General features: G+C 59.1%; 47 protein-coding genes and 1 pseudogene (1 of these 48 running past the window's edge). 32 read left to right on the top strand and 16 right to left on the bottom strand.

What is annotated here, in order from left to right:
• Together CFY91_RS06225 and CFY91_RS06220 are read left to right on the top strand one after the other, a co-directional pair.
• Positions 1-939: the 3' portion of a hypothetical protein gene (locus CFY91_RS06225; protein WP_093985484.1), read on the top strand. It extends 363 nt beyond the left edge of the window; only the last 939 of its 1,302 coding nucleotides appear in the window; its start codon lies off the left edge, out of view; it ends in the stop codon at positions 937-939.
• A 151-nt stretch (positions 940-1,090) separates the two neighbouring features.
• Positions 1,091-1,321: a hypothetical protein gene (locus CFY91_RS06220; protein WP_093985483.1), complete on the top strand. Its 231-nt coding sequence runs from the start codon at positions 1,091-1,093 to the stop codon at positions 1,319-1,321.
• Here CFY91_RS06220 and CFY91_RS06215 read toward each other — a convergent pair.
• The 3 genes from CFY91_RS06215 to CFY91_RS06205 all read right to left on the bottom strand — a co-directional run bounded on the left by CFY91_RS06215 (position 1,318) and on the right by CFY91_RS06205 (position 4,190).
• On the bottom strand, positions 1,318-2,367 hold the full coding sequence (locus CFY91_RS06215; protein WP_093985482.1) for a reverse transcriptase family protein: 1,050 nt from the start codon (positions 2,365-2,367) through the stop codon (positions 1,318-1,320). The two genes, CFY91_RS06220 and CFY91_RS06215, sit on opposite strands and share 4 nt — an antisense overlap.
• Positions 2,368-2,442: 75 nt before the next feature.
• A complete protein-coding gene (locus tag CFY91_RS06210; RefSeq protein ID WP_093985481.1) occupies positions 2,443-2,697 on the bottom strand; it encodes a hypothetical protein in 255 nt (84 codons plus the stop codon).
• A 620-nt stretch (positions 2,698-3,317) separates the two neighbouring features.
• Positions 3,318-4,190, bottom strand: coding sequence for a helix-turn-helix transcriptional regulator (locus CFY91_RS06205; RefSeq protein ID WP_084342355.1), 873 nt, complete (start codon positions 4,188-4,190; stop codon positions 3,318-3,320).
• 122 nt (positions 4,191-4,312) lie between these two features.
• On the opposite strand from CFY91_RS06205, the gene CFY91_RS06200 reads away from it, so the two are divergent.
• The 5 genes from CFY91_RS06200 (at position 4,313) to CFY91_RS06180 (ending at position 16,006) form a co-directional block, all read left to right on the top strand.
• Positions 4,313-4,597, top strand: coding sequence for a hypothetical protein (locus CFY91_RS06200; protein ID WP_188390292.1), 285 nt, complete (start codon positions 4,313-4,315; stop codon positions 4,595-4,597).
• Positions 4,598-4,738: 141 nt separating this feature from the next.
• Entirely contained in the window at positions 4,739-6,958 is a 2,220-nt protein-coding gene (locus CFY91_RS16195) for a hypothetical protein (RefSeq protein WP_093985480.1), read from the top strand.
• A 437-nt stretch (positions 6,959-7,395) separates the two neighbouring features.
• Positions 7,396-9,813 carry a DEAD/DEAH box helicase gene (locus CFY91_RS06190; protein WP_093985493.1) on the top strand — a complete coding sequence of 806 codons (2,418 nt, stop codon included), beginning with the start codon at positions 7,396-7,398 and terminating at the stop codon, positions 9,811-9,813.
• Between the two features lie 53 nt (positions 9,814-9,866).
• The gene (locus CFY91_RS16190) at positions 9,867-12,869 is read left to right on the top strand and encodes a site-specific DNA-methyltransferase (RefSeq protein ID WP_093985479.1); all 3,003 of its coding nucleotides are present in this window, start codon (positions 9,867-9,869) and stop codon (positions 12,867-12,869) included.
• Positions 12,869-16,006, top strand: a complete 3,138-nt coding sequence (locus CFY91_RS06180) for a BPTD_3080 family restriction endonuclease (protein WP_093985478.1) — start codon at positions 12,869-12,871, stop codon at positions 16,004-16,006. Before CFY91_RS16190 ends, CFY91_RS06180 begins: the two co-directional genes overlap by 1 nt.
• 4 nt (positions 16,007-16,010) lie before the next feature.
• On the opposite strand, the gene CFY91_RS06175 is transcribed toward CFY91_RS06180, so the two are convergent.
• Positions 16,011-16,313, bottom strand: coding sequence for a hypothetical protein (locus CFY91_RS06175; RefSeq protein WP_093985477.1), 303 nt, complete (start codon positions 16,311-16,313; stop codon positions 16,011-16,013).
• Between the two features lie 70 nt (positions 16,314-16,383).
• On the opposite strand from CFY91_RS06175, the gene CFY91_RS06170 reads away from it, so the two are divergent.
• Positions 16,384-18,621 (top strand): NERD domain-containing protein kinase family protein, encoded by a 2,238-nt coding sequence (locus tag CFY91_RS06170; RefSeq protein ID WP_093985476.1) that lies wholly within the window; start codon positions 16,384-16,386, stop codon positions 18,619-18,621.
• A gap of 138 nt (positions 18,622-18,759) precedes the next feature.
• On the opposite strand, the gene gyrB is transcribed toward CFY91_RS06170, so the two are convergent.
• The 4 genes and pseudogenes from gyrB to dnaA form a co-directional block, all read right to left on the bottom strand.
• A complete protein-coding gene (gene gyrB / locus CFY91_RS06165) occupies positions 18,760-21,180 on the bottom strand; it encodes a DNA topoisomerase (ATP-hydrolyzing) subunit B (protein WP_093985475.1) in 2,421 nt (806 codons plus the stop codon).
• Between the two features lie 3 nt (positions 21,181-21,183).
• Positions 21,184-22,286 (bottom strand): annotated as a pseudogene (gene recF / locus CFY91_RS06160) (DNA replication/repair protein RecF).
• A gap of 6 nt (positions 22,287-22,292) precedes the next feature.
• Positions 22,293-23,396, bottom strand: a complete 1,104-nt coding sequence (dnaN, locus tag CFY91_RS06155) for a DNA polymerase III subunit beta (RefSeq protein WP_093985474.1) — start codon at positions 23,394-23,396, stop codon at positions 22,293-22,295.
• A 41-nt stretch (positions 23,397-23,437) separates the two neighbouring features.
• Entirely contained in the window at positions 23,438-24,874 is a 1,437-nt protein-coding gene (gene dnaA, locus CFY91_RS06150; RefSeq protein ID WP_093985473.1) for a chromosomal replication initiator protein DnaA, read from the bottom strand.
• A gap of 553 nt (positions 24,875-25,427) precedes the next feature.
• Between dnaA and rpmH the strand changes: the two genes are divergently transcribed.
• The 20 genes from rpmH to CFY91_RS06050 all read left to right on the top strand — a co-directional run bounded on the left by rpmH (position 25,428) and on the right by CFY91_RS06050 (position 44,568).
• Complete coding sequence (rpmH, locus tag CFY91_RS06145) at positions 25,428-25,562, top strand: 50S ribosomal protein L34 (RefSeq protein ID WP_003246698.1); 135 nt, start codon at positions 25,428-25,430, stop codon at positions 25,560-25,562.
• Between the two features lie 14 nt (positions 25,563-25,576).
• Positions 25,577-25,969, top strand: a complete 393-nt coding sequence (rnpA, locus tag CFY91_RS06140; protein ID WP_093985472.1) for a ribonuclease P protein component — start codon at positions 25,577-25,579, stop codon at positions 25,967-25,969.
• Positions 25,962-26,207, top strand: coding sequence for a membrane protein insertion efficiency factor YidD (yidD, locus tag CFY91_RS06135; RefSeq protein ID WP_093985471.1), 246 nt, complete (start codon positions 25,962-25,964; stop codon positions 26,205-26,207). Before rnpA ends, yidD begins: the two co-directional genes overlap by 8 nt.
• 2 nt (positions 26,208-26,209) lie before the next feature.
• On the top strand, positions 26,210-27,877 hold the full coding sequence (yidC, locus tag CFY91_RS06130; protein WP_093985470.1) for a membrane protein insertase YidC: 1,668 nt from the start codon (positions 26,210-26,212) through the stop codon (positions 27,875-27,877).
• 72 nt (positions 27,878-27,949) lie between these two features.
• Positions 27,950-29,317, top strand: coding sequence for a tRNA uridine-5-carboxymethylaminomethyl(34) synthesis GTPase MnmE (mnmE, locus tag CFY91_RS06125; RefSeq protein WP_093985469.1), 1,368 nt, complete (start codon positions 27,950-27,952; stop codon positions 29,315-29,317).
• 555 nt (positions 29,318-29,872) lie between these two features.
• A complete protein-coding gene (mnmG, locus tag CFY91_RS06120; RefSeq protein ID WP_093985492.1) occupies positions 29,873-31,765 on the top strand; it encodes a tRNA uridine-5-carboxymethylaminomethyl(34) synthesis enzyme MnmG in 1,893 nt (630 codons plus the stop codon).
• Positions 31,765-32,433, top strand: coding sequence for a 16S rRNA (guanine(527)-N(7))-methyltransferase RsmG (rsmG, locus tag CFY91_RS06115; protein WP_093985468.1), 669 nt, complete (start codon positions 31,765-31,767; stop codon positions 32,431-32,433). The genes mnmG and rsmG overlap by 1 nt, the downstream gene beginning before the upstream one ends.
• The gene (locus CFY91_RS06110) at positions 32,426-33,214 is read left to right on the top strand and encodes a ParA family protein (RefSeq protein WP_093985467.1); all 789 of its coding nucleotides are present in this window, start codon (positions 32,426-32,428) and stop codon (positions 33,212-33,214) included. Before rsmG ends, CFY91_RS06110 begins: the two co-directional genes overlap by 8 nt.
• A gap of 9 nt (positions 33,215-33,223) precedes the next feature.
• Positions 33,224-34,093 (top strand): ParB/RepB/Spo0J family partition protein, encoded by an 870-nt coding sequence (locus CFY91_RS06105; protein ID WP_093985466.1) that lies wholly within the window; start codon positions 33,224-33,226, stop codon positions 34,091-34,093.
• Positions 34,094-34,230: 137 nt separating this feature from the next.
• Entirely contained in the window at positions 34,231-34,629 is a 399-nt protein-coding gene (locus CFY91_RS06100) for a F0F1 ATP synthase subunit I (protein ID WP_093985465.1), read from the top strand.
• Positions 34,630-34,644: 15 nt separating this feature from the next.
• Entirely contained in the window at positions 34,645-35,463 is an 819-nt protein-coding gene (gene atpB / locus CFY91_RS06095; RefSeq protein WP_093985464.1) for a F0F1 ATP synthase subunit A, read from the top strand.
• A 54-nt stretch (positions 35,464-35,517) separates the two neighbouring features.
• On the top strand, positions 35,518-35,745 hold the full coding sequence (gene atpE / locus CFY91_RS06090) for a F0F1 ATP synthase subunit C (protein ID WP_093985463.1): 228 nt from the start codon (positions 35,518-35,520) through the stop codon (positions 35,743-35,745).
• A 96-nt stretch (positions 35,746-35,841) separates the two neighbouring features.
• The gene (locus CFY91_RS06085; protein ID WP_093985462.1) at positions 35,842-36,312 is read left to right on the top strand and encodes a F0F1 ATP synthase subunit B; all 471 of its coding nucleotides are present in this window, start codon (positions 35,842-35,844) and stop codon (positions 36,310-36,312) included.
• 12 nt (positions 36,313-36,324) lie between these two features.
• Positions 36,325-36,861: a F0F1 ATP synthase subunit delta gene (locus tag CFY91_RS06080; RefSeq protein WP_093985461.1), complete on the top strand. Its 537-nt coding sequence runs from the start codon at positions 36,325-36,327 to the stop codon at positions 36,859-36,861.
• A gap of 15 nt (positions 36,862-36,876) precedes the next feature.
• Positions 36,877-38,421 carry a F0F1 ATP synthase subunit alpha gene (atpA, locus tag CFY91_RS06075; RefSeq protein WP_093985460.1) on the top strand — a complete coding sequence of 515 codons (1,545 nt, stop codon included), beginning with the start codon at positions 36,877-36,879 and terminating at the stop codon, positions 38,419-38,421.
• A 50-nt stretch (positions 38,422-38,471) separates the two neighbouring features.
• Positions 38,472-39,338 carry a F0F1 ATP synthase subunit gamma gene (gene atpG, locus CFY91_RS06070; RefSeq protein ID WP_093985459.1) on the top strand — a complete coding sequence of 289 codons (867 nt, stop codon included), beginning with the start codon at positions 38,472-38,474 and terminating at the stop codon, positions 39,336-39,338.
• Positions 39,339-39,368: 30 nt separating this feature from the next.
• The gene (atpD, locus tag CFY91_RS06065) at positions 39,369-40,745 is read left to right on the top strand and encodes a F0F1 ATP synthase subunit beta (RefSeq protein ID WP_093985458.1); all 1,377 of its coding nucleotides are present in this window, start codon (positions 39,369-39,371) and stop codon (positions 40,743-40,745) included.
• Positions 40,746-40,823: 78 nt separating this feature from the next.
• Complete coding sequence (locus CFY91_RS06060) at positions 40,824-41,252, top strand: F0F1 ATP synthase subunit epsilon (RefSeq protein WP_093985457.1); 429 nt, start codon at positions 40,824-40,826, stop codon at positions 41,250-41,252.
• A 105-nt stretch (positions 41,253-41,357) separates the two neighbouring features.
• Positions 41,358-42,719 carry a bifunctional UDP-N-acetylglucosamine diphosphorylase/glucosamine-1-phosphate N-acetyltransferase GlmU gene (glmU, locus tag CFY91_RS06055; protein ID WP_093985456.1) on the top strand — a complete coding sequence of 454 codons (1,362 nt, stop codon included), beginning with the start codon at positions 41,358-41,360 and terminating at the stop codon, positions 42,717-42,719.
• Positions 42,720-42,897: 178 nt separating this feature from the next.
• Entirely contained in the window at positions 42,898-44,568 is a 1,671-nt protein-coding gene (locus CFY91_RS06050) for a BCCT family transporter (RefSeq protein ID WP_093985455.1), read from the top strand.
• Here CFY91_RS06050 and CFY91_RS06045 read toward each other — a convergent pair.
• Together CFY91_RS06045 and CFY91_RS06040 are read right to left on the bottom strand one after the other, a co-directional pair.
• Entirely contained in the window at positions 44,565-45,278 is a 714-nt protein-coding gene (locus CFY91_RS06045) for a 3'-5' exonuclease (RefSeq protein ID WP_093985454.1), read from the bottom strand. The two genes, CFY91_RS06050 and CFY91_RS06045, sit on opposite strands and share 4 nt — an antisense overlap.
• Positions 45,275-47,152: a putative nucleotidyltransferase substrate binding domain-containing protein gene (locus tag CFY91_RS06040; protein WP_093985453.1), complete on the bottom strand. Its 1,878-nt coding sequence runs from the start codon at positions 47,150-47,152 to the stop codon at positions 45,275-45,277. Before CFY91_RS06040 ends, CFY91_RS06045 begins: the two co-directional genes overlap by 4 nt.
• Positions 47,153-47,273: 121 nt before the next feature.
• On the opposite strand from CFY91_RS06040, the gene CFY91_RS06035 reads away from it, so the two are divergent.
• Positions 47,274-48,161 carry a lysophospholipid acyltransferase gene (locus CFY91_RS06035; protein ID WP_093985452.1) on the top strand — a complete coding sequence of 296 codons (888 nt, stop codon included), beginning with the start codon at positions 47,274-47,276 and terminating at the stop codon, positions 48,159-48,161.
• A 63-nt stretch (positions 48,162-48,224) separates the two neighbouring features.
• The gene (locus tag CFY91_RS06030) at positions 48,225-48,488 is read left to right on the top strand and encodes a PilZ domain-containing protein (protein WP_093985451.1); all 264 of its coding nucleotides are present in this window, start codon (positions 48,225-48,227) and stop codon (positions 48,486-48,488) included.
• A 63-nt stretch (positions 48,489-48,551) separates the two neighbouring features.
• Here CFY91_RS06030 and trkA read toward each other — a convergent pair whose 3' ends face one another.
• The 4 genes from trkA to def form a co-directional block, all read right to left on the bottom strand.
• Positions 48,552-49,925, bottom strand: a complete 1,374-nt coding sequence (gene trkA, locus CFY91_RS06025; protein WP_093985450.1) for a Trk system potassium transporter TrkA — start codon at positions 49,923-49,925, stop codon at positions 48,552-48,554.
• Positions 49,926-49,934: 9 nt separating this feature from the next.
• Positions 49,935-51,248, bottom strand: a complete 1,314-nt coding sequence (gene rsmB / locus CFY91_RS06020; protein ID WP_093985449.1) for a 16S rRNA (cytosine(967)-C(5))-methyltransferase RsmB — start codon at positions 51,246-51,248, stop codon at positions 49,935-49,937.
• Positions 51,245-52,177, bottom strand: coding sequence for a methionyl-tRNA formyltransferase (gene fmt / locus CFY91_RS06015; protein ID WP_093985448.1), 933 nt, complete (start codon positions 52,175-52,177; stop codon positions 51,245-51,247). Before fmt ends, rsmB begins: the two co-directional genes overlap by 4 nt.
• Positions 52,178-52,239: 62 nt before the next feature.
• A complete protein-coding gene (gene def, locus CFY91_RS06010) occupies positions 52,240-52,746 on the bottom strand; it encodes a peptide deformylase (RefSeq protein ID WP_093985447.1) in 507 nt (168 codons plus the stop codon).
• 132 nt (positions 52,747-52,878) lie between these two features.
• On the opposite strand from def, the gene CFY91_RS06005 reads away from it, so the two are divergent.
• Both CFY91_RS06005 and dprA read left to right on the top strand, forming a co-directional pair.
• The gene (locus CFY91_RS06005; RefSeq protein WP_093985446.1) at positions 52,879-53,904 is read left to right on the top strand and encodes a LysM peptidoglycan-binding domain-containing protein; all 1,026 of its coding nucleotides are present in this window, start codon (positions 52,879-52,881) and stop codon (positions 53,902-53,904) included.
• Between the two features lie 60 nt (positions 53,905-53,964).
• Positions 53,965-55,062: a DNA-processing protein DprA gene (gene dprA, locus CFY91_RS06000; protein ID WP_093985445.1), complete on the top strand. Its 1,098-nt coding sequence runs from the start codon at positions 53,965-53,967 to the stop codon at positions 55,060-55,062.
• On the opposite strand, the gene CFY91_RS05995 is transcribed toward dprA, so the two are convergent.
• The gene (locus CFY91_RS05995) at positions 54,995-56,284 is read right to left on the bottom strand and encodes an MFS transporter (RefSeq protein WP_093985444.1); all 1,290 of its coding nucleotides are present in this window, start codon (positions 56,282-56,284) and stop codon (positions 54,995-54,997) included. The genes dprA and CFY91_RS05995 overlap by 68 nt on opposite strands.
• A 44-nt stretch (positions 56,285-56,328) precedes the next feature.
• Positions 56,329-57,671 (bottom strand): methyl-accepting chemotaxis protein (locus CFY91_RS05990; protein ID WP_106408247.1); only part of this gene is annotated, 1,343 nt, incomplete at its 5' end.

Genomic DNA, 57,671 nt, shown 5'->3' with positions numbered 1-57,671 from the left:
CACAAGGCAATCCCCAGTCCATCCTTGCCGCAGCTATTAGATGAGCAGCACCACCCTGTAGAAGTTACCCTGGCCTGGCTGGAACGCGAGCTGGAAATAGCGCCCAACCATCTGGGCCAGTACCTATATCCTGATGCTTCCGGCGAGAACAAGAACGGACGCGAAGCGATCCGCCGTTGGCGACAAGGCGAACAGCTGCCGGATCTTCAGAGCATCGCATTGCTTCATCAGAAATTGCAGGCGCAGTTCATGGCTCGCCCCCTGCTGCTGCGCGCCTTCACCGAATGGCTAATCGTCGCACGTGCCCTAGTCGTCTTCGAAAGCGCAGCCTTGAGTTATGTCCGCTTACGCCACTGCATACTCCAGCAGGTGTTGAGCGACCTCCCCATCATCGATATCGGCGTGATGCTTTCCACGCTGAATATTCAGGCCGCAGAACATAAGCGTGAACTGGTCGAAAGCGGCCTGTTGCTGTTTGAGCAGTTGAAGCGCACCACGGAAAAGTCCCTCGGCGACCAGGCCCGCACACGCTTCGCCCTGGATCAATTCCGCCTGCTCCTGGGCCACCACGACCCGGACGGCATCAGTACCTACTATCTGGAATGGCTGGAGGGCCGCTGGCATGTGCTGGCGGGGCAATTAGAAACGGCGCTCCTGCATTTCGAAAAGGCTGCCGACCTGGCCCTCTACCGCTCAGGCCAAACCCAGAAAGACATTCTGCGTGAAGCCCTGCTATTGGCCGCCTACTTGGGCAAGCGCCCGCTGTACAAGCGCCTCAAGCACCGCGCCCTAGTCATGGGCCTCAGCTATCTGCCGGGCTGGGAAGAGTCCGTGGCGTCTGATCATGAGCTGAAGCTGATTCGCGACAATTTCACGGTCAAATTCCCGGAGCGAGGCCGCTTTGTGGATCCTGTGCCGGAGTTCAGTGCGCTGCATTAGCAGCGCCACTGCGCGTAATAGGACGTTCTGTTTAATACGCCCCCTCACCTGACCCCATGCCGGTGACCGCTCGACCGATGGCGGTATCCGGCCCGAGGCCCTGCGCTATACCGGAACCCTGGGGACTGGTTTGACGCGAGGGTAGGGGGCCATGAAAAGAGCCATCGAGCAGGAGACATTGCAGGCGCTGGTCGAGACCGGGGCTGCGCGGGAATTTCGCGCGCTGCGCGAAGGCGAGGCTTGGCGCCTGGAGCTGCGCCTCGGGGTGAAATGGCTGCCGGTGCGCTCGCGACGCGAGCCGGTGAGACTCTGGCGCTCGCTGACGGCGGTGGGGCGATTTTGTGAAGGCGTGGGGATCAAGGCGCTAACAGTGGAACTCTAAACCACTGGAACATCCGCTCCAGTCGCAGCTGCCGCATAGCGATCCAAAAGCGGCACCTGACAACGCGTCTTCAAAGCTTTGAGGCGCAGCTTGTAGCGCTCCCCATCGGGATGACCGCAAGCAATCAGACGTCCGACACGCCCCATCACACTGCGAAACGTCGGTTCTAACTGTGCCCAACTGGCGCCTTGGCTTGCTTGATCTTCCGCCTGCTTAACCGCGGCACGAATAGCTTTACGTTCTGCCTTCGGCAGACCCGGTGCCTCATTGAAGACCGAAAGCCCAGTGACCGTCAGCGGCTCATAGCCCGCCTCCACTTTCGGCTTCGCCAAAAGCGATTGACCGCGCTTGCGGATGTGCAGCTTGGTGCGCTTCTGCTGACAACCTTTCTTCGCCAGCATGTCGGTCACTGCCGCGACCAACCCCGTCAGTGCTGAACGCTCCAGAGTCGTCATGGCAGAAATCGTAATGTCATCGGCAAAACGGGAATACTTAAGGCCTCGCGCGTGCAGGCGAGCCACTAGAGCAGGCTCAGTATCCCAAAACACCAAGTTGGCCAGATAACCACTGGTGCTCGCGCCCTGGGGAACGACGCCGTGGCGGGTGGTGAGCAACGCCAGTACCTGAGCCACCTCGTCAGAAAAGCCGAAGAGTCCGGAAAAAATCTGCTGCACATGCTGCACGCCGATGGACGGAAAGAAGTCCTTGATGTCCTGAAGCAGGATTGTTTTAGCCTTTCCATGTATCCGGGCATTGGAATAGATACTCCGGCGTGAATTGGGGTCTTTGATCCCACCGTGGAGGTAGTCAGGGTAGCGAACCCGAGCCAGAAATTTATCGACGATTTTGCGCTGAACCTTCTTCAGTGGTTCGTGAGCATCGTACGTGTGTCGCACGCTTCCATCTTTCTTGGTTTGTGGGACATGGCGGTACAGATTTGAGCTGCGTTTGGCGAGGCTCAGGAGCAGCTCGACAGGCTCTCCAAGCGCCAAAGAGAGGGCCTTCAGGCTGTGAATGGATTTGCAGGGGTAACGCGGAGCATCCATGTCCTATCCCAAAATGACGTGAGGCCGATCATCTGGATCGGCCTCACTGGAATTCGAATGATGTGGTTTGTTGCGTCATGAGGCGATTCCCCCAAGGATTTCCCCCACCTTGAGGAGGAGGTAATCCCAAGCGGATTCCGGGTCTTCCAGGATCCATACCGCAAGGCGCTGAAGGCCAACTTTGGCAGCAAATTTTGCCACCTTCTTCAGCCATTTGACTCCTTTACGTTCCGGCTCTTGGCGAGGCTCGGTTCCACCTTTGAGGCGGGCATCTTCAATGTTGTGCATGTGCTGATCGGTACGACCGACAGCGTTCTTCAAACGTTTCATGGTTATTGCTCCAGACGGGCGAAATTGCCCCGCCGCCAAGCACTTCGGGCCGAATGGAACTTTGAAGATGCCGCTACAAACCACAGTTCTGCTTATCAAGAATTGATAAGCCGTCCGCCGCCTTACTGTCGTTTAGCCGATGAAGCCTCGCTGATAACCACGTGACGTTTGCCACGTGACCCTCAGCGCTGAGCACATCGGGGTGACGACAGGTTGTGGGGCGAAGGTAGCCCTGGAGAACACCAGAGCTGGTCAGTTTCCTAACCACCAACTGCAAGCCCGATTCATAACCATGTTTAAAGAGCACCTGGGCGGTAACACCCAGCCAGGCTAGTTTCACAGAGCCAAGGGGCAGATTTCAACCTCATCTGACCCGATGATTCAGGCAGCATTGGACATCACTGCGTCGCAACCGATACCTGTCCCAAACGTTTACGTACGAAAAGTCGACAGGTCGATGACTCCAACACAAGCCGGTAGTGTCATCATCAACACGACCTGGAGGTGTCCGATGTGGATGATCAGCTCAATTGATGCAGGAATGCTCGCTGCTACCCTGGGCGGGGTGCTTTGGTTGCTCGCTCGAATTGCCTACGGCCCGGCGGAATAAACTCGCATCCCTAGGAGTACAGCCAAACGCCCAGCTCATCGAGGTTGCTCACCACAATCTGTTGGGCGCTAGCCTTGGTCTGAACTTTGTGCGGATCGATCTGATAGCGCTGTAACACGTATTGCACCAGCGCCCCGCGAGTCGCAACTTTCAGCTGCCCAGCCTGCATCCCAAAGTCCACCTCGATGATGCTGCGTTGATCGGGTTTCAGCCGAGGATCAGGCTCTATCACCACTTCGACCTCACTATTCCAACCGTCATCCGCGTCGCGACCTTGGTCGGACTCACCAAGCACGTCTAGCTCACCCCTGAAGCGACTCAAGACAAAGTCGCGGTAGTCGCGGTTCTTTTCGCAGTAGGCCCGCACGTGCCAGCGCATGCCGGTATAGACCAGGGTGTGTGGTGCGATCAGGCGTGTTTCGGCTACAGGATTGGCCAAAGAAACGTAGTCGCACTCAAGGCGTAACCCCTCACGACAGGCACGCAACAGCGGGCGTAGGACTTCAGGCCTAACCGAACGATCCGGCACATTCAGAACTTCGGTGTGCGCGTAAGCCAGCGCTAAGCCTTCGATGTGTGGTGCCCGCTCACTGTTCTGGTTCAGCAAGTGCAAATAGGCACTGGCGCTGTCATCGATGAACAGTGGGCTGAATCGACGACTGGGGACATAGCCCTTGATGTGCTTGTCGTAGTCCAGGTTGCCGGGAGCGTAGTCAGCCAGATAGCTGTTGATGTCTTTCGAGGCCTGCTGCCGACTGATACCGAAGCTCTGCATCAAATGCCCCGTGGTCAGGCGCCCTTCCCACAGCGCGATGGTCTCAATCAATCGGTAGCGTAGCGCCAGATCCCAACGAACACTGGCTATGGATTGCTTGCGCTTCATACGAGGGCATCCTGCTTAGAAAGTTTACCTGTTCATGTAACCAATATTTCTATGTCGCTTAACCTTACATAAGGTGTACCCGGCAGTTCAATTCGATCTGCGGAAATTTCACGGGAGACCACATGGAGCCGTGGGTTTATGGAGAGCTAGTTGTTCTCGCCGTAGCAATCTCGGGATTGATTTGCCTGGTCATGCGCCAAAAAAATTTGGCCATTCAAAACCTGCTCAACGGCCAGACCCAAATAAGCGAGTTACGCCTTCGCACGATCATTGGGCTGGAGCACGAAAACGCAGAGCTGAAAGCCATGCTTCGAGCCCATGAGGCAGAGCTGATACAGCTTTCGAGACGCATTGATGTGAGCGAATCCGGCAACGAACAAGCATTGGCCGGGCGGACAAGAAATTAACGTTCTGGTGGCTGTTTGCCTTTACCCACAAGGTCGGTCTGGATAATGTGACGGACGACACAGGCCACACCCCTATGAGGCAGTGCTAACCCTACGCGCCACGATTTGCGAAGGGCTGTGCTGTGTCGTCACGGAGTCGGTATGGAAATGGATTGGGAAGCGCTGTTAGACGAACTGTGGAGCTATGCCGCATCGGATCCAAAAGAACTGGAGACGAAGATCCGTGCGTGCCTGAAAGGCCACTCCTCGGAAAGCCTGCTCCAAGCCATTTCGCTTCTGATTACTCAAGGGCAGCACGCCACAGCCAGGGCACTCCTTACCGAATTCCTGAGAAGTCATCAGTCAGCGGATGATATAGGGCGCAGGCTTGAACTGATTCTCCACTTCAAAAAACATCGCGCACCGCAAATGCTCTCGATCAAGAGCAAGCAACGCAGCAAAGAACTGCTCATCAAAGACGTCAACGACCTGGTCGCGTCTGGCAAGTTGCAGGCTGCCGAGTCGCTCCTCCTGGAAGCCATTGAAACGTTTGAAGAGCCTGATTCCCTGAATCTGCTCAGCCGTGTGTACATGCTGCAACGCCGCCCCATAGATGGGGCAAAGGCCATGCAGCGTGCTCTCCTCCTGAAACGCCAACAGCAGGCCTTTGTCGAGACTGAGCCTGAAGAGTCGACAGACGACCTGCCAACAGAAAGTGACCTGGCATTCCTCAATGACTCAGCTGAGCATCTGACGCCTCTAGAAAACCCAACAGCGCCGACCAACAAGGCGTTGACCGAGACAGTCGATGATTCGTTTACCTTCATTCAGAACACGGCGTCCCAATATCCTGCTTTGAAAACTGACGGCTGGTGGGAGGGCCAATCAGAATCAACGCCGCCTGAAGCTTCAACATTCTTCGATGAGCCCGAAGCCAGTGACGCACCAAGTACGGCTCCAGCTGCCACAGACGACTCCTCCGATGCGCATGTGACTGGGGATGAGAACGCCCTGTCCTCCGCCACAAAAACCATTCTCAAGCTCGCCCATCCACGGAAGGAGACGGAAGCAGGAGAAGGATCAGCCAAAGTCAAGGTATTCAACAGATCGGGGCGCTCACTAATCCCTGCTCAACCAACAGACTTGGGCGCTCCAGAACCATCGGACTCCGATGAGTCTTCATTGCTGCCTACAACATCGTCAGCTCTGGAGGTTCCTGCTTCCCCGTCTCAAACTCGCGATGAAATATCTGACGAGAACGATGAGGATGAGGATTACCCCGCGCACACCGAGCTAGCGCTAAACACCCCGACTTCACCTGAGCCGAACTCAGGGCTTGAAGATCAGGAAGATCCCATCGACCTAGATCATGACTTACAGGATCTGTCGATCTACGAGCTTGGGGCAGAGCAGGAAGAAGACATCCCAGATGTTGTGGACGACTTCCGCGATCTGGATGACGACTATGCGGCATACGCCTTTGACCCGGATGAAGTTTTCGATAGCGAAGATCCTGAAGCTGATGACAAGGCTGATGGGTTAGCCGACAAACTCTCACGCGAAGATCGTGCGCTACAGAAAGCCGCCGAGTTGATCGGTAGAGCCAACTGGTCAATCAGCACTCTCCCTCTAGTTCAGCAGATTTTTGTCATGAGCGGCTGGGGAGCAACTCGTCTTGCCCTGGAGAGAGAAATCGATAAAGGGCTCACCCCTGACGAGTTAATCCTCGCAGCGCATATCAAGGTGATCTGGGCCGAGAACGATATTTATTGGATTGCTTTTGATAAGACCGGCAGTAGTCGCCTTTCTCACCAAGTGCTGTCCTGGCCTACAGCCTTGCTGATCGTGCGCTCATTTGAGTCACTACCGCAGGTGGAAGAAATTGAGGTCTTCCTCGAAAGCCTCTTTGCTACTTGGTATGAGAACAACTCCCTACGCCGTGCTTTTAGGGCCTTTGCTCGATACCTATGGTTCAGATTCGCCAATCTCCAAGGTTGCTTACCCGCTAGCCAGCACTTTGACTTCTGCGACCCTCGCGAGCTACCTGCCGAGGAATACAGCGATCTAGGTCTGTACGACACCTTGGAGTGTGAGAAAACCGAAATTCTTAGGGGCTATGGCGTGTTTCAAACCAAACACCCGCAGGAGCCCGGCTGCTACTTCAGTGACAAGCCACCAGTAGAAGAAACGCCGTCGCTCAATGCCGAAAAACGCTCGAAGAAACAGGCTGATGATGCAGATATGCCTAGCGACATTGAGACCGAGGAAGAAAGCATTGACGATGATGCTGATGAAGCACCGCCTCAATGGTCAGCAGCGCCGCTAGCATCTGACTTACACGCACAGAATACCGACCAACCCTCGCCAAGCATTGAGCCGTAAGGATAAAGGACTAGCCCATGAAGCCCCTCAGACTTACCCACGTTCCAGGTTGCTGGGTCAGCCAAACATTACCCAGCGGCCAGAGTGAACGCCGGGGCATCGTCAAAATGGCCATTGCTAAAGAGGCCGAAGATCAGCTTCAGGTTCACTGGTTCAGTCCGGAGAAGAAGCTGGCCTATGTCGATGCATATGCCGTGCGCTCGGGCTTTCAAAATGGCATGGACGTGGTCGACGAAACCCCTGGTAGCGGTGTTCGCTCACTAGGGCAGGGCGTCATCATGCAGCAGCGTACCTTGGCAGGCAGCGAGCAAGTATTGGTCGACTTTCCTGAGCGAGGTGAGCGCCATTGGCTGCCCTATCAATATCTGCGTCAGGTTAAGGGCGTTAAACATCGCTTTGTCACCGCCAGCAAAGGTGAAGCAGTTGATGCTGAACGCATGCGCCTGCGGATGCTGGCCCATGCCATCAAAGTATGGAATGAAAACACTGGCGCCCTTTCTCACCTTGAGATTGAGCCGCTTCCTCATCAGATTCACTTGGTGCACCACATCCTCGCCTCAGGCAACTTCAACTGGTTGATCGCGGACGATGTGGGCCTTGGTAAGACCATCGAGACCGGCATGCTACTGCATGCACTGCGGCAACGAGAACTGGTCAAACGCATCCTGCTGATCACGCCCGCTGGCCTAACCAAGCAGTGGCAGGAAGAGCTATATCACAAGTTCAAGCTCGAAGACTTCGAGATCTATGGCGAGGATTTTTTCATCAATGAGCCTCGCCAATGGAAGATGCACGACTGTGTCATCGGCTCCATAGATCGACTCAAGCAGGAGGGCCACTTGGAAAGCCTGCTCCAGGCAGAGCCTTGGGATCTGGTGATTTTTGACGAAGGGCATCGACTCAGCCGCCGCCAGTACGGGCAAAAGCTGGACAGTTCGGAACGCTATGACCTGGCGAAAAACCTACGCAGCCAAACCAAGCACATGCTGTTGCTGAGTGCGACCCCCCACCAGGGCATGCAGGACAAGTTCGTTGCACTGCTAGAGCTGCTGCGCCCTGAGCGTCGTACCGAACTGATGGCGCTCAACCTGAAACCTGAAATCTTGCACGACATGGTATTCCGCAACCACAAAGCCGACGTAACGGACGCAGAAGGGAACTTCATCTTCCAAGGTAAGATCACCAAGGCTTTGCAGGTGCCCAGCAGCCTGGAGTCCGTCGAGTTCGATAAAACGCTTCAGGACTATCTGCGCAAAGGCTACAGCGCAGGTGAATCGCTAGGCCGTAAAGGCAACGCCATTGGGTTCGTGATGACCGTCTACCGCAAGTTGGCAGCCTCCAGTGCAGCGGCTATTCATCGGGCGTTGTGCAACCGCCTTCAGCGCCTGCTCGACGATCAAGCAAACGGTACGTCTGCTGAAGAGCCCAGCGATGAGCGCTACCTGGGGGAATGGGAAGAACAGTTCACCAGCGACGCACGCGAGTTCTTTGCGGGCGAGGTGCAGCTGCTGAAAGATCTGATTGCTGAGGCCGCCGCACTAAAGGCGAATGACCTTAAGCTGAAGCTGTTTATCGAAGAAATCATCGGCAAAATTCACGCAACCAATGCCGATGAGAAAGTGCTGATTTTTACCGAATACCGCACTACTCAAAACTATCTGCGGGATGCCTTAGCAGAGCACTATGGCAGTGATCAGGTCGGGTTAATCAATGGCTCCATGCAGCATGCCGAACGGCGTGAAACCATCAAGCGCTTTGAAGAACAAGGGCGTTTTCTGATTTCGACTGAGGCAGGCGGGGAAGGCATCAACCTTCAGAGTAAGTGCCACATCATGGTCAACTATGACTTGCCCTGGAACCCTATGCGCCTCGTACAGCGCATTGGCCGACTGTATCGCTATGGGCAGAAGAAGAAAGTGGTCGTGTTCAACATCCAGCAAACCGACAGCCTGGATCAGAATATCGTCGACCTGATGTATGAGCGGATCGACAGCGTGGTGACTGACCTAGCCGAGGTTCAGCAGCATGAATTCAATGATGGTCTGAAAGACGAAATCCTCGGTCAGCTGGCCGAGTTGATTGATGTGGAAGAGATCCTACAACAAGCCACAAAACTCGGCATCGACCGAACCCGTGAGCGTATCGATGAGGCGTTAAAGCAGGCACGCACAGCTGCCGCCAAACAACGAGAACTGTTTGTGCACGCCGCCACCAGCGACCCCAATGAGCTACGCGACGAACTGGAAATCACCGTCGAGCACCTTTACAGCTTCGTCCTGGGAATGTTCGAACAACTCGGCATCGAGGTCGCAGAGCGCAGCCATAAAGAGCGGCTTTTACGTATTCGATTGTCCGAGCAGGTGATGCGCGACATGGGGCTGTCGCCGAAAGCCTCGCAACGCATGGACGTGACCTTGGATCGCATGCTCGCGGCCAATCGCCCTGACACCCATATGCTCGACCTCAACTCCAAGCTGATGCAGTACCTGCTGGGTAAAGCCTGTGAGCACGACTTCGGTGGTTTAACTGCAATGCTAAAAACACCAGAGCTAGAAGAGGGTGCTCTGCTTGGCGCAATGCTGCGCTGGCAAGGCCCCCAGGGCAAACGTATGCGCCAGGAATTTGTTGCCATTCAGGTTAGCGGTGGCAAAGCCAAACTGAACCCTGCAAAAGCCAGCCAATGGCTCCTGAGCCCTGCCGAACACAGCAGCCTTATCCCCGACCCTGAAGCCTCCAAAGGGCTGTTCAAGGTTGCAGAAGAAACAGCTAACCAGCGACTGGCTGATGCCAGTAGCCGCTACCTGATACCCGAAAATTTGGACTGGGCTGCCGCAGGCTGGACGCAGCAGCACTGAGTTCACACACTTTAGGCCTAAGCGCCGCACCGTTTTAGTTAAGGAAGAACACCATGAGTCAACACGACGCCAAACTGCACGAGCTGATCCTTCAATTACTCCCGAAGGACGGCAGTAGCATTGGCAATATCAAGCTTCAGCAGCAGCTGAGCGAAGCAGCAACATTCGGCTTCAGCGAAGAGGACTACTGGCGCGTTCGCGATGCCCTGATTGCCAATGGCATGCTGGGTAAAGGCCAAGGCCGTGGTGGCTCGGTATTTCTGGCGCAGCCCTCAGCTAGCAAACCCTCATCTCTGGCAGACCAGGTACTGGCCAAACATCGCCCACAGCCTGAAGACAACCAGACGACCTCGAATTCCGGTCTGGGCGCAGACCCTTACGCCACCTATCAGTACGACACCAAGGCCACCAGTCGCCCAGATGTAGGCGTGCAAGAGCAATTCAACGCCAGAAAGCCCCCCAAGCAGTATCGCTACGACTCCAGCCTGGCACCTGAACTGTGCTGGGATGAAAACGCCGAGCGCGACTTTGCCGAATGGCTGCTCAACCTGGTCGCCGAAGCCGCCGAAAAAGGCGAGGCCAGCGTCTTTACCGAAGAACAAGTATGGAAGGGCAATGGTGAACGCTTTAACAGCCTGAGCCAGTGCGTGGCACGCCTCAAGAGCCTGACCCAACCTTTCCTCAATTGGGCAGGCAAAGCTGAACGCCAGCAAATCAGCGTGCCCACCGTACCGCTGTTTGTCCATGAGCGGCATTCGACGCAAAACATCCTGAAGACACTCGAATCCCACCGGGCCGCCGGCACCATGCTGGATTTGTTTGGCGACAACGCCGACAAGGACATTGCCGACCAGCTCGATGCCTATACCCATAAGGAGCAGTGGGCGAACCGCCTAATCCTCGGGGACTCCCTGCAAGTGATGAACTCCTTGCTTGAGTATGAAGGGATGGGTGGGCAAGTGCAGATGGTGTTTTTTGATCCCCCTTACGGAATTAAATTTGGGTCTAATTTTCAACCGTTCGTAAGGAAGCGTGAAGTTAAGCATGGAAAAGATGAAGAAATGATTCGTGAGCCCGAGATGGTGAAAGCCTATAGAGACACCTGGGAGTTGGGAATTCACTCTTATCTTGGGTATTTACGCGATAGATTTATGCTCGCAAAAGAGCTTATGTGTTCTAGCGGAAGCTTTTTCGTCCAAATTTCAGATGACAACCTAAACCATGTTCTAGAAATTGCCGACGAAATATTTGGGCGCAGCAATCGAGTTTCTATAATTTCATTTGTAAAGACCTCGGGACTGGCCATGGCTAACGGCCTGGCTTCCGCATTTGACTATTTAGTATGGTATGCAAAAGACAAAAAAAATCTCAAATTTAATTCTATCTATAATGAAAGAGCTCTGGACGCTTCTAGTTCCGTACAATATTCGTGGCTGAAATTACAAGACGGAAAAGTCAGAAGAGTGACTTCAGAAGAACAAAAAAATCCAAGCCTTATCCCCGAGGGCGCTCAAAGATATAGGTTCGACAACTTAACTAAACCAGGCCCCGGATCAAAATACACCTTTGAATATAATGGCCAAAAATTTACGCCAGGAAAGAGATGGTGGGGTACAACCCCTGAAGGAATGCAAGCTCTAGCGGATGCTGGTCGGCTCCAGTCGACTGAAAACTCCCTATACTTCGTCAGATTTTGGAGTGACTTCCCACTTCGTCCTATATCCAATCTTTGGACAGACACAGCAGCAGGTGGCTTTGCTGAAGAAAGATTATATGTCGTCCAGACTGGAACTAAGGTACTTGAGCGCTGCTTGCAAATGTCAACAGATCCTGGCGACCTAATCATAGATATAACTTGTGGTTCTGGCACATCTGCATATGTTGCAGAAAAGCTTGGCCGCCGATGGATCACATGTGATACGTCACGCATACCTCTAGCACTAGCTCGCCAACGCTTGTTAACAGCGAGTTTTCCTTGGTATGAATTAAATGATCCGATGCGCGGCCCAGCCGGCGGCTTCGTTTATAAGCGCAGACAAAACCGTAAGGGCGAGGAAGTCGGCGGCCTAGTTCCTCGAATTACCCTGAAGTCGATTGCCAATAACCAGGAACCTGAAACCGTTACTCTGGTTGACCGCCCAGAAGAAAACAAAGGCATCACTCGCGTCTGCGGCCCCTTCACTGTCGAAGCTACCATCCAAGCCGCTCACTCCTTAGAAGTAGAAGGTACCCCTCAGGCAGCAGAGCAAGCCGCTGGCTACAACGCGCGCAGCTATCTGGATCGCATGATCGATATTCTGCGTCGCAGCCATAATCTGCGCCTGCCGGGCAATCGCAGCCTGAAGCTTGAGCAGGTTCGCGTGCTGGATAATGACTTCCTGCATGCCGAAGCAGTGGACGAGCAGGAACAACGTATCGCTATCGTCTTTGGCCCTGAAGACGGCGCGATCAGCTCCGACCAGGTATTTGAAGCAGCCAGTGAGGCGTACTTCCTTAAATACAGTCAGCTGTTCTTCTTTGGTTTTGCCATCCAGGCCAAAGCGCGTGAGCTGGTGGATGATCGCAAGCGCCTGCGTTTGCCCTGCACCTACATTAGTGTGACGCCGGACGTGGCCATGGACGATCTACTCAAGACCAGCCACACCGACCAGCTTTTCTCCATTACCGGCCTGCCGGATGCGCGTATTGTGTCTGCTGGGCTGCGTGATGATGGCCGTGCGATGTACCAGGTAGAACTCCTCGGGCTCGACACCTTCCGCCCTGACACGATGGACACAGAGTCGGTTGAGCCGGAAAACCTGCCGTGCTGGATGCTCGATACCAGCTACAACGGCATGGCCTTCTGTGCCAGCCAAGTGTTTTTCCCGCGTACCGGTGCCTGGGACAATCTGCAAAAGTCGCTCAAGGGGCAGTTTAACGACAGCGTATGGGAGCACCTGGCCGGTACCACCAGTGAGCCCTTTGTTGCTGACAGCAAAGGCCAGATCGCCATCAAAGTGATCGATGAGCGTGGTAACGAGCTGATGCGCGTGCTGAACGTGGCGGAGGCAGAGTAATGACCGGACGTACCGCCGTACCGGTCAGCGAAGTACCGGAACCCATTATCAACTCACCTTATGCGGAACCGACTCACCATTGGCAAGTGGCTGTCGGTAAGTCGCCTGTCAAAGCAGAAGGCCGCCGCCCGGCCTACTACTTTTACCGGGTGCCAGAAGGTGCCGGTACTGGTCGCAAGAACAAGCGGCAGGCCGAACTGCTCGGTGAAACCGACATTGGCTCCCAGGAAGAGCTAGGGCAGGTCAACCTGATCCGCCAGCGCCTTAATGAGTGGCGAGCGGGTAAGTTGACGGGCACCCCTTATGACGGTGCCTCTCGGGTCACTAAAGAACTAATCGAGCTGTGGCGCGCCGAAGATCGCGGGCAACGTCTGTTCTTTGCCCAGATTGAAGCAGCAGAAACCATCATTTTTCTGGTGGAGGCCGCTGAGGTCTACAAGAAGGGCCTCCTCGGGATTCCGAAGGACGAACCGGGCCCAGAAGGTAAAGCCAAAGGGCTGCGCGCCTTCACGCGTTACGCGAGCAAGATGGCAACCGGCTCCGGTAAAACCACCGTAATGGGGATGATGGCTGCCTGGTCGATTCTCAATCGTGTGGCAGCGCCGACTGATGATCGCTTCTCCGATACGGTGCTGATCGTTTGCCCCAACGTCACCATCCGCGAACGCCTCAAGGAACTCGATCCGCTGTTAGGCGACTTGTCGCTCTACCGTACCCGCCAGTTGGTGCCCGTACAGCGCATGGAAGAGCTGCGCCGGGGCGAGGTGATGATCGCCAACTGGCACAAACTCGCCAAGCTGGAGAGCAACACCGTCAATGGTGATTCGGCTAAGGTGGTTAAGACTGGCGAAGCCGTTGAGATCACCAAACAGTCGGGTAAGGACAAAGGCAAAGTCGAAGTTAAATACTTTGAATCCGATGCAGCCTGGTTCAAGCGTATGCGCCAGGAGCTGGGCACAGGCCGTGGCCGCAGTCCGCATTGGCTAGTGTTCAACGATGAGGCGCACCATGCCTATCGTCGCGGTGATAACCTCGATGAAGAGGGCGAAACCTCTCTCGAAGACGACAAAGAAACCACCAAGAAGAATGCCAAAGAAGCCACCATTTGGATCGAAGGTCTCGACCGAATCAACAAGCTGGCTAACGGTCGCAAGAACGGCATCAATCTCTGCCTAGACCTTTCCGCCACGCCGTTTTACATCCAGGGCTCGGGTAACGAAGTCGGTAAGCCCTTCCCCTGGATCGTTTCCGACTTCGGTTTGCTCGACGCTATCGAGTCCGGCTTGGTGAAGATTCCAGAGCTGCCAACAGCTGATGTTGGGGGCACCGAGGAAGCGGCTTACTTCAACGTATGGCGCTGGGTAGAAGCCAAAGCTGAAGAAGATGGTCACGGCAAAAAGCTCACGCCGCAGTTGGTGATGAACTATGCCAGTACGCCAATTACCCTGCTCGCAACCGACTGGTTCAAGAAGTTCCAGGAGTGGGAGCTGTTGCATAAAGAGAAGCAGCGCTACCCCATTCCTCCCGTGTTCATCGTGGTTTGCCGCGATACCAAGGTGGCCAAGGAAGTCCATGGTTGGCTCGCTAACAACGAAGGCGGCTACGGTGAGGCACCCGAGTGGTTCCGCAATGTGCCGGGCAAGGAGCTTACCGTTCGGGTTGACTCCAAGATCGCCGAGGAAATGGAGGCAGGCAGCGGTAGCGATGAGGTAAGGCGTATGCGCTTTATCCTCGACACTATCGGTAAGGCCAAATGGCCGGGCGATAAAGTGCCTGAGGAGTGGTCAGAACTGGTGCGCAAGCACAATGACAAGCTCAGCAGCGACGACGATGAGGAAGAGGGCGATACCCAAGGCCTGCAATGGATCGACGAGCGTATTCCGCCTGGTCGAGACATTCGCTGCATTGTCTCTGTAGCCATGCTGGCGGAAGGCTGGGATGCCAACACGGTTACCCATATCGTCGGGTTGCGTCCATTTGGCTCTCAGCTGCTCTGTGAGCAGGTAGTAGGGCGTGCACTCCGTCGTGCGAGCTATGTCGTCAATGAAGATACAGGGCTCTTCACAGAAGAAACGGCCAAGGTCTTTGGTGTGCCGTTTGAGCTGGTTCCATTCAAAACCCGCTCGGTTAACCCGACGGTTTCAGAGCGCGAACAGCACCATATTTTCTCGATGCCTGAGCGTGAGCAGTACCGCATCGACTTCCCTATCGTCATGGGCTACCAGGAGGTAAACCAGTTCGATGTCGTGGTTGATTGGTCTCAAGTCGCCCAGGTCACTATCGACCCGCTGACTCTGCCCATGACTGTTCAGGTTGGCCAGATGGTCGCGCCTGATGGCAACCTGACCGCTTTTGGCGCCGGGAAGAAGTCCTCAGTATCGCTAGCTGAATGGCGCGCAATGTTCCGCGATCAACAGGTCGCCTTTATCCTGGCTAAAGATATCTGTAAGCAGTGGCGAACCGAGCGGGGCGATAGTGTGCCAATAGGAACGCTGTTTCCAAAGGTACTGAATGCCTGTGCACGGTTCTTACGAGAGAAGCTGGTTCTGAAGGGCGACTCTTGTGCCTGCGATGTACTGGCCAGCGGTAACTACACCCAGTCAGTAATTGGCAGCCTCTACAACGCCTTGCAAAGCGGTACGGAGGAAAAGCACGGGTTCTTACCGGTCATTCCACAGGGTTCTGCCGGGCTCGGAAGCACGCTGTACGTGGACTTTCATACGACCAAGCCTGTGCGCGCAGTCACCAAGTGCCATCTGAATTTGATGGTGGCCGATACGGCTAAGTGGGAACAGAGCGCAGGCTTTCTGCTCGACATTCACCCAGGCGTCGTGAAGTGGGTAAAGAACGACCGTTTAGGCTTTGCCATCAGCTACCGCAAACAGAATATCAAGCACAGTTATGTGCCTGATTTCATTGCAGAGTTGGATATCGGGCTGAAGGTCATTATCGAGATCAAGGGGCAATATAACGACGACGCGGATCTCAAGGCCAAAGCAGCTCAGCGCTGGGTTGATGCGGTAAACCGCAGCGGCGAGCACGGGCTATGGCATTACCTGGTGGTTCAGGATCCTTCAAAACTAGGTATGGAACTCAATCAGTTGAGTCTGGAAAAGCTTCAAGGAAACGCGGCTTAACCTCTTACAACCAATGAGAAGGAATCTCCAGGGAATAGTTCTTGGCCACTGCACTCAGAGTGGCCAGGATCTCTTGGTGGCGCACGGCATCTTCAGGCTGCCAAGAGGTTTTCCGATCCAGCAGCCCCTTCAACTCGACCAGGTTATACATCCCCAGCCGGTGGAAATTTCCCCAGCTTGGAATTCCGAACAGGTTGTAGACCACCACGGTGGAATCTCGCTCACTGGCCAGGCGTTTCTCGCCAACCAGCTTTTCAGCAGCTTCCTTGGCATCGTCATGATCGTCATAGGTACTCAGCAGTTTCACGGTGTCTCTCTCTTAAAACTCACCCTCCATTTTACCGGATGGTTTTGGTAGTAAGGACAAGGAGTAAGTCATGGCAAAGCACGTCCCCTTCGCCAAACCAGTCAACGCCGCAGAAGAGTGGGCATTTTCTCTGCTGAAGAACGCGCTTCCTGATCACTATTGGCTGCTGACCAACATCGAGCTGCTGACAGAAACCGGCCAAGCAATGGAGATCGATGCAGTAGTCGTCGGTGACTGGGGCGTGTATTTAATCGACGTGAAGGGCTACAGCGGGACGCTAGAGGCGGGGAAGGACGTTTGGCTACTGGATGGTCGCCCTGTTGATAACGCGTTGCGCAAGGCCAACCAGAACTCCCGCGTGCTTGCAGGCCGTATCCGTAACCGAGCTGGTATTGGTTTGTATGCGCCGTGGTGTCAGGGAGTAGTGCTTGTGACCGGCGATAAAGGTCATAGCATCTCGCTCATTAAAGATGAGCCCTCCCTACAAGTGTGGACGCCAGACGGGATCACCAAGGCGTTGACCAGCGCTGAGGGGCTAACAGCTACCAAGGCGTACGAGCTGATCGATGCGCAACGTGAGCTTGTCCTTGCCACTCTTGGGCAATTGCGTCAGCAGATAGCTGAAAACAATAGATTCCAGCAGTACCAAAAAACACAGTGCCTGCTCGATCAGAATGGCCTTGAGCTATGGATGGCGGAGTATCACTTGGAGAACTGGAACTCCAAGTGGATGCTGAAAATCGTGAACCGGCCCAATTGCGAGAGCCAGGAGCGCCGTGATCAGCTTCAAGCGCAATTGCGAGACGAGTTTCGGTTACTACAAGAGTTGGCTGGCTTAACCGGCGTGACCTACAGCGCGCCGCTGATTGATGATGGTGAGCTGATGGTTCTGCCGATCAACATGCCCAAAGGCAAACCGCTCTCGCTGGTTGATCTCTCGAAGCATTCCGATGAGTCAGCCAGGTCGACGCTGATTTCTGCCTTGACAGCTATCCAGGGCATCCATCGCCGTGGCGCCACACTGGGTAGGGTTTCCGCAAACTCGATCTATCTCACCGACGCGGGTGAGGTTTGCTTTATCGATGTCCTGAACAACCATAGCGCTGGCGACGATATCGACCTAATCACCTCGCTGTTTAAACCCTTGCTCGACACTCTTCACTGGAAAGTCTCCGAAAGCAACGATGCGGAAGGGCAGGTGGCCTCAGAACGCCTATCACACTTGATAGCTAGCCTTATGAGCGAGGGAGCTTCAACTGCACTTGCCTCATCAGACGCTCCTTTTGAGGCTGAGCCAGGAGCAGTTCTCGACAATCGTTATGAATTGGTCGAGCAGGTCGATGAGGATACTTTCTCAAGCATCTGGCGGTCTCGCCACGTCGCTGGACGCTTCGATTGCGCGGTTCAGATTTATGACGATGCTGATGAAGTTTGGGAGCTGGTGGCTGATCAGTATCATCGGCTCGCTCAGATCTACCATCCTTCACTGGAGCGGGTATTCGATCTTGCTCGAATCCCGAACAGCGATGCTTACTTCATCAGTCGAGCATGGGCGAGTGGTGAGACGCTGTTTGACCAAGCCTCTATCAGTGCTGAGGCGTTCCGAAACTGGCTTGAGCAACTACTCGCGGGGCTTGGCTATCTACACAGACTGGGGTTCACCCATAGGAACATAACTCCGCTCAACATCCTCGTGGATGGCGTCAGAGCTACCTTGGTCGGCATGAGTTCCCTGCCAGCCGAAGATCGTCGAGTGGGTGATCTTCGATACAAATTTCCAGGTGTTATCGAACAGGGCTGGTCTGCTTTTGCAGATTTGTACGCGCTTTGGGGTTCATTACTGGATGGCCTACAGCCAGGCGTATTGAAGCAAGCAGGGGGCGACCTTGAGCGTGCGATACAGCAAGTCACTCACCCCGCGCTTAATGATGGCCTGAAAGCCAAAGTAGCGAAGCTGCTGCACGAAGGCACTGCGTTCCATGCTGATGACTACGTTGCATGGTTTGGTCTGGACATCACTGCCCAGCAGACCAAAGATCTACCCGACGCGTTTGCCAAAAAATGGGGCATCAGCAAGGGCTACATGACGTTCTTGGTTGTGGACATGTTGAACGATCAACGACCCCGCATTCGTAGCCAATGGGTTATCGATGCCTTGAGAACCAGGCGTATACCAGGCAATAAAGCTAACAAAGCCTCGATGAATTCAACCTTCAGCAAGATGAAATCTGCCGGGATCGTTGAGGAGCACAAGACCAAGCACCGCCTGACTGAAGCCTTCTTGGCCGACTGGAACACCGGCCAGTAGCGACTTCAGTCTAAGCAAAAAGCCCCTGCGGACTCACGTCAGCAGGGGCTTTTACTTTCAAGCTACAGGCAAATTACTTTGGCCGAACCGCTTAACTTTGGCCGAAAGGGCAAATAACTTTGCCCGCCTACAACCACTTCACACATCCAGATTGGATACTGCCAGCGCGTTGCTTTCGATAAAGTCACGACGAGGTTCCACTGCATCGCCCATCAGGGTATTGAAGATCTGATCGGCAGCAATGGCATCCTCGATGGTCACCTTGAGCATACGGCGTACGGCAGGATCCATGGTGGTTTCCCACAGCTGATCCGGGTTCATCTCGCCGAGACCTTTATAGCGCTGGATACTATGGCGCTTGGTACTTTCCGTCATCAGCCACTCAAGTGCCTGCTTGAACGTACTGACCGGCTTCTTGCGTTCCCCACGCTGAACGTAGGCGCCTTCTTCCAGCAGGTTGTTCAGTTGCTCGCCCAGCTGAGTGACTGTCTTGTAGTCATTGCTGGCAAAGAAGTCACGATTGAAGGTGATGTAGTTGGCCAGACCGTGTGCCGTGATGGCTACTTCCGGCAGCCACAGATGGCGCTCACGATCCTCGCGCAGACTGACTTCATAGGTCTGCCCGGACTTTTCCACAGCCTTCAGGCGAGCCGAAAAAGCATCCAGCCAAGTCTGCATGGCAACCTGGTCAGCCAACTGTTCGACACTCACACGCGGCAGATAGACCATGTGCTCGGTCAGCTCCTGCGGATAGAGGCGCGACAGGCGCTTGAGCGTACGCATAACGGCACGATAATCACCCACCAGTTGCTCCAGCGCTGCACCGGAAAGGCCAGGGGCGTTCTCGTTGACATGCAGGCTGGCATCTTCCAAAGCCGACTGAGTCATGTATTCCTCCATGGCCTCGTCGTCCTTGATGTATTGCTCCTGCTTGCCTTTCTTCACTTTGTACAGCGGTGGCTGAGCGATATAGATATAGCCGCGCTCGATCAGCTCTGGCAACTGGCGGAAGAAGAAGGTCAACAGCAGGGTGCGGATGTGCGAGCCGTCGACGTCAGCATCGGTCATGATGATGATGTTGTGATAGCGCAGCTTGTCGATGTTGTATTCCTCGCGCCCGATGCCGCAGCCCAGCGCGGTGATCAGCGTGCCGACTTCCTGCGAGGACAGCATCTTGTCGAAGCGCGCCTTCTCGACGTTGAGGATCTTGCCCTTGAGCGGCAGGATGGCCTGGGTCTTGCGATTACGCCCCTGCTTGGCAGAGCCACCTGCGGAGTCACCCTCCACGATGTACAGTTCGGAGAGGGCAGGGTCTTTCTCCTGACAGTCGGCCAGCTTGCCGGGTAGACCGGCAATATCCAATGCACCCTTGCGGCGGGTCATTTCTCGCGCCTTGCGCGCAGCCTCGCGGGCACGCGCGGCATCAATCATCTTGCCGACCACAGCTTTGGCTTCGTTGGGGTTTTCCAACAGGAAGTCGGCGAAGTACTTGCCCATCTCCTGCTCGACTGCGCTCTTCACCTCGGAGGAGACCAACTTGTCCTTGGTCTGCGAACTGAACTTGGGGTCCGGGACCTTCACCGAAATGATGGCGGTCAGCCCCTCACGAGCATCATCGCCGGTGGTGGCGATCTTGAACTTCTTCGCCAGGCCTTCCTGCTCGATATAGTTGTTCAGGTGGCGGGTGAGGGCAGAGCGGAAACCTGCCAGGTGGGTGCCACCGTCACGCTGCGGAATGTTGTTGGTGAAGCAGAGGATATTCTCGTTGAAGCTATCGTTCCACTGCAGTGCCACCTCCACACCCACACCGTCTTCCTCACGCTGTACGCAGAAATGGAAGACTTGGTTGACGATGGTCTTGTGGGTATTCAGGTACTCGACGAAAGCCTTGAGGCCACCCTCGTACTTGAACAGCTCTTCCTTGCCCGTGCGTTCATCCTTGAGCAGGATGCCGACACCGGAGTTGAGGAAAGACAGCTCGCGCAAACGCTTGGCCAGGATGTCCCAGCTGAAGTGAATGTTCTTGAAAGTGTCTTCGGACGGCTTGAAGTGAATCTGCGTGCCGGTTCCTTCGCTGTCGCCGACGGCGGCGAGTGGAGCCTGCGGTACGCCATGCACGTAAGTCTGTTCCCAGATCTTGCCGCTACGGCGAATGGTCAGCACCAGTTCCTTGGACAGCGCGTTGACCACTGAGACCCCCACGCCGTGCAGGCCGCCGGAGACCTTGTAGCTGTTGTCGTCGAACTTACCGCCGGCGTGCAGCACGGTCATGATGACCTCGGCAGCGGAGACGCCTTCTTCCTTGTGCATGTCGACTGGGATACCGCGACCGTTATCACGCACGGTGATCGACTCATCGGTATGGATGGTGATGCTGATATCCGAGCAATAGCCAGCCAGAGCTTCATCGATGGAATTGTCCACCACCTCGAACACCATATGGTGCAAGCCGGTGCCATCATCGGTGTCCCCGATGTACATACCCGGACGCTTGCGTACGGCATCCAGGCCCTTCAGCACCTTGATGCTGGAAGAGTCGTACGTTTGGTTCTCGCTCATGCTTCACTCCCGATGGTCGTGGTCTGGGTAATACGGCCATGTTCCACGTGGAACATGGCAACTGGCGTATCCGTGCGCCAGCCATCCCTCAACAATTCATGGTCTACGCAGGTGATAAACACCTGGCAATTCAAATCCTGCAACAAGCCACACAAGGCGTGGCGATGCTGCTCATCCAACTCCGATGGCAAGTCATCCACCAGATAAATACATTGCTTACGCCGGGCCCGATTAACCAGATGCCCCTGAGCAATACGCAATGCACACACCACCAGCTTCTGCTGGCCGCGTGACAACACATCCACGGCATTATGCCCCGCCAGACGCAGACGCAAATCCGCACGCTGCGGGCCGGCCTGTGTATGTCCGAGCTGGCGATCACGCAACAGGCTGGCGTCCAGTACGGCTTGCAGTTCACGCTCCTTATCCCAGCCACGGAAGTAGCTGAGCGTAAGGTCTTGCAGAGGCAACAAGGCGGCCAGCGTTTGCTCGAATACGGGCTTCAAGGCCTGTAGATAGTCACGCCGATAGCCATCAATCTCTTCGCTGGCCAGGCACAACTCACGATCCCAGACTGCTTGCGAAACGCTGTCAAGTGTACCATGCCGCAGCCATGAGTTTCGCTGGCGCAGGGCCTTCTGCAGGCGCTGCCAGGCCGACAGGAAACGAGGTTCCACGTGGAACACTCCCCAATCGAGAAACTGCCGGCGTATCTTTGGCGATCCTTCCAGTAAGCGAAAACTATCCGGGTTGATCAACTGCAGCGGCAACAACTGCGCTAACTGGGCCGCACTGCGGACGTTTTCGCCATCGATACGAATCTGCAGATCACTGTGCCGATCACGGGCAATGCCCAGGCTGCTGAGCTGCCCATCTTCACGCTGCAACTGGGCAAATACGCTACAGCTTTCCTGCTCGTACTGGATAACCGGTTGCAAACGCGTACTGCGAAAGGAACGCGCCAGGGCAAGCAGGTGAATAGCTTCCAAGACACTGGTTTTACCACTGCCGTTGGCGCCATAGAGAAGATTGATGCGAGGGGAGGGAAGCAGGGTCACTGGGTGCAGGTTACGCACCGCAGTGACCGTAAGACGGCTAAGGGCCATGGAAGGTTACAGGCGCATCGGCATCACGACGTACGCGGAATCATCGTTGTCGGCTTCCTGCAGTAGGGCACTGCTGTTCGCATCAGACAGAATCAAACGTACCTGCTCGGTGCCGATCACACCCAACACATCGAGCAAATAGCTGACGTTGAAACCGATTTCCAGATTGCCGCCGTTGTAATCGACCAGCACTTCTTCTTCAGCTTCTTCCTGTTCCGGGTTATTGGCCTGGATCTTCAACAGAGCATTACTCAGCAGCAGGCGGATACCACGGTACTTCTCATTGGAAAGAATCGCCGTCCGACTGAAGGCTTCTCGCAATGCCTGGCGATCCCCCAGCACCAGCTTGTCGCCACCACGCGGCAGCACACGCTCGTAATCCGGGAACTTGCCATCGACCAGCTTCGAAGTGAAGGTGAAGTCTCCCGTGGTGGCTCGTACATGGTGCTGGCCAAGGACAATGCTCACTTCGGCGTCCTGCTCGGTGAGCAGACGGGCCAGTTCGAGAATCCCCTTGCGCGGCACGATGACCTGATGCTTGCCATCCTGCTGAATATCCGCAGCTACCGAGCACATCGCCAGGCGATGGCCGTCGGTAGCTACCGCACGCAGCAGACCACGGCTGACTTCCAGCAACATACCATTGAGGTAGTAGCGCACATCCTGCTGTGCCATGGCGAAGCTGGTCCGCTCGATGATGCGCCGCAGCTTGCCCTGGGCCAGGCTGAAGGTCAGCGCACCGGCACCTTCCTCGGCTTGCGGGAAGTCACTGGCGGGCAGGGTGGTCAGGGTGAAACGACTGCGTCCGGCCTTGATCAGCAGTTTCTGCTCATCGACACGTATATCGATCAGCGTGTCGTTCGGCAGGCTCTTGCAAATATCCATGAGCTTACGCGCCGGTACGGTGATCTCACCCGACTCAGCTGGCTCTTCCAGCGTAACCCGCCCCACCAGCTCGACTTCCAAGTCGGTACCGGTCAGTGACAACTGCTGGCCTTGCACCACCAGCAGAACATTGGACAGAACCGGCAGTGTCTGGCGGCGTTCGACGACACCGGCGACCAGTTGCAGGGGTTTCAACAGGGCTTCGCGCTGGATGGTGAAATGCATGGTCTAGTCCCTTGCCTATCAATAGGGTTGCGTTCGAAATATCAGGTGGTCAGGGTACGCAATAGGTTCTTGTAGTCTTCACGGATGTCCGCATCCGCTTCTCGCAGTTCGGCAATCTTACGACAGGCGTGGAGTACCGTGGTGTGGTCACGACCACCGAATGCATCGCCAATTTCCGGCAAGCTGTGGTTAGTCAGCTCCTTGGCCAAAGCCATGGCAACCTGGCGCGGCCTGGCGATGGAGCGAGAGCGCCGCTTGGACAACAGGTCGGCAATCTTGATCTTGTAGTACTCCGCCGTGGTGCGCTGGATATTGTCGATGCTTACCAGCTTGTCCTGCAGAGCCAGCAGGTCCTTGAGTGACTCACGAATCAGCTCGATGGTGATATCACGCCCCATGAAGTGGGCATGGGCGATCACCCGTTTCAGTGCGCCTTCCAGCTCGCGGACATTCGAGCGAATACGCTGGGCAATAAAGAAAGCCGCGTCATGGGGCAGTTCAACCTTGGCCTGCTCGGCTTTCTTCATCAGGATGGCTACCCGGGTTTCCAGCTCCGGCGGTTCCACTGCAACAGTCAGGCCCCAGCCAAAACGTGACTTCAGGCGCTCTTCCAGGCCTTCGATTTCCTTGGGGTAACGATCGCTGGTGAGAATGACCTGCTGTCCCCCCTCCAGCAACGCATTGAAGGTATGGAAGAACTCTTCCTGGGAACGCTCCTTCTTGGCGAAGAACTGGATATCGTCGATCAACAAGGCATCCACCGAGCGATAGAAGCGCTTGAATTCGTTGATCGCATTGAGCTGCAACGCCTTGACCATATCGGCAACAAAGCGTTCGGAATGCAGATAAACGATTTTCGCGTTGGGGTTCTTCTTCAACAGGTGATTGCCCACCGCATGCATCAGGTGGGTTTTCCCCAAGCCTACTCCGCCATACAGGAAAAGCGGGTTGTAGCCATGCTTGGGATTGTCGGCCACCTGCCAGGCAGCAGCACGTGCCAGCTGGTTGGACTTGCCTTCGACGAAGTTTTCAAAGGTAAAGGTGCGATTGAGGTAGTTGGTGTGCTTCAGACCACCCTCTACCTGTACGGTACGCTCGCCACGCAGCGGGGCAACCGGCTCTTCGGGCGCCGGGCTATCCGCTGTTTCGACAACCGCCGGTTTGGCTGTCATCGCCGCGGCAGGCGAGGCAACCGTCTGGATGGGAGCCGCAGAACGGCTGCTTGCCGCACTACGCCGGCTGCCAATCAGCAAGGACAGGGCAGGGGGCGCCGCCGTGCAACGCTCTCCCAGCAACTCCAGCAATCGACTGAGGTATTTGTCATTGACCCAATCCAGTACAAAACGATTGGGCGCATAGACACGCAGCTCCTGCTCATCGCCCTCGACCTGCAGGGGACGAATCCAGGTATTGAATTGCTGAGCCGGCAGCTCGTCACGCAGCAAGTCGATGCATTGCTGCCACAGTTCCACGGACACGGCTATTCCTCACTCGGTCATTACCCAGCGCAACCCTCCGCACGGAGAGCAACGACCGGCCTGCTAAAGGTGTGCATTGTACCTTTGCCACAGACAGTTATCCACAAAGAAAGGCGCTCCTCAGTATCAACGAAAGCTGTTGATAAAGCAGGGAAGAGCTCTGTTAACAAACTGCCGAGAACCCGGTGAATGACCTACCCTGTGGACAAAAATACATTCCACGCACAGCCTGCCCGCAGCAAAGGCACAGCAAACAGACTTGATACCCACAGAGTTGCAAAACATTCAATGCCTTTCACCGCGAGGGCTACGTAGGGTTATCCACAGTTTCATGTCTCCTCATACATAATCACAGCTTTAATCCTTTTCTAAATTTCTTCTTTGATTATTCTTTTCTGACGAGCCCACAGCGCATGGGGCTACGCACAGGTTGAATAAGCTACTGGTTGGAAATTGACCTGCGCCTTGCCTTTCTCTACAATCGCCGGTCTCTTTGAACGGGGGGCTCTCTTGGCCTCCATTTGACCAAGTAGTGACCACCAGGTAACTGACCATGAAACGCACTTTCCAACCCAGCACCATCAAGCGCGCCCGCACCCACGGTTTCCGTGCTCGCATGGCTACCAAAAACGGCCGTGCCGTACTGTCCCGCCGTCGCGCCAAAGGCCGTAAGCGTCTGACCGTCTGATTTCGCCGGTCGAGGTGGTGAGTCGCGATTTCTCGCGGGAAAAGCGCCTGCTTGTCCCCAAGCAGTTCAAAGCAGTCTTCGACTCACCTACCTGCAAGGCTCCAGGCAAGAGCGTTCTGCTGCTAGCCAGGGAGAATGCTCTGCAACATCCCCGCCTGGGTCTGGTCATCGGCAAGAAAAGCGTCAAGCTCGCCGTTGAGCGCAATCGCATCAAACGACAGATTCGCGAGAGCTTCAGGCTCAACCAAATTCCGCTAACGGGTTTGGATATTGTGGTAGTTGCGCGCAAAGGGCTGGCTGATCTGGATAATGAAGAACTGCGCGAACAGTTCGGCAAACTCTGGAAACGTCTGGCACGCAATCGCGCTCAGGTAGCCACTCCGACCGATTCGACCGCTCATGCGTAAACTGGCCCTGCTTCCCATCCGGTTTTATCGCTACGCCATCAGTCCCTTGATGGCCAGTCACTGTCGTTTCTATCCATCCTGTTCCTGTTATGCCCTGCAAGCCATCGAGCTACATGGTGTAGTCAAGGGCGGCTGGCTGAGTTTGCGACGCCTGGGGCGCTGCCACCCCTGGAATCCGGGTGGATATGATCCGGTTCCTCCTGTAGAACAACCTCAATCCTCTTCGATGGCCGAGTAATCATGGATATTCAACGTTCTATCCTGCTCGTCGGCCTGGCCGTGGTGTCCTATCTCCTGGTGCTGCAATGGAACCAGGACTATGGTCAGGCGCCCCTGCCAGCTGCCAGTAGCGCAACCCAGTCGACCACCAGTCCGCTCCCGGAACTGACTGCCAGCAACAACGATGACGTGCCGACGGCCAGCCAGGATGAAGCTCAGGCACCTGCCGCCGATGCTCCGGCTGCGAGTCAGTCGCTGATTCGCGTACAAACCGACGTACTGGATCTGGCCATCGATCCGCGTGGTGGTGACATTGTTCAACTGACCCTGCCGCAATACCCACGTCGCCAGGATCGTCCGGATGTCCCCTTCCAGCTCTTCGACAATGGCAATGAGCGCGTTTATCTGGCGCAAAGTGGCCTGACCGGCAGCAATGGCCCGGATGCGCGGAGTAGCGGCCGCCCGCTATACCACTCGGCGACACAGCATTATCAGCTGTCCGATGATCAGCAACAGCTGGTAGTCGATCTGCAGTTCAGTGAAGCCGGCGTTGACTACACCAAACGCTTTACCTTGCAGCGCGGCCAGTACGACCTCAAGGTCAGCTACCTGATCAACAACCAGAGCGAACAACCCTGGGTAGGCAATATGTTTGCCCAACTCAAGCGCGATGGCAGTGGTGATCCTTCTTCGACTACCGCAACCGGTACCGCCACTTATCTAGGCGCTGCGTTGTGGACTGCTGACGAGCCGTACAAGAAAGTCAGCATGGGCGACATGGATGAGAAGCAGCTGCGCCAGACAGTGGCTGGTGGTTGGGTTGCCTGGTTGCAGCACTACTTCGTCACGGCCTGGATTCCCGCTGCCGACAGCAACAATGTAGTGCAGACCCGCAAGGATAGCCAGGGCAACTATATCGTCGGCTTCACTGGTCCCAGCCTGAACGTACCCGCTGGAGCCCAGGCGGAAACCTCGGCAGTCCTCTATGCCGGTCCGAAAATCCAGTCCGAACTGAAAACCCTCTCGCCGGGTCTGGAGCTGACCGTCGACTATGGTTTCCTCTGGTTCATCGCTCAGCCGATCTTCTGGCTGCTTGAGCAGATCCACAAGCTGCTGGGTAACTGGGGCTGGTCGATCATCATGCTCACCGTGATCATCAAGCTGATCTTCTTCCCGCTGTCGGCAGCCAGTTACCGCTCGATGGCACGTATGCGTGCCGTCGCGCCCAAGCTGCAGGCGCTCAAGGAAAAGTACGGCGATGACCGGCAGAAGATGTCGCAAGGCATGATGGAGCTGTACAAGAAGGAAAAAATCAATCCGCTGGGTGGCTGCTTGCCGATCCTCGTACAGATGCCGGTATTCCTCGCCCTCTACTGGGTACTCCTGGAAAGCGTAGAGATGCGCCAGGCGCCCTGGCTGCTGTGGATCACTGACCTGGCGATCAAGGACCCCTACTTCATCCTGCCGTTGATCATGGGCGTTACCATGTTCATCCAGCAGCAACTCAACCCAACGCCGCCGGACCCCATGCAGGCCCGAGTGATGAAGCTGATGCCGATCATCTTCACCTTCTTCTTCCTGTGGTTCCCGGCGGGCCTGGTGCTGTACTGGGTGGTCAACAACGTACTGTCCATTGCCCAGCAGTGGTACATTACCCGGCAGATCGAGCGCGCCGCCGCACAAGGCTAAAGCCCGCTCCGTTTGACACAAACGCCCCCTCGTGGGGCGTTTTGCTATCTGCGCAACCGATCAGAGGCCGTCATGTCCCAGCCCCGCGAAACCATTGCCGCCGTTGCCACTGCCCAGGGACGTGGTGGGGTCGGTATTGTCCGTGTCTCAGGCCCGCTGGCCGGGGCTATTGCCGAACAGCTCAGCGGCCTGCAGCCACGCCCACGCCACGCACATTATTGCCCCTGGCAGGCTGCTGACGGTCAGCAGATTGACCAGGGCCTGCTGCTGTACTTCCCCGGCCCGCACTCCTTTACCGGGGAAGACGTGCTGGAGCTGCAGGGGCACGGCGGGCCGGTGGTGCTCGACATGCTGCTGCAGCGCTGCCTGCAACTGGGCGCACGACTGGCGCGTCCTGGTGAGTTCAGTGAACGTGCCTTTCTCAACGACAAGCTCGACCTGGCCCAGGCCGAAGCGATTGCCGACCTGATCGAGGCCAGTTCCGCACAAGCCGCACGCAATGCCCTGCGCTCGCTACAGGGCGAGTTTTCGCGACGTGTACATGAGCTGACCGAACGGCTGATCCAGCTGCGCATCTATGTCGAAGCAGCTATCGACTTTCCCGAAGAAGAAATCGACTTTCTTGCCGATGGCCATGTACTCAGCCAGCTGCAGGAAGTGCGCGACTGCCTGTCCAGCGTCCTGCGTGAAGCCGGCCAGGGCGCCCTGCTGCGCGACGGCATGAACGTGGTGATCGCCGGGCGCCCGAATGCCGGCAAGTCCAGCCTACTCAATGCCCTGGCCGGTCGCGAGGCTGCCATCGTCACCGATATCGCCGGTACCACCCGGGATGTACTGCGCGAACATATCCACATCGACGGTATGCCGCTGCATGTTGTGGACACCGCCGGCCTGCGCGACACCGATGACCAGGTGGAAAGGATTGGCGTAGAGCGTGCATTGCAGGCAATTGGTGAAGCTGACCGTGTGCTGCTGGTAGTCGACTCCACAGCGCCCGAGGCCGCCGATCCCTTTGCCCTGTGGCCGGAGTTTCTCACCAGCCAGCCTGACCCTGCACGTGTCACGCTGATCCGCAACAAGGCGGATCTGTCCGGCGAGCCGGTAGCTCTGGAAACCTGTGCCGACGGCCATGTGAGCATCGCCCTGTCCGCCAAGTCTGCCGACGGGCTGGAACTGCTGCGCGAGCACCTGAAGGCCTGTATGGGCTTCCAGCAAACGGCCGAGAGTGGTTTCAGTGCCCGCAGGCGTCATTTGGAGGCCTTGCAGCGGGCCAAAACCAGCCTGGAACACGGCCATCAGCAGCTAACCCTGATGGGCGCAGGTGAGCTGCTGGCCGAAGATCTGCGCGTCGCTCAGCAAGCGCTCGGTGAAATAACCGGTGCTTTCAGTTCCGACGAATTGCTTGGACGTATCTTCTCCAGCTTCTGTATCGGCAAATAGGCATCTCGCCTGCTAGCCAGCGTACTGCGCACAGGCTGGCTATGCCTAACCGAGCACATAGCAAAGGGCCAATCAGGCCCTTTTCTTTGGGGCGCTGAATCTTTCTGACTGTTTTGCGTAAAACGCAGGGCACGAAACGGTGCATTAAACCCTGTGGGTAAACAGGTCTGAGCTGTCTGGATAAGCCCCCCTGAAAGCTGCGCATAACCAGGCCTGTGGATAACAAGGCCACTGCCACACAGGATAATCCCAGCTAGCACCCAGCTGATCCCCGTGCAGAACACAGGCTTATACGTCTCACAATACCTTGTTTTGTATGGCTTTCAGCCGGTTATCCACAGAATTACCGGTGACTATACATAATCATAAAAAATATCTTTAAGTACTTATTCACTTTTTAATCTGTATAGCGAGACAACGGGATAGTCATCACCTCAGGTTGGCTATTTTTTGTGCAGAAGGCTTCATTCGCTGCAGTGAACTCCCTATACTTGCCGACCTTCCCGCTTTTCCTATTGAAAGCTCTCCCCCGGATATACAGGCACGAGGTGCGTGGTGGATTTCCCTTCCCGTTTTGAGGTGATCGTGATCGGCGGCGGTCATGCCGGCACCGAGGCTGCGTTGGCCGCTGCGCGCATGGGGGTAAAAACCCTGTTGCTGACGCACAACGTGGAAACACTCGGGCAGATGAGCTGCAATCCGGCAATCGGGGGCATTGGCAAGAGCCACTTGGTCAAGGAAATCGATGCCCTCGGCGGTGCCATGGCCTTGGCTACCGACAAGGGCGGCATTCAGTTTCGCGTGCTGAACAGCCGCAAAGGCCCAGCCGTGCGCGCGACACGCGCCCAGGCCGATCGCGTGCTGTACAAGGCAGCTATTCGCGACATGTTGGAAAACCAGAGCAATCTGTGGATATTCCAACAGGCTGTGGATGACCTGATTGTCGAGCAACAGCAGGTACGTGGTGTAGTCACCCAGATGGGCCTGCGTTTTCTCGCTGACAACGTGGTGCTGACCACTGGTACCTTCCTGGGTGGACTTATCCACATCGGCTTGCAGAACTACTCCGGCGGACGTGCCGGCGATCCGCCCTCAATCGCCCTGGCACAACGCCTGCGAGAATTACCGTTACGTGTCGGTCGCCTGAAAACCGGCACGCCACCGCGCATCGATGGGCGCTCGGTGGATTTCCAGCAAATGACCGAGCAACCAGGCGATACGCCCTTGCCGGTGATGTCCTTCCTGGGACGTCGCGAATTGCATCCGCCGCAGGTCAGCTGCTGGATCACCCATACCAACGCGCGCACCCATGAGATCATTGCCAGTAACCTGGATCGCTCGCCCATGTACTCGGGGGTAATCGAGGGCATCGGTCCGCGCTACTGCCCATCCATCGAAGACAAGATCCATCGTTTCGCCGACAAGGACAGCCATCAGGTATTCCTCGAACCGGAGGGCCTGACCACCCATGAGCTGTATCCCAACGGCATATCCACCTCGCTACCCTTCGATGTGCAGTTGGACATCGTGCGCAGCATTCGCGGTATGGAAAATGCCCATATCGTGCGTCCTGGCTACGCCATCGAGTACGACTACTTCGATCCGCGCGACCTCAAGTACAGCCTGGAGACCAAAGTCATCGGCGGCCTGTTCTTCGCCGGGCAGATCAATGGCACCACCGGCTACGAAGAAGCCGGTGCCCAGGGCTTGTTGGCCGGCTGCAACGCCGCGCTGCGTGCCCAGGGCAAGGATGCCTGGTGCCCGCGCCGTGATGAGGCCTATATCGGCGTACTGGTCGACGACCTGATCACCCTGGGTACCCAGGAACCGTACCGTATGTTCACTTCGCGCGCCGAATACCGGCTGATACTCCGCGAGGACAATGCCGACCTGCGTCTGACCGAGAAGGGGCGAGAGCTGGGGCTGGTGGATGACGTGCGCTGGGCAGCCTTCGAGGCCAAGCGTGAAGCCATCGTCCAGGAAGAACAGCGCCTGAAAAGTACCTGGGTGCGTCCGGGCACGCCGCAGGGCGATGCCATCGCGGCGCGCTTCGGTACCCCCCTGGCCCATGAATACAACCTGCTCAACCTGCTGGCCCGTCCGGAGATTGACTATGCCAGCCTGGCTGAGCTGACCGAGGCACCGCCTGTGGATAACCAGGTGGCCGAACAGGTGGAGATCAAGACCAAGTACGCGGGGTACATCGACCGTCAGCAGGATGAAATTGCCAAGCTGCGCGCCAGTGAAAATACCCGTCTGCCGGAAGACCTCGACTACAGCACCATCTCCGGGTTGTCCAAGGAAATCCAGTTCAAGCTCGGCAATACCCGGCCGGAAACCCTTGGCCAGGCATCACGGATTCCCGGAGTGACCCCGGCGGCCATCTCCCTGCTGCTGATCCACCTGAAGAAGCGCACTGCCGGTCAGCAGTTGGAGCACAGCGCCTGATGTCCCTGGTTAGCGTCCGTCATGCCGAAGAACTGAGCCAGGGTGCCCGCGCACTGGGCGTCGAACTCAGCGCCGAGCAGCACGAACAGCTGCTCGCCTACCTGGCCCTGCTGATCAAGTGGAACAAGGCCTACAACCTGACGGCTGTACGCAATCCGGATGAAATGGTCTCGCGTCACCTGCTCGACAGCCTCAGCGTGGTGCCCTACGTCACGGCACTGGGGGATAACTGGCTGGATGTGGGCAGTGGTGGCGGCATGCCGGGGATTCCCCTGGCCATCCTGTTCCCCGAGCGGCAATTCACCCTGCTCGACTCGAATGGCAAGAAAACCCGCTTCCTTACCCAGGTAAAACTGGAACTCAAGCTGTCCAACCTGCAGGTTATCCACAGCCGCGTCGAAGCGTTCCAGCCGGAGCAGCCGTTCAGCGGCATCTGTTCGCGGGCCTTCAGTTCGCTGCAGGACTTTGCCAACTGGACGCGCCATCTGGGGAATACCGAAACGCACTGGCTGGCCATGAAGGGCGTGCAGCCGGACGACGAACTGCAGGCCCTGCCGGCAGACTTCCGTCTGCAGAGCTGCCAGGTGCTCAAGGTTCCCGGTTGCCAAGGCCAGCGTCATCTGCTGATACTGCGCCGCCTGGAACAGGGAGAGGCTGCGCATGGCTAAGGTATTTGCAATTGCCAACCAGAAAGGTGGCGTGGGCAAGACCACCACCTGCATCAATCTGGCCGCCTCTTTGGTCGCCACCAAGCGTCATGTGTTGCTGATCGACCTTGATCCGCAAGGCAATGCGACCATGGGCAGCGGTATCGACAAGCAGGCCCTGGAGCGTTCGATCTACGACGTGCTGGTTGGCGAATGCAGCCTCGGTGAAGCCATGCAGTTTTCCGAGCATGGCGGTTATCAGCTGTTGCCGGCCAACCGTGACCTGACTGCAGCGGAAGTGGCGCTGCTCGATATGCCGGGCAAGGAGCAGCGCCTGCGCGAGGCACTCAAACCGATCCGTGACAATTACGACTACATCCTCATCGACTGCCCGCCGGCGCTGTCCATGCTCACCGTCAACGCGCTGGTTGCCGCCGACGGGGTGATCATTCCCATGCAGTGCGAGTACTACGCCCTGGAAGGTCTGTCCGACCTGGTCAACAGCATCCAGCGCATTGCCCAGGCCCTCAATCCTTCGCTGAAGATCGAAGGATTGCTGCGTACCATGTACGACCCGCGCATCGGCCTGACCAACGATGTCTCTGCACAGCTCAAGCAGCACTTCGGCGACAAGCTCTACGATGCGGTTATTCCGCGCAACGTACGTCTCGCTGAAGCCCCCAGCTACGGTATGCCGGCGCTGGTCTACGACAAGCAATCGCGTGGCGCCCTGGCCTACCTGGCGCTGGCTGGTGAACTGGTGCGCCGCCAGCGCAACGCCGCCCGTCGCGAAACCGCATAAGGAATTTCCATGGCGATCAAGAAACGTGGCCTTGGCCGAGGCCTGGACGCATTGCTCGGCGGCACAACCCCCGCCGCTCTCGAACAGCAGGCCAGCCAGGCAGACAGCCGCGAACTGCAATACCTGCCGCTTGAGCTGATCCAGCGCGGCAAATATCAGCCACGCCGCGATATGGATCCGGCCATGCTCGAGGAGCTGGCCAACTCGATCCGTGCCCAGGGCGTCATGCAGCCGATCGTGGTGCGACCGATTGCCGCGGGCCGCTATGAAATCATCGCCGGTGAACGGCGCTGGCGAGCCAGCCAGCAGGCTGGGTTGGACACGATTCCAGCGATGGTCCGTGAAGTGCCGGACGAGGCGGCGATTGCCATGGCGCTGATCGAGAATATCCAGCGCGAAGACCTTAATCCGATCGAAGAAGCGGTGGCCCTGCAGCGCCTGCAACAGGAATTCGAACTGACCCAGCAACAGGTGGCCGATGCTGTCGGCAAGTCACGTACCAGTGTTACCAACCTGCTGCGCCTGATTGCCCTGCCGGAAGACATCAAGACCCTGCTCGCCCACGGTGATCTGGAGATGGGCCATGCGCGTGCCCTGCTGGGGCTGCCGGCGCAACAGCAGAGTGAGGCGGCGCGCCAGGTGGTGGCACGTGGCCTGACCGTGCGGCAGACCGAAGCCCTGGTGCGCCAGTGGCTGAACGGCAAACCCGGCGCCAAGCAGGAGAAGGCTGATCCGGATATTGCCCGCCTGGAACAGCGTCTGGCCGAGAAGCTCGGCTCACCGGTGCAGATCCGTCATGGCAGCAAAGGCAAGGGACAACTGGTCATTCGCTACAGCAGCCTGGATGAGCTACAGGGCGTGTTGGCGCATATTCGCTGACGGCTGAAACACTTACACATGATCTGCCTATGTAGCGGATGGTCGGAAATCACTACCTAACGGTTGAATAGGGGTGCCGGCACCCCTATACTCGGCGCGCATTTTTTTCTGCTTGAGCAGCGGTTCAGGATCTTGCGGTGAACATACGCAACAAGACAGCACTGCACCGACTGCCGGTTTTTCGTGTGTTGCAATGCCAGGCTTTGGCGGCTGTTCTACTGGCATTGTTGTGTGCCGGCCTGTGGGGCTGGGTAGCCGGATACTCGGGCCTGTTGGGTGGCCTGATTGCCTGGTTGGCCAATGTGTACTTTGCGTTCAAGGCCTTTCGTTACTTTGGCGCACGCTCGGCCAAAGCCATCGTCCAGTCCCTGTGGGCTGGCGAGATGGGAAAACAGATTCTCGCAGCAGCGTTGTTTGCGTTGCTGTTTGTGGTAGTCAGGCCGCTTGAGCCGCTCGCCGTATTCGCCGGTTACCTGGTGGTACTGGCGGTGGGAGCCAGTGCGTTGCTACTGCTGAATAAAAATCCGAAGCATTGAGCATTTGAGGCTTGTATGGCTAACACTCCCGCTGAATATATCCAGCACCACCTGCAAAACCTGGTTTTCGGTGCACACCCCGAGAAAGGCTGGATCATTGCCCAGACCCCGGATGACGTGAAGCAGATGGGCTTCATGGCATTGCATATCGACACCTTGGGTTGGTCGGTGTTCATGGGCCTGATTTTTGTCCTGCTGTTCCGCATGGCTGCCAAGAGTGCGACTGCCGGTGTGCCGGGCAAGCTGCAGAACCTTGTGGAAATGTGCGTCGAGTTCGTTGAAGGCGTAGTCAAGGACACCTTCCACGGTCGCAACCCGGTCATTGCCCCGCTAGCCCTGACCATCTTCGTCTGGGTGTTCCTGATGAACAGCCTGAAGTGGATCCCGGTCGACTACATCCCCGGCCTGGCTTCGGCGATGGGCCTGCCCTACTTCAAGATCGTGCCCACCGCCGATCCGAACGGCACCTTTGGTCTGTCGCTGGGCGTGTTCATCCTGATCCTGTTCTACAGCGTCAAGGTCAAGGGTTTTGGCGGCTTCACCAAGGAGCTGGCCTTCACCCCCTTCAACCACTGGTCGCTGGTTCCGTTCAACCTGTTCCTGGAAATCCTTGGCCTGCTGACCAAGCCGCTTTCCCTGGCGCTGCGACTGTTCGGCAACATGTATGCCGGTGAAGTAGTGTTCATCCTGATTGCGCTGCTGCCGTTCTACGTGCAGTGGACACTGAATGTGCCTTGGGCGATCTTCCACATCCTGGTGATTCCGCTGCAGGCCTTCATCTTCATGGTTCTGACGGTGGTGTATCTCAGCTCTGCCCATGAAGAACATCACTGAAACCAGTGCAACGCTTTAACCAAAAACCTTAACCCTTAGCTTCAGGAGCTTTACATGGAACTCGTCTACATCGCCGCCGCTATCATGATCGGTCTGGGTGCTCTGGGCACCGGCATTGGCTTCGCCCTGCTGGGTGGCAAACTGCTGGAATCCACCGCCCGTCAGCCGGAGCTGGCTCCCCAGCTGCAAACCAAGACCTTCCTGATGGCCGGTCTGCTCGACGCCGTACCGATGATCGGTGTTGGTATCGCGATGTACCTCATCTTCGTTGTCGCTGCCTAAGCATTTTCTGGTTATGCACGGGGTTCGTCTCGCGACGAGCCCTGTCGCCGTGAAATTGACAACCGCGTCGAACGAGATAGCACGAGGTAAATCGCTGTGAACATTAACTTGACGCTGTTCGGTCAGACGTTCGCCTTCGCTATTTTCGTCTGGTTCTGCATGAAGTTCGTATGGCCGCCCATTACCAAGGCCATGCAGGAGCGCCAGAAGAAAATTGCTGAGGGTCTGGATGCCGCAGGCCGCGCGCAGCAAGACCTGAAACTGGCTCAGGAAAAGGTGACCAACACCCTCCGTGAGACCAAGGAGCAGGCTACTCAAATCCTCGAGCAGGCGAACAAGCACGCCAGCGCAATCGTCGAGGAAGCCAAGCAGCAGGCGCGCGCCGAAGGCGAGCGACTGGTCAATGCGGCTCGCGCTGAAATCGAACAGGAAGTGAATCGTGCCAAGGATCAGCTTCGTGCCCAGGTAGCCGCTCTGGCTGTGCTGGGTGCCGAGAAGATTCTGGAGTCCCAGGTGGACGCCAAGGTACATAACGATCTGGTCGAAAAACTGGCCTCCCAACTCTAAGCGAGGCAAGCGATGATCAATACCCAGACGCTTGCTCGGCCTTACGCGAAAGCCGCTTTCGAGTTTGCCAGGGCTGCAGGCAAGGCTGATGCCTGGTCTGCCATGCTCAACCTGGCGGCTGTGGCCGTCGAAGTTCCGGAAGTCGAAGCGTTGCTGAAAGATCCGCGCCTGACCAGCGAAAGCAAGGTACAGAGCGTGGTTCGCCTGTTTGGCAGCGACATCGACGAAGCCTTCCGCAATTTTGTCCTGACCATGGGCGAGAATGATCGCCTGGATGTCCTGCCGACCGTGCGGGAGCTCTATGAAGAGCTCAAGGCTGACGCCGAGAAAACCCTTGAAGCGCAGGTTGAAACTGCCTTTGAGCTCGGCACCGAGCAACTGAATACCTTGGCTGCCGCCCTTTCCAAGCGGCTAGATCGCACCGTCAACCTCCAGCAGGTAGTCAATCCTGCGCTGATCGGTGGTGTGGTAATCCGCGCCGGCGACGTGGTTGTCGACGGTTCGGTCCGCGGCAAACTGAGCCAGTTGGCCGAATCGTTGAAATCCTGATTTGAGGGTCATGGCATGCAGCAACTGAATCCTTCCGAGATTAGTGAAATTATCAAGCAGCGCATCGAGAAATCGGATGTGTCTGCCCAGGCCCGTAACGAGGGCACCATCGTCAGCGTTTCCGACGGTATCGTCCGCATCTACGGCTTGGCCGATGTGATGTACGGCGAGATGATCGAATTCCCTGGCGGCGTCTACGGTATGGCGCTGAACCTGGAGCAAGACTCCGTCGGTGCCGTGGTTCTGGGTAACTACCTGAGCCTGACCGAAGGCATGAGCGCCAAGTGCACCGGCCGCATCCTGGAAGTTCCGGTAGGTCCGGAACTGCTGGGTCGCGTAGTCGATGCGCTGGGCAACCCGATCGATGGCAAAGGCCCGATCAATGCTCAAGCCAGCGACGCGGTCGAGAAAGTGGCACCGGGTGTGATCTGGCGTAAGTCGGTCGACCAGCCGGTACAGACCGGCTACAAGTCGGTTGACGCCATGATCCCGGTCGGCCGTGGCCAGCGTGAGCTGATCATCGGTGACCGTCAGATCGGTAAGACCGCTCTGGCCGTCGACGCCATCATCAACCAGAAGAACAGCGGCATTAAGTGTGTCTACGTTGCCATTGGTCAGAAGCAGTCGACCATTGCCAACGTGGTACGCAAGCTGGAAGAACACGGCGCGCTGGCCAACACCATCGTGGTCGCTGCTTCGGCTTCCGAATCCGCTGCTCTGCAGTTCCTCGCACCCTACTCGGGTTGCACCATGGGCGAATACTTCCGTGATCGCGGTGAAGACGCCCTGATCGTCTATGACGATCTGTCCAAGCAGGCTGTGGCCTATCGCCAGATCTCCCTGCTGCTGCGCCGTCCGCCGGGCCGTGAAGCCTACCCGGGCGACGTGTTCTATCTCCACAGCCGTCTGCTGGAGCGCGCTTCCCGCGTTTCCGAAGAGTATGTCGAGAAGTTCACCAATGGCGCCGTGAAGGGCAAGACCGGTTCGCTGACCGCTCTGCCGATCATCGAAACCCAGGCAGGTGACGTTTCCGCGTTCGTTCCGACCAACGTGATTTCGATCACCGACGGTCAGATCTTCCTGGAATCGGCCATGTTCAACTCGGGTATCCGTCCGGCCGTCAACGCCGGTATCTCGGTATCCCGTGTGGGTGGTGCAGCGCAGACCAAGATCATCAAGAAGCTCTCCGGTGGCATCCGTACCGCCCTGGCTCAGTACCGTGAACTGGCGGCTTTCGCCCAGTTTGCTTCTGATCTGGACGAAGCCACCCGTAAGCAGCTGGAGCATGGTCAGCGCGTTACCGAGCTGATGAAGCAGAAGCAGTATGCGCCGATGTCCATCGCCGACATGTCCGTGTCCCTGTATGCCGCCGAGCGTGGCTTCCTGACCGACGTGGAAGTGGCCAAGGTGGGCGCCTTTGAACAGGCGTTGATCGCTTACTTCAACCGTGAGAAGGCCGACCTGATGGCCAAGATCAACGAGAAGGGCGACTTCAACGACGAAATCGATGCAGGCATCAAGGCCGGTATCGAGTCGTTCAAGGCCACCCAATCCTGGTAAGCCGCAGCGGGAGCCGCAAGGCTCCCGCCTGCTAACCCGATAGGTGTCAAATGGCAGGCGCAAAAGAGATTCGCAGCAAGATTGCGAGCATCAAAAGCACGCAGAAGATCACCAGCGCCATGGAAAAAGTGGCGGTCAGCAAGATGCGCAAGGCCCAACAGCGCATGGCTGCCAGCCGCCCCTATGCTGAGCGGATCCGTCAGGTAATTGGTCATCTGTCCAATGCCAACCCGGAATACCGCCATGCATACATGGTCGATCGCCCGGTCAAGCGCGTGGGTTACATCGTCGTCTCCTCGGATCGTGGTCTGTGCGGTGGCTTGAACATCAACCTGTTCAAAGCCCTGATCAAGAACATGAAAGAGTGGCACGACAGCGGCGTTGAAGCCGACCTGTGCGTGATCGGTAACAAGGGTGCCAGCTTCTTCCGTAGCTACGGCGGTAACGTCGTGGCGGCAGTCGGCAACATCGGTGAAGAGCCGTCGATCAATGACCTGATCGGCAGCGTCAAGGTGATGCTGGATGCCTTCAACGAAGGACGTTTGGATCGTCTGTACCTGGTGTCGAACAAGTTCATCAACACCATGACCCAGAAGCCGACCCTCGATCAGCTGCTGCCGCTGGCCTCCAACGAGGAAGAAGCGGACGCACGCAAGGGCAAGTGGGACTACCTGTACGAGCCGGATGCCCAGCAACTGCTGGATGCTCTGCTGGTTCGTTTCATCGAGTCCCAGGTGTATCAGGGCGTGGTAGAGAACTGTGCAGCCGAGCAGGCCGCACGGATGATCGCGATGAAGAACGCCACCGACAACGCCGGTGAGCTCATCAGCGACCTGCAACTGGTCTACAACAAGGCCCGTCAGGCGGCGATCACCCAGGAAATTTCGGAAATCGTCGGCGGCGCTGCCGCGGTTTAAGAACGGTTCAAATATTCAGAGGAACCTAAGATGAGTAGCGGACGTATCGTTCAAATCATCGGCGCCGTAATCGACGTGGAATTCCCGCGCGATGCCGTGCCGAATGTCTATGACGCGCTGAAAGTAGTCGGCGCGGAAACCACCCTGGAAGTCCAGCAGCAGCTGGGTGACGGCGTGGTTCGCTCGATTGCCATGGGCAGCACCGAAGGCCTCAAGCGTGGCCTGGATGTGACCAACACCGGCAAGGCCATCTCCGTACCGGTCGGTAAAGCGACCCTGGGCCGGATCATGGACGTGCTGGGTAACCCGATCGACGAAGCCGGTCCGATTGGCGAAGAAGAGCAGTGGGAAATCCACCGCGCGGCGCCGTCCTACGCCGACCAGGCGGGTGGCAACGAGTTGCTGGAAACCGGTATCAAGGTAATCGACCTGGTTTGCCCGTTCGCCAAGGGGGGTAAGGTCGGTCTGTTCGGTGGTGCCGGTGTCGGCAAGACCGTAAACATGATGGAACTGATCCGTAACATCGCCATCGAGCACAGCGGTTACTCCGTGTTCGCCGGCGTGGGTGAGCGTACTCGTGAGGGTAACGACTTCTACCACGAGATGAAGGACTCCAACGTTCTCGACAAGGTAGCCCTGGTTTACGGCCAGATGAACGAGCCGCCGGGCAACCGTCTGCGCGTGGCGCTGACCGGCCTGACCATGGCTGAGAAGTTCCGTGACGAAGGTCGTGACGTACTGCTGTTCGTCGACAACATCTATCGTTACACCCTGGCCGGTACCGAAGTATCCGCACTGCTCGGCCGTATGCCGTCGGCAGTAGGTTACCAGCCGACCCTGGCCGAAGAGATGGGCGTTCTGCAGGAACGCATCACCTCCACCAAGACCGGTTCGATCACCTCGATCCAGGCCGTTTACGTACCTGCGGACGACCTCACCGACCCGAGCCCGGCGACCACCTTCGCCCACTTGGACGCCACCGTCGTACTGTCGCGTGACATCGCTTCCCTGGGTATCTACCCGGCCGTTGACCCGCTGGACTCCACCAGCCGTCAGCTGGACCCGCTGGTGATTGGCCAGGAGCACTACGACACCGCACGCGGTGTGCAGTACGTGTTGCAGCGCTACAAGGAACTGAAGGACATCATCGCCATCCTCGGTATGGACGAACTGTCCGAAGCGGACAAGCAGCTGGTATCCCGTGCGCGTAAGATCCAGCGCTTCCTGTCGCAGCCGTTCTTCGTGGCCGAGGTCTTCACCGGTTCGCCGGGCAAGTACGTTTCGCTGAAGGAAACCATCCGTGGTTTCTCCGGCATCCTCAATGGCGACTACGACCACCTGCCGGAACAAGCGTTCTACATGGTTGGCGGTATCGACGAAGCCATCGAGAAAGCCAAGAAACTGTAACTGGCGTGCGCCCGGTAACGGGCGCTCGAGCGGACGGCGGGCTGGCCCGCCGTTCGACCTGATAACCGAGGCAAAATCATGGCTATGACAGTCCATTGCGACATCGTCAGTGCGGAAGAAGAGCTGTTCTCGGGGCTGGTGGAAATGGTCATCGCCCACGGGCACCTTGGCGACCTGGGTATTCTCCCGGGGCACGCGCCGCTGCTGACCGATCTCAAGCCCGGTCCGGTGCGTGTGATCAAGCAGGGTGGCGAGGAAGACATCTTCTACATCTCCGGCGGCTTCATCGAAGTGCAGCCGAACATGGTGAAGGTGCTGGCCGATACCGCCACGCGCGCCAAGGACCTCGACGAAGCAGCAGCCCAGGAAGCGGTCAAGGCCGCGGAAAAGGCTCTGCACGAGAAGGGTGCCGAGTTCGACTACGGCTCTGCGGCAGCGCGTCTGGCCGAAGCAGCGGCCCAGCTGCGTACCGTGCAGCAACTGCGCAAGAAGTTCGGCCACGGCTAAGCCAGGGCTCTTCAGCGCGATACGGTAAAAGGGTAGCCTTGGCTACCCTTTTTCTTTTTCTACGCCCGGGTGTGTTTGCCGGGGCCGATTCTAGGAGTAGCCCTGATGTCGCTGGATATCGTCATTCTCGCCGCCGGACAAGGTACCCGCATGCGCTCGGCATTGCCCAAGGTACTGCATGAGGTGGCGGGCAAGTCCATGCTGGGGCATGTCATCGATACGGCGCGCGCTTTGGCACCGCGCAAGATCCATGTGGTGATTGGCCACGGCGCCGAGCAGGTACGCCAGCGCCTGGCGGCCGAGGATATCCATTTCGTGCTGCAGGCCGAGCAGCTCGGTACCGGCCATGCGGTGGCCCAGGCGATGCCCCAGGTGGACGCCGACAAGGTGCTGATCCTCTACGGCGACGTGCCGCTGACCCGTGTGGAAACCCTCGCGGCGCTGCTGCAGCAGGTCAACGAGCAGCAACTGGGCCTGCTTACCGTGCAGCTGGCCGATCCGAGCGGCTATGGGCGGATCATTCGCGATGCGGCGGGTGAGGTGCAGGCGATTGTCGAGCACAAGGACGCCAGCGAGGCGCAGCGGGCGATTCGCGAAGGTAATACTGGCATCCTCGCCGTACCGGGCAAGCGTCTGGGTGAGTGGCTGGGTCGCCTGTCCAACAGCAATGCCCAGGGCGAGTACTACCTGACCGATGTGATTGCCATGGCGGTTGCCGATGGCCTGCGCGTGGCCACGGAAACCGCGGCCGAGGAAATGGAAGTACTGGGGGCCAACGACCGCTTGCAGCTGGCCCAGCTGGAGCGCTACTACCAGTTGCGTGCGGCGCGCCAGTTGATGGCGCAGGGCGTGACGCTGCGCGATCCGGCGCGTTTCGATGTGCGTGGCGAGGTGCAGGCCGGGCGCGATGTGCTCATCGATGTCAACGTAATCCTCGAAGGCAAGGTGCTTATCGAGGATGGGGTACAGATCGGTGCCAACTGCGTGATCAAGGACTCCATTCTGCGCCGCGGGGCACAGGTCAAAGCCAACAGTCATCTGGACGGTGCCGAGCTGGGTGAGGGCGCCGACTGCGGGCCGTTCGCCCGCTTGCGGCCGGGCAGCCGGCTGGGTGCGGGTGCGCATGTCGGTAACTTCGTCGAGTTGAAGAATGCCGTGCTCGGCGCAGGCGCCAAGGCCGGCCACCTCAGCTACCTGGGCGATGCCGAGGTCGGCGCACGTAGCAACATTGGCGCCGGCACCATCACCTGCAACTACGATGGCGCCAACAAGCACCGTACGGTGATGGGCGAGGATGTGTTCATTGGTTCGAATACCGCGCTGGTCGCGCCGATCAGCCTGGGTGACGGTGCAACCACCGGAGCCGGTTCGGTGGTGACCAGTGATGTGCCCGAGCAAGGTCTGGCGGTAGCGCGTGCCCGGCAGCGGGTCATCGAAAGCTGGAAACGTCCGCAGAAGCAGCGCTGAATCTTCACCTGTGAACTACCTGGCTGCGTGTCGGGTGGTGCACAGCTGATCGCGCCAATCCCAAAAAAAAGCAATCATTTGTTACCCTGTAATAGGTCGCCGCTATCAGGCGACCTTTCGTTCGGGCGCTACTGCCCGCTGTGCGCTTTACGCGTGCCAACGTTACAGGAGCAACCCTATGGGCCAACACCCTACGTCGGACACGACATTCAACGCCGCCACCGTCACTGCCGACGGTATTCCCGCCCCGACCGGGGCTGCCAATCTGATCGACACCGACTATGTAGTCGGCCAGGACAACATCCAGGGGCGTATCTCCATCGCCCTCGATATCCATGGCAAGGTTTTCAGCATTTCTGCGCTGAGCGTCCTGCTCTTTCTGCTGCTTACCCTGGCCTTGCAGAATCAGGTTGCACCGCTGTTCAGTGCCCTGCGCGATACCCTGACCAGCCAGCTGGCCTGGTTCTTCCTGAGTGCTGGCAATCTGTTTGTGCTGCTCTGCCTGGGGCTGATCATTTCGCCACTGGGCCGCGTGCGTCTGGGCGGCGTGCAGGCCCAGCCGGATTACACTTACCTGGGCTGGTTTTCCATGCTGTTTGCTGCCGGCATGGGCATTGGCCTGATGTTCTATGGCGTGGCCGAGCCCATGTCACATGCCAGTGCCGCCCTGGGCGGGACGCAACTGCAGGACAATGGCCTGCGTGGCGATTGGGCGCCGCTGGGGGCGGCCGCCGCTAATCCTGCAGAAGCCGTGCGCCTGGGCATGGCGGCAACCATCTTCCACTGGGGGCTACATCCCTGGGCCATTTATGCCATCGTGGCCCTGGCTCTGGCGCTGTTTTCCTTCAACAAGGGCCTGCCGTTGTCGATCCGCTCGATCTTTTACCCGCTGTTGGGTGAGCGGGTCTGGGGCTGGCCGGGACATCTGCTGGATATCCTCGCGGTATTTGCCACGTTGTTCGGCCTGGCGACGTCGCTGGGGATTGGTGCCGAGCAGGCCCTGGCCGGGCTTGACCGCCTGTTTGGCTGGGGGGTGGGCGATACCAGCAAGGTCTTGCTGATCCTCAGCATTACCGGGATCGCCCTGCTGTCAGTGGTAGCCGGCCTGGATCGTGGAGTACAGCGCCTGTCACAACTGAACATGGGGCTGGCAGTGTTGCTCTTGCTGTTTGTGATCATCGCCGGGCCAACCCTGCTGATTACCAGCGGCTTTATCGATAATTTGCTGGCCTACCTGCACTACCTGCCGGCGCTGGCCAACCCGCTGGGCCGGGAGGATCTGAACTTCAGCCAGGGTTGGACGGCGTTCTACTGGGCCTGGTGGATCAGTTGGTCGCCATTTGTCGGCATGTTCATTGCGCGGGTCAGTCGCGGCCGCACGGTACGCGAATTCTTGGTCGCGGTGTTGCTGGTGCCGACGCTGGTCTCGGTGCTGTGGATGAGTGCCTTTGGTGGCACGGCCCTGCACCAGTGGCTGGTCGAGGGCTTCCCGGGCGTGCAACAGGCGGCCCTTGAGCTGAAGTTGTTTGTCATGCTCGGCGAACTACCCTGGCAGGCCCTGACATCCCTGCTGGGTATTGTCCTGGTACTGGTGTTCTTCATTACTTCAGCGGACTCCGGGGCCTTGGTCATCGATACCATCACGGCCGGTGGCAAGGTCAATGCGCCACTCGCCCAGCGGGTGTTCTGGGTATTGATGATCGGCCTGATCGCCATTGCCCTGCTGCTGGGAGGCGGTCTCAATGCCTTGCAGGCCATGGCGGTGTCCACTGGCCTGCCGTTCACCCTGGTGCTGCTGGTAGGCTGCGTGGCGATCGTCAAGGGCCTGGCCAGCGAGCCGCGTGGCTAGTACCAGAGTTGGCGCAGTGGCGTGTGCGGGCTGTAGTGATGGGCGATCTGCGCCTGGAGCAGCTCGGCACAGGCCAGCGCATCACTCAGCGCATGGTGTGCCTGGTAGGCGGGCAGGTTGTAGCGCCGGCGGCTATCGGCAAGGCGCACTGAGACGGGGCGCCGGCCGAACAGGCGGTCAAGCCAGCCTGGCGGGTGCTGCCGGCGTTGCAGACTGGCCTCCAGCTGCATGGTATCGATCATCGGCAGGCTCAGGCTCTCGCCCAGTGCCTGGCGTACCGCCTTGTGCAGGAACAGGCGTTCGATGGTGCGATAGTGGACAACCACCAGGCGACCCCGCAGAGCCTCCAGCAGCTCTTCGGCGATAGCCGCGAAAGGCGGTGCCTGGTGGATCTGCGAGTGGGTAATGCGGTGGATGGTGACCGAGCGCTCCGGCAGCTCGCGTTGCGGATTGACGACCCAGTAGCGTGCCTCGCTGCAGCGGATGCGTTGCAGATCGAAGGGAATCAGGCCGAGGCTGACGATGGCATCGCGCTGGGCATCCAGCCCGGTGGTTTCCACGTCGAGAGCCAGCAGCGGCGCTGCGCCGATGGCCAGTTCGGCCGCCGGGCAGCCGGCCTGATAATAGGCGCGCAAGGCCGGATTCCGGCAGGTGCGGGCCTGCAACGCATAGAAGGCCGGCCAGCCCAACTTGCCGGGATGCAGGTTCATAGGCCGCGCATGGGTACGCTGGGGTAGCGGAAGCGCAGGAATTTCTGCGCATGGCTGATCACCTGAAAGGCCTCCTTGAGGTTATGTCGCTCATGGGCACTGATGTGTTCCGGCTCGATGTAGTTGTCTGGTGGCTGGCCGGCTTCCAGTGCCCGCGCCTGATGGCGGATCCGCACCAGCGAGAGAAACTCAAAGGCATAGCGTAGTTGCTCAAGGACCTGGGGTTGCAGCCATTGGGCCTGGGCAAGGGCTTCCAGGCGAGCCAGGCTGTTCTGCGCGGTGCTGCCACAGGCCAGCGCATGTACACGTATCAGGTCGGTCAGCGGCGCGGTGCCGCGGCCCTTGAGGTTGATGATGTTTTTCTGCCGACCATCCTTCTCCATCACGAAGGTACGGAAGAAGCCCAGTGGCGGGGTGCGGTTGAGGGCGTTGCGCGCCATGCTGGCGAGAAAGTGCGGGGTGCGACTGGCCTGTTCGGCGAGCTGTTCCTGGAGCTGCGCGGCCAGTTCGTGCTGCCCGTAAACGGCATCCAGATCAAAGAAAATGCAGCTGTTGAGCAGTGCCCGCGGCTCGGGATGTTCGATCCACTGGCGAAAATAGCCTTGCCAGACATGCAGCGGCTGTCGCCACTGGCGATTGCTGGCCATGATGCCGCCCTTGCAATAGGCATAACCGCACGCCGCCAGGCCGTTGCACACCAGGCGGGCCAGTTCGGCAAAGTACTCATCATGCAGGGCCGAGTCGAAGCGGTCATCGAGTACCAGGGCGTTATCCTGATCGGTGACCAGCAGTTGCTCGTCACGGGCCATCGAGCCGGCGACCATGAAGCAGTAGGGCACCGGAGGCGGTCCCAGGCGCTGCTCGGCCAGCTCCAGCAGGCGCTGGCAAAAGGCCCGGCCAATGCTGCTCATGGCCTGGCCGATCATCTGTGCGGTAGCCTGGTCATTGACCATGCGCAGGAAGGTGGCCTGCAGGTCGGGTACCAGGCGCTGCAGCTCTTCCACGGACTGCAGGTTGAAGATGTTGTTGACCAGGTACAGGCTGCTCCGTGATTCGTAGCGCAGGATATCGGCCAGGTTGATCACGCCCAGTGGTTGCTGGCGTTGCATGACCGGCAGGTGATGGATGTTGTGGCGCAACATGCACAGCATGCCGTCGAACACTGAGGCGTCGGCTTGCAGGCTGATCGGTTCAGCGCTCATCACCGCGCTGACTGGCGTACTGGGCGGCAAACCGGCGGCCAGCACCCGGCTGCGGAAATCGCGATCGGTAAGAATGCCCAGCATGGCGGGGGGCTGGTTGGCCTGCTCCTGTACAACCAGCAGCGAGGATACGCTGTGCTCGACCATTACCTGCGCAGCCTCTTGTACCGGGCAATCCGGGGCCACGCTGACCGGCTCGCGACTAAGCAGCTTGCGCAGGCGAATCTGCATCAGCTGGCTGGCCTGGCCCTGGTTTTCTACGGCGGACTTAAGACGTGACTGGCCTTCGGCTTCGAGGAACTCGGCGAGGCTGTCGTGCTCCTCGCAAAGCGCTTCGATTAGCGCGCCGGGCAGGCAGTACAGCAGGCAGTCCTCAATGGCGCGGGCGGCAAAGCGTACCTTGTGGCGGCCCAGCAGGGCGGCCTGGCCGAACACATCGCCTTCGCCCAGGCGGTTATGCAGGTCACCGTTGCGCTTGTAGGTTTCCACGGCGCCACTGCGGATGTAATACAGCTCGTTGAGCGGCTGACCGAGTTCCAGCAGCGGGCTGCCGGCCTTGTGGTAGCTGACCTGGGCCTGTTGGGCGAGCTGCTGCAGAGCCGACTCGGGCAACGTATCGAAGGGTGGATGACGGCTCAGGTGATCGTGGATTTCCAGAAGCTCGATCTGCATGGCAAGGCCTCGTGGTGCGGGCATGGCACAGGGGCAAACCTTAACCATTCGTGGGCTATTTGTCCCGGCCAGGCGTACCTTGCGGCTACAATGCGGGCCTGCACCGAGTGAGGAGTGTGCCGTGGAAAGAATCAAAGGCGCCTTGGTAGTGGCCTTCCTGCGTTTGTTTGCGCTGTTGCCGTGGCGTGCTGCCCAGGCGGTGGGCAGCTTGATTGGCTGGCTGATGTGGAAGCTGCCCAATCGCTCCCGCGAGGTGGTACGCATCAACCTGGCGCAGTGTTTCACCGAGTTGGACGAAGCGGCTCGTGAACGCCTGGCGGCACAGAGTCTGCGTGACATCGGCCGGACCCTGACGGAGAGCGCCTGTGCGTGGATCTGGCCGGCGGCCAAGTCGCTGCAGCAGATTCGCCAGGTCGAGGGAGGCGAACTGCTCCAGCAGGCGCTGGCCGAGGGCAAGGGCGTGGTTCTGGTGAGCAGCCACCTGGGGAACTGGGAACTGCTGCTGCAATACGTCTGTTCGCTGTGCCAGCCAATCATTCTCTACCGTCCGCCCAAGCTGCGTGCGGTGGATGAACTGCTGGTGCGCCAGCGTACGCAACTGGGTAACCAGCTGGCACCCTCGACCAAGGAAGGCATCCTCAATCTGATCAAGACCCTGCGCAAGGGGGGGGTGGCCGGTATTGCCGCCGACCCCGAACCCAGCCTGTCCAGTGGGGTGTTCGTACCGTTTTTTGGCGTGCCAACGCTGACCAGCAAATTCGTACCCTCCCTGGTGCAGGGGCACAAGGCTACGGCGCTATTCATTCATGCGTTGCGCCTGGATGACGGCAAGGGTTACCGGGTAGTGATCGAGGCGGCGCCAGAGGCACTGTATGGCGAGGATGTCGAGGCGGCGGTGGCAGCGCTCAACCAGGGTATCGAACGCCAGGTACGTGCCTGCCCCAGTCAGTACATGTGGAGCATGAAGCGTTTCAAGAAGCGCCCGCCGGGTGCCGCGAAATTGTATTGATGGCCGCTTGCCGCCTCGGGTACTGTCAGCCCCAGCCTCCTGTCACAGAATAAAAGGCCTGGCATGGATAACCAGCGTAAGACCGTACGTACCCCGCTCAAGGTACGTTTGCGCATCGAACACCCGCAGCATGGTGAGCTGATGGTGATGACCCGCGATATCTCCGACAGCGGTGTCTATGTGCTGCTCGAACAGAGCGGCCTGCTCGCCGTGGGCGATCAGGTGCGTGGCCAGGTGCAGGGGCTGCCGATGGAAGCGCCGATCCTGCTCATGGAAGTGGTGCGTGTCGAGCCGCTGGGCGTCGGCCTGCGCTTTGTGAGCGAATAACCCGCCGGGTGTGCCGGGTGCCAGAGCAGCCCCGGCCATGCAACACGCCGCCGCAGGCCTGCCTCAGAAGAAGGTCAGGCCGACCTGGAACAGCCGCTCGGCATCGCGGATGTACTTCTTGTCCACCAGAAAGAGAATCACATGATCGCCTGACTCGATCACCGTATCGTCGTGGGCGATCAGCACTTCCTCGTCACGGATGATCGCGCCGATGGTGGTGCCGGGAGGCAGGGCAATGTCCTCGATCATCCGGCCGACTACCCGGCTGGACTTGGCGTCGCCGTGGGCAATGGCCTCGATGGCTTCCGCCGCGCCACGGCGCAGTGAGTGCACGCTGACGATGTCGCCGCGGCGCACGTGGGTCAGCAGGGTGCCGATGGTGGCCAGCTGCGGGCTGATGGCGATATCGATCTCACCGCCCTGCACCAGGTCGACATAGGCCGGGTTGTTGATGATGCTCATCACCTTGCGTGCGCCAAGGCGCTTGGCCAGCAGCGAGGACATGATGTTGGCCTCGTCGTCGTTGGTCAGAGCGAGGAAAATGTCGGCTTCGGCAATATTTTCCTCGACCAGCAGATCGCGGTCCGAGGCGCTGCCCTGCAGGACGATGGTGCTGTCCAGGGTGTCCGACAGGTAACGGCAGCGCGCCGGATTCATCTCGATGATCTTCACCTGGTAGCGGCTTTCGATGGCTTCCGCCAGGCGCTCGCCAATATGCCCGCCGCCGGCGATGACCACGCGTTTGTAGCTGTCTTCGAGGCGGCGCATCTCGCTCATCACCGCGCGGATGTGCGCCTTGGCGGCAATGAAGAACACCTCGTCATCGGCTTCGATCACCGTATCGCCCTGCGGCATGATCGGCCGGTTGCGGCGGAAGATCGCCGCCACGCGGGTATCCACGTTGGGCATGTGCTCACGCAGCTGGCGCAATTGCTGGCCGACCAGCGGGCCGCCGTAGTAGGCGCGCACCGCCACCAACTGCGCCTTGCCCTCGGCGAAGTCGATAACCTGCAGGGCGCCGGGGTATTCGATCAGGCGCTTGATGTAGTTGGTCACCACCTGTTCCGGGCTGATCAGTACGTCCACCGGGATCGCCTCGTTGTCGAACAGGCCGCTGCGCGTCAGGTAGGCGGCTTCGCGCACCCGGGCGATTTTGGTCGGGGTGTGGAACAGGGTATAGGCCACCTGGCAGGCGACCATGTTGATCTCGTCGCTGTTGGTGACCGCTACCAGCATGTCGGCATCGTCGGCACCGGCCTGGCGCAGCACGGTGGGGAAGGAGCCGCGACCGACAATGGTGCGGATATCCAGGCGGTCGCCCAGGTCGCGCAGGCGCTCGGCATCGGTATCGACCACGGTGATGTCGTTGGCTTCCCCGGACAGGTGTTCGGCGAGCGTGCCGCCGACCTGGCCGGCACCGAGGATGATGATCTTCACAAGCGCTCCTTAACCGCGAGGCGACGCGGCAATCTTGATCAGCTTGGCATAGTAGAAACCGTCGTGGCCATCAGCCTGCGGCAGCAACTGGCGGCCATGGGCCTGCTTGAGGCCGAAGCTACCGGTGATATCCAGCTCGCGCGCGCCGGGCGTGCGTTGCAGGAAGGCGGCGATGTTGTCGCGGTTCTCCTGAGGCAGCACTGAGCAGGTGGCATACAGCAGCACGCCGCCGACCTCCAGGGTCGGCCACAGGGCATCCAGCAGTTCGCCCTGCAGGGTGGCCAGCGCAGCAATATCCTCGGCCTGGCGGGTCAGCTTGATATCCGGATGGCGGCGGATCACCCCGGTGGCTGAGCAGGGGGCGTCGAGCAGGATGCGCTGGAACGGCTTGCCGTCCCACCAGGCGGCCACGTCGCGGCCATCGGCGGCGACCAGGGTGGCCTGCAGCTGCAGGCGAGCGAGGTTCTCCTCGACGCGGGCCAGGCGACTGGGCTCCAGGTCCAGGGCGATGACTTCCTGTAGGCCGGGCTCGGTTTCGAGCAGGTGGCAGGTCTTGCCGCCGGGTGCGGCGCAGGCGTCCAGCACGCGCTGGCCCGGGGCCAGGTCGAGCAGGTCGGCGGCCAGCTGGGCGGCTTCGTCCTGCACGCTGACCCGACCGTTCATGAAGCCCGGCAGGGTCTTCACGTCGCAGGGCTGCAGCAGACGGATAGCGTCGCGGCTGAAGATACAGGGCGCGGCCTCGATGCCGGCGTTATGTAGTTCGGCGAGGTAGGCCTCGCGGCGGGCTTGGCGACGATTGACGCGCAGGATCAGCGGCGGATGCTGGTTATTGGCCGCGCAGATGGCCTGCCAGTGTTCCGGCCAGTCGGCCTTCAGGCGTTTCTGCAGCCAGCGCGGATGTGCAGTGTGCAATACCGGGTCGCGGTCCAGCTCGGCGAACAGCACCTCATGGTCGCGCTGGGCATTGCGCAGCACGCCATTGAGCAGCCCCTTGAGCGAGGATTTCTTCAGCTTGTCGACACAGGCCACCGTCTCACCGATGGCGGCATGCGCGGGGATACGGGTATGCAGCAGCTGATACAGACCGACCAGTAGCAGTGCTTCGACGTCGCGGTCGGCGGCCTTGAAGGGCTTTTGCAGCAGTTTTTCGGCGAGCAGCTGCAGGCGCGGTTGCCAGCGGGCGGTGCCGAAAGCCAGCTCCTGGGCCAGGCCCCGATCGCGCGGCTCGACCTTGTCCAACAGCGGCGGTAGGCTGCTAGCCAGCGAGGCTTTGCCCTGCAGAACCGTGGCCAGGGCGCGGGCAGCCGCCAGACGCGGGTTCATGCGCCCAGCACCTGGCCGATGGCGAACAGCTCGCGGCGACTGTTGTACAGGTCGGTGAAGTTCAGTGGCTTGCCACCGGGTAGCTGCAGGCGGGTCAGGCGCAATGCGCCTGTGCCGCAGGCGACAGAGAGGCCGCTCTTGTCGGCAGCGAGGATGCTGCCGGGCTGGCCATGGCCATCGCCCAGCTGTGCGGCGTGGACTTTCAGCGGCTCGCCGTTGAGGCTGCTGTGGCACAGTGGCCAGGGGTTGAAGGCGCGGATCAGGCGTTCCAGCTCGACGGCGGGACGGCTCCAGTCGAGGCGCGCCTCGTCCTTGTTCAGTTTGTGTGCGTAGGTGGCCAGGCTGTCGTCCTGTGCCTCGCCGGGCAGTGGCCCAGCCGCCAGCTGGCTGACCGCCTCGACGACGGCCGCCGAGCCCAGTTCAGCCAGGCGATCATGCAGGCTGCCGCCGGTGTCTGTGGCGCTGATCGGTGTGCTGACCTTGAGCAACATAGGGCCGGTGTCCAGCCCGGCTTCCATGCGCATGACGGTCACGCCGCTTTGCTGATCACCGGCCTCGATGGCGCGCTGGATCGGCGCAGCACCCCGCCAGCGCGGCAGCAGCGAGGCATGGCTGTTGATGCAGCCCAGGCGCGGAATGTCCAGTACGGCCTGCGGCAGGATCAGGCCGTAGGCGACCACCACCAGCAGATCCGCTTTGAGCGCGGCCAGTTCGGCCTGTGCCTGCGGATCGCGCAGGCTCTGCGGCTGGTACACGGCGATGCCGTGCTGCAAGGCCAATTGTTTGACGGCGCTGGGCATGAGTTTGTGACCGCGCCCGGCGGGTCGGTCCGGCTGGGTGTACACGGCGACGACCGGCAGGCCGGCGGCGAGCAGGGCGGCGAGGTGCTGGGCGGCAAATTCCGGGGTGCCGGCAAAGACAATACGCATGGCTATCGGGGTCCGGTAAAAATAAAAAAGGCTTGCTGTGGCAAGCCTTTGGCATGTCGCGGTCAGGCGCGCTGGCGATGCTGTTTTTCCAGCTTCTTCTTGATGCGATCGCGCTTGAGTTGCGACAGGTAGTCGACGAACAGCTTGCCGTTGAGGTGGTCGCATTCGTGCTGGATGCACACCGCGAGCAGGCCGTCGGCGATCATTTCAAAGGGTTTGCCGTCACGATCCAGGGCTTTGATACGGACCTTTTGCGGACGGTCGACGTTCTCGTAGAAGCCGGGTACCGACAAGCAGCCTTCCTGATACTGGTCCATCTGCTCGGTCAGCGCTTCGAACTCCGGGTTGATGAACACCAGCGGTGTGGACTTGTCTTCCGAAAGATCCATGACCACCAGGCGCTTGTGTACGTCGACCTGGGTCGCGGCCAGGCCGATACCGGGCGCGGCGTACATGGTTTCAAACATGTCGTCGATCAGCTGACGCAGGGCATCATCGACCACGTCCACCGGCTGGGCGATGGTGCGCAGGCGGGGATCGGGGAATTCGAGTATGTTCAGAATCGCCATATACGTTTGTGATGCACTTGTGGAATAAAGTCAAAATCCGCTGCTAAGATGATGAGCAGCATTGAAAAACGGCTTCAGGCCGCGAGTTCTGCGGCTTTCAGGCGTCCGCCACATAATAAAGGGATTCACCGCATGAGGAAATCACTACTCGCCCTGCTGATGCTGGCCGCCAGCGGCCTGACCCAGGCAGCAGTCCAGCTCAAGGATGGCCATCCGCAGAGTTACACCGTGGTCCGTGGTGACACCCTGTGGGACATCTCCGGCAAGTTCCTCAGCCAGCCCTGGAAGTGGCCGGAAATCTGGCATGCCAATCCGCAAGTGAAGAACCCCCACCTGATCTACCCGGGTGACGTGCTCAGCCTGGTGTATATCGATGGCCAGCCGCGCCTGGTGCTCAACCGCGGCGAATCGCGCGGCACCATCAAGCTGTCGCCGCAGGTGCGCAGCACGCCGCTGGCTGAAGCTATCCCGGCGATCCCGCTGGAGAAGATCAACAGCTTCCTGCTCAGCAACCGCATCATCAACACCGCGGAAGAGTTCGCGCAGCGCCCCTACGTGGTAGCGGGCAACCAGGAGCGGGTGGTCAGTGGCGCTGGCGATCGTATTTATGCCCGCGGTTCTTTCGATGACCAGCAGCCTTCCTACGGTCTGTTCCGCCAGGGCAAGACCTATACCGACCCGGTGACCCAGGAGTTCCTCGGCATCAACGCCGATGACATCGGTGGTGCTGACCTGGCAGAGGTCGAAGGTGATATCGCTACCCTGCAGCTAACCCGGACTACCCAGGAAGTTCGCCTGGGTGATCGCCTGTTCGTCAGCGAAGAGCGGCCGATCAACTCCACCTTCATGCCCAGCGAGCCGAGCGAAACCATCGACGGGGTGATCCTCGATGTGCCGCGCGGCGTCAACCAGATCGGCCAGTTCGATGTGGTGACCATCAACAAGGGCACCCGTGACGGCCTGGCCGAGGGCCACGTACTGGCCATCTACAAGACCGGGGAAACCGTGCGTGACGTAGTGGCTGGCGACCGGGTGAAGATCCCGGACGAGCGCTCCGGCCTGCTCATGGTGTTCCGCACCTATGACAAGCTCAGCTACGGCCTGGTGTTGATGGCCAACCGACAGCTCAGCGTCAACGACAAGGTCAAGAACCCCTGATCCACCGACCCCGGCACTGCCGGGGTTTTTCATTCTGCCTGCCGATCAAGGATGATCCGCATGACCTGCCTTTCGCCTGCCGAACTGGAAGCGCGTCTGCGCCTGCATTGCCTGCCGCAACTCGGGCCCAAGCGTTTCCGCCGACTGTTTTCCGCTTTCGACAGTGCCAGTGCCGCGCTCAGTGCGCCGGCGTCGGCCTGGCGCGCCTTGGGCTTGCCGGCCAGCAGTGCCGCGGCGCGGCGTTGCGACGAGGTCCGCGAGCGGGCCGCCGCCGCGCTGGTCTGGCTGGAACAGCCCGGTCAACAGCTACTGATGTTCGATGATGACAACTACCCGGCGTTGCTCGCCGAGCTGGACGATGCACCGCCGCTGCTCTTTGTGCAGGGGGATGCGGGTTTGCTGGAGCGTCCGCAGCTGGCTCTGGTGGGCAGTCGCAATGCCAGCCGTCCTGGCCTGCAGACGGCCGAGGCGTTTGCCCGTAGTCTGGCTTCGGCCGGCTTTGTCATTACCAGCGGGCTGGCGCTGGGTATCGATGGCGCGGCACACCAGGGAGCCTTGCAGGTGGGTGGGCGTACCGTCGCGGTGCTGGGCACGGGTCTCTGCCAGATCTATCCGCCGCGCCACAAGGCCCTGGCGCTGCGTATCGCCGCCGAGGGTGGCGCACTGGTTTCCGAGTTGCCACTGGACAGTGCGCCGCAGGCCAGTAACTTCCCCCGGCGCAACCGCATCATCAGCGGCCTGTCGCTGGGTGTGCTGGTGGTCGAGGCGGGCCTGGCCAGTGGCTCGCTGATTACTGCACGCCTGGCTGCCGAGCAGGGGCGGGAGGTCTGGGCCATTCCCGGGTCTATCCATCATCCGGGTGCCAAGGGCTGCCACCAGTTGATTCGCGATGGGGCGCAACTGGTGGAACGTGTCGATGATCTGCTGCAGAGCCTGCACAACTGGCAGTATCAGCCACCAGCCGCAGCGGTCCTGCCTGAGCTGCCTATCAGCGAGTCGCCCTTGCTGGCCTTGCTGCATGCCGCCCCACAAAGCAGTGAAAGCCTGGCAGCTGCCAGCGGGCAGAGTTTGTCCGAGGTATTGGCGCAGCTTACCGAACTGGAGTTGAGTGGTGCGGTGCAGCGTCAACAGACGCTCTGGCTGGCGTGTTCGCGCTGAGTCGCAAGCGCGCCGGATAAAGCAACAGCAGCGCCAGCAGACCGAGCAGCCCGGCCGTGAGGAACAGCCCCGGGTAGCCGATAGCCTTGGCCAGCAGGCCGCTCGTGGCGCCGACCAGTCCGGCCAGCAGCAATTGCAGGCTGGCCTGCAGGGTGAAGTCCGCACCCTCATGGGCGCTCCGGCACTGGCGCATCATGGCGGCGAATAGCACGACGCTGGATAAGCCATCGGCGGCCTGCTCAAGCAGTGCCAGGCTATACACCAGGCTATCCGCCGCACCTTGCGTCAGACTGGCCAGACTGGCCAAGGTCAGCGCTTGCAATACGCCACCCAGCAGCAGGGCCCGCCAGGCGCCCAGACGGGCATATAGCCAGCCACCGGCCAGTGCACCGAGGATGCCGCACAGGCTACTGAGCAGCGTCAGTTGCCCCAGTGCACCGAGGCCCCAGCCCAGGTCGACCAGCATGGGTTTGATCATGGGGGAGGCCAGGGAGTCGCCCAGCTTGAAGCTCATCAGCAGGGCCAGCCAGGCGCCCATGCCCGGTTGCCTGAGCAAGCCGCGATAGTGCTGGCACAACAGCGCAGGACCGCTGGCGGCCTGTTCGGGTGCCGGGTTGGGGCGTTCCTGCCAGTGCCACACCGGCAGGGTTAGCGCGGCCAGCAACAGGGCCAGGCTGGCCAGCGCAAGGTTCCAGCCCATCTGCCCGACTAGCAGCAACAGGCCACTGCCACTCAGCAGCATACCGATCTTGTAGCCGCCGACCTGCACACTGTTGCCCAGGCCTCGCCAGCGCTCGCTGAGCAGGCGCACGGTAAGCCCGTCAGTGGCGATGTCCTGGGTGGCGGCAGCCAGGTTGATCAACAGCAGCAGGCCCAGCAGCAGGCTGAACTGCTCACTCAGCAGACGCGGCCCATCGAGCAGGGCGAGCAGCGCCAGGCAGAGCACCACGCTACCTTGCAGGGGAAGGATCCAGCCGCGCGCATGGCCGAGGCGGGGATGCCGCCAGCGATCTACCCAGGGCGCCCACAGTGCCTTGAGCAGCCAGGGCAGGGCGAGCAACTTGAGCAGGCCGATCAGCGCCAGGTCAACGCCCTGTTGGCGCAGCAGGGCGGGCAGGGCATGCGCGACCAGGCCGGAGGGCAAACCCTGGGCGCAGTACAGCGAAGCCAGCAACAGCCAGGTGGCCCGAGACGGGCGGGGAGATAAGGGAGCAACCAGCATGGCCAGGCCCAGATGGCATCGATGGCTGGCGTTTTACCGACTTGTCAGGTGGGCGGCAAGCGTGTGCCCTGGGCTGAACCATGGAACTGCTCGACCAGCAGCTGCAGGCGACTGGCCAGATCGGCCAGCTGGCGCGCACTGTGACGGCTTTGGCTACTGGCGACCACGCTGCTTTCGCTGGCCTGGCGAATACCGCCCAGGTTGCGTTGAATATCCTCGCCGACGGCGCTCTGCTGCTCCACGGCAGCGGCGATTTGCAAGCTCATGTCGCTGATGCGGGTCACCCGCTGGTTGATGCCCTGCAGGGCATTGGCCGTTTGCAGGGCCTGGTGCACGGCGGCTTCGGCCTGGCTACGACTACGCTGCATCGTCTGCACGGCCTGGCTGGCACCTTCCTGTAGCTGGCTAATCATGCTGTTGATTTGCGCGGTGGATTGCTGGGTGCGCGAGGCCAGGCCGCGCACTTCATCCGCCACGACGGCAAAGCCGCGACCCTGCTCACCGGCTCGCGCCGCTTCAATGGCGGCGTTCAGCGCCAGCAGGTTGGTCTGCTCGGCGATACCCTGGATTACGTCCAGCACCTGATTGATGGTGTGGCTATGCTCGGCCAGCTGTTCGATGACCTGGTGACTTTGCTGCACTTCCTCGGCCAGCTTGTCGAGTAGCTGGCAGGTCTGTTCGACCATCTGTAGCCCGTCACAGGCTTCCGCATCGGCCTCGCTGGCCGCACAGGCGCTGTGCTGGGCGTGGCGAGCAACTTCTTGCACACTGCCGGCCAACTGGCTGATGGCGCTGGCTACCTGTTCGGTTTCCCCTTGTTGTTGCAGGGTTGCGTGTGAGCTGCACTCCACCGCGCCGGCCAGTTCGCCGGCCTCGTTACGTAACTGGCGGGTGGCATCGGCGATTCGCCCGATCACCGAGCCCGCCTCGGCCCGCAGGCTGAGCAGGGCAAAGCCGAGCTGGCCAAATTCGTCATTACGCTGGCAGTACAGGTACTGACTGAGCGGGTTGTCGGCCACTTCGCGAGCCTCACGTAACAGCGCCTGCAAAGGGCGCAGGGCGAGATGCAACAACAGCCCCAGGCCGAGGCTGAGGCCTGCACCGAGCAGGAGCGCGCTAGTCGCCGAGAGTGCGCCGCAAAACAGGCCGAGCAGGCTGGCGCTGCCGCTCAGCAGTGCGGCTTGCAAACTCAGGCGCATGGCCAGCGAGAGGCGTGGCCGGCGTAGCGCAGCAGGTGACTGGCCGTCGCGCAGGCGTGCGTAAAGTGCCTCGGCACGGGCCACCTGCTCGGCGCTGGCCGCACGGCGTACCGATTGATATTCCACCACCTGGCCATGCCGGCAAACCGGCGTGACATGGGCACTGACCCAGTAGTGATCACCGTTCT

It is taken from the genome of Pseudomonas fluvialis, assembly GCF_002234375.1.
GTDB lineage: Bacteria > Pseudomonadota > Gammaproteobacteria > Pseudomonadales > Pseudomonadaceae > Aquipseudomonas > Aquipseudomonas fluvialis.
Note: the sequence above shows the minus strand (reverse complement) of the source record. Positions and strands in the feature narration are given on the sequence as shown.

Coding starts and splice junctions, on each gene's coding strand:
- CFY91_RS06220 (WP_093985483.1), top strand. CDS start 1,091: ATGAAAAGAGCCATCGAGCAGGAGACATTGCAGGCGCTGGTCGAGACC.
- CFY91_RS06215 (WP_093985482.1), bottom strand. CDS start 2,367: ATGGATGCTCCGCGTTACCCCTGCAAATCCATTCACAGCCTGAAGGCC.
- CFY91_RS06210 (WP_093985481.1), bottom strand. CDS start 2,697: ATGAAACGTTTGAAGAACGCTGTCGGTCGTACCGATCAGCACATGCAC.
- CFY91_RS06205 (WP_084342355.1), bottom strand. CDS start 4,190: ATGAAGCGCAAGCAATCCATAGCCAGTGTTCGTTGGGATCTGGCGCTA.
- CFY91_RS06200 (WP_188390292.1), top strand. CDS start 4,313: ATGGAGCCGTGGGTTTATGGAGAGCTAGTTGTTCTCGCCGTAGCAATC.
- CFY91_RS16195 (WP_093985480.1), top strand. CDS start 4,739: ATGGAAATGGATTGGGAAGCGCTGTTAGACGAACTGTGGAGCTATGCC.
- CFY91_RS06190 (WP_093985493.1), top strand. CDS start 7,396: ATGCGCCTGCGGATGCTGGCCCATGCCATCAAAGTATGGAATGAAAAC.
- CFY91_RS16190 (WP_093985479.1), top strand. CDS start 9,867: ATGAGTCAACACGACGCCAAACTGCACGAGCTGATCCTTCAATTACTC.
- CFY91_RS06180 (WP_093985478.1), top strand. CDS start 12,869: ATGACCGGACGTACCGCCGTACCGGTCAGCGAAGTACCGGAACCCATT.
- CFY91_RS06170 (WP_093985476.1), top strand. CDS start 16,384: ATGGCAAAGCACGTCCCCTTCGCCAAACCAGTCAACGCCGCAGAAGAG.
- gyrB (WP_093985475.1), bottom strand. CDS start 21,180: ATGAGCGAGAACCAAACGTACGACTCTTCCAGCATCAAGGTGCTGAAG.
- dnaN (WP_093985474.1), bottom strand. CDS start 23,396: ATGCATTTCACCATCCAGCGCGAAGCCCTGTTGAAACCCCTGCAACTG.
- rpmH (WP_003246698.1), top strand. CDS start 25,428: ATGAAACGCACTTTCCAACCCAGCACCATCAAGCGCGCCCGCACCCAC.
- yidD (WP_093985471.1), top strand. CDS start 25,962: ATGCGTAAACTGGCCCTGCTTCCCATCCGGTTTTATCGCTACGCCATC.
- yidC (WP_093985470.1), top strand. CDS start 26,210: ATGGATATTCAACGTTCTATCCTGCTCGTCGGCCTGGCCGTGGTGTCC.
- mnmE (WP_093985469.1), top strand. CDS start 27,950: ATGTCCCAGCCCCGCGAAACCATTGCCGCCGTTGCCACTGCCCAGGGA.
- rsmG (WP_093985468.1), top strand. CDS start 31,765: ATGTCCCTGGTTAGCGTCCGTCATGCCGAAGAACTGAGCCAGGGTGCC.
- CFY91_RS06110 (WP_093985467.1), top strand. CDS start 32,426: ATGGCTAAGGTATTTGCAATTGCCAACCAGAAAGGTGGCGTGGGCAAG.
- CFY91_RS06105 (WP_093985466.1), top strand. CDS start 33,224: ATGGCGATCAAGAAACGTGGCCTTGGCCGAGGCCTGGACGCATTGCTC.
- atpB (WP_093985464.1), top strand. CDS start 34,645: ATGGCTAACACTCCCGCTGAATATATCCAGCACCACCTGCAAAACCTG.
- atpE (WP_093985463.1), top strand. CDS start 35,518: ATGGAACTCGTCTACATCGCCGCCGCTATCATGATCGGTCTGGGTGCT.
- CFY91_RS06080 (WP_093985461.1), top strand. CDS start 36,325: ATGATCAATACCCAGACGCTTGCTCGGCCTTACGCGAAAGCCGCTTTC.
- atpA (WP_093985460.1), top strand. CDS start 36,877: ATGCAGCAACTGAATCCTTCCGAGATTAGTGAAATTATCAAGCAGCGC.
- atpG (WP_093985459.1), top strand. CDS start 38,472: ATGGCAGGCGCAAAAGAGATTCGCAGCAAGATTGCGAGCATCAAAAGC.
- atpD (WP_093985458.1), top strand. CDS start 39,369: ATGAGTAGCGGACGTATCGTTCAAATCATCGGCGCCGTAATCGACGTG.
- CFY91_RS06060 (WP_093985457.1), top strand. CDS start 40,824: ATGGCTATGACAGTCCATTGCGACATCGTCAGTGCGGAAGAAGAGCTG.
- glmU (WP_093985456.1), top strand. CDS start 41,358: ATGTCGCTGGATATCGTCATTCTCGCCGCCGGACAAGGTACCCGCATG.
- CFY91_RS06050 (WP_093985455.1), top strand. CDS start 42,898: ATGGGCCAACACCCTACGTCGGACACGACATTCAACGCCGCCACCGTC.
- CFY91_RS06045 (WP_093985454.1), bottom strand. CDS start 45,278: ATGAACCTGCATCCCGGCAAGTTGGGCTGGCCGGCCTTCTATGCGTTG.
- CFY91_RS06040 (WP_093985453.1), bottom strand. CDS start 47,152: ATGCAGATCGAGCTTCTGGAAATCCACGATCACCTGAGCCGTCATCCA.
- CFY91_RS06030 (WP_093985451.1), top strand. CDS start 48,225: ATGGATAACCAGCGTAAGACCGTACGTACCCCGCTCAAGGTACGTTTG.
- rsmB (WP_093985449.1), bottom strand. CDS start 51,248: ATGAACCCGCGTCTGGCGGCTGCCCGCGCCCTGGCCACGGTTCTGCAG.
- fmt (WP_093985448.1), bottom strand. CDS start 52,177: ATGCGTATTGTCTTTGCCGGCACCCCGGAATTTGCCGCCCAGCACCTC.
- def (WP_093985447.1), bottom strand. CDS start 52,746: ATGGCGATTCTGAACATACTCGAATTCCCCGATCCCCGCCTGCGCACC.
- CFY91_RS06005 (WP_093985446.1), top strand. CDS start 52,879: ATGAGGAAATCACTACTCGCCCTGCTGATGCTGGCCGCCAGCGGCCTG.
- dprA (WP_093985445.1), top strand. CDS start 53,965: ATGACCTGCCTTTCGCCTGCCGAACTGGAAGCGCGTCTGCGCCTGCAT.
- CFY91_RS05995 (WP_093985444.1), bottom strand. CDS start 56,284: ATGCTGGTTGCTCCCTTATCTCCCCGCCCGTCTCGGGCCACCTGGCTG.